Below are 52,023 nucleotides of genomic sequence, written 5' to 3'. Positions count from 1 at the left end.
TGCTCTTCGTGGGCGTGGGCGTGGGCGTGGGCGTGGGCGTGGGCGTGGGCGTGGGCGTGGGCGTGGGCGTGGGCGTGGGCGTGGGTGACGCTGTCGCCGAGGGGATAGCGGTCGGTGACGTGGTTGCTGTCGCGGTTGCGGTGGGTGACGCGGTTGCGGTCGCGGTTGGTGACGCTGCCCCGGTGGTGGTTACGGTGACGTTGTCGAATTGCGCTGTCGCATCGTACGTCTGGAGCCCGATCCGCCCGCTCCCGAACGAGCTCGCCGTCGCACTCAGCACCGACGCGCCGTTCACCGAACCGGTCAGCTTGCTGCCGCTGACGGTCAGTCCCAGCGTGTACGCGTTGCCCGCGCTCACGGTCAGCGCCGCCTCGCCGAGAACCGTGGCGGTGCCCGACCTGACCGACTCCAGGCGAACCTTCCCGGTGCCGGCGAGCGCGAGCCGGTAGAAACTGGTCGAGCTGGTGGAACGCGCGACGATCCCGGCGTACCCATCAGCATTGATCGTGATCGGCTCGACCGTGGCAGTCACCGTGTAGTCGGTCCAGCCGGTGTCGCCGGCGAACTCCCGGGCCGGCGTCGCCCCGCTCTTGCTCTGCCGCAGCACCTTGCTGTCGTCGCTCGCCACCGCCCACGTGCCGCCGGACTTGCTCCAGCCCGCGGTGTCGCCGTCCTCGAAGGTGTCACTGAAGGCCGCAGTGTTCGCCGCCGTGGTAACGGCGTCCGTGCCCGCTCCGGTTCCCGCGAACGAGACGGTCGCCGCCGTGCCGATACCGGCCACTACGGCAGCCATGCCCGCCGCGAGAACGACCTTCCGCTTGCGAGAAGCCTTCTTCTTCGGTGCGTCTTCCATGGGTTCCCTTCCAGGACCGGCCTCGAAGCGGGGGTTGATCTTCGAGGTGACGGACATCTGGTGGCCCGCGACGCCCAGGAAGTTGCAGGCAACCCCTATGTGGTGACCTGGATCACTCAGTAGGGCTTGCTCGCCGCCTCGGCCAGGCAGGGCAGCACGGGCGTCAGCCTTTCCCTGTCAGCAATGCGAGAGCACCAGCGGTCGCCTCGTCCGCGGACGCCTGTTGTCCGGTTGCTCGCGCGACGACGAACGCACCCTCGACGACGGCCAGCAGGGCGGCGGCCGTCTTCGCAGGATCCAGCCCCCGCGGCAGGGAACCGTCATCCACGGCCTCGCGAACCACATCGGCGAGGAGGCCGGCCAGCTCGGTGAACGCGGCACCCAGCGCTTGCCGGAGGTCGGCTTCGGCGAGAATCCCGGCGTCGTAGGCGAATCCACCGATCTGGCACCCGCCGAGCGCGTCGCCGGCCGAGGCGAGGAAGGCGGCCAGCCGGTCCCGGCCGGTCGGCAGGCCTTCCATCGCCGAGCGTACGGAAGCGATGAGGTCTCGCCCGTTCTCGACGATGACCTGCTCGACCGCCCCGGCAACGACGAGATCCAGCTCGACTACTTCCTCGACTACGGCACGAACCCGGCGCTCTACCCGCCGGTCCAGCAGTGGCTGCGCGACAACCAGCCCCCGACGCTGATCGTGTGGGGCGCCAACGACGTCATCTTCCCGGCCGAGGGCGCCCACCCCTACAAGCGCGACCTCAAAGATGCCGAGTTCCACCTCTTCGACAGCGGCCACTTCCTCCTCGAGGACCGCGCCGACGAGGTCTTCCCGCTCATCCACGACTTCCTGACCCGCAAACTCGGCTGACCGAACGGGTCGTGGCCCGGTCGCGTCCGGGCCACGACCGGTTGACTGTCAGCCGTCAGCCGTGGTTGATCCCGAGCGCTGCGAGCAGCTCGCCGAGTGTCTCCTCGGCGAACGTGTTGTGCGCCGTGAGCAGGGCACGGACGGCCTCCGGGTCGGGGACGAGACCCGCCTCGGCCGACCACGCGAGGGCCCGCATGAGCACCTCGTCGGCGCTCTGGTCCAGCTCCGGCGCCCCGAACTCCGCCGCCGTGTCCGGATGCAGGTAGGTGTGCCACCCGCCGCCGGATGGGCTCAGCGCCTCGACGTCGGCAACATCACTGTCCATCACGTACGCCCACAGCGCAGGCATTCCCGTTTCCGCTACCAGAGCGGCCAGTGCCCCGCGCGCATCGCCGTCGAGCTGCGCCCACCGCCAGCCGCTTCCCAGGTCGATCTCGTCGAGCAGACTCCCGCCCTCGAACAGATTCCCACCCCCGAGCAGATTTCCGTCCTCGAACGGCTTCCCGGTGCGAGCGACCAGGATCCGGCCCGTGTATCCCATCAGTGATTCCATTTCTGGTTCGAATTCCCGGTGCATTCCCACACCTGGGCCACGACCCCGTTCGACGCGTCGCTGTCGGTCACGTCGACGCAGGCGAAGTCCTTGAGACTCACCAGATCGTACGAGTCGTTGTAATCGAAGCGCTGCGCGCCGGACCCGTTGCAGGTGGCCCCGCGCAGCCGGGCGCCGTCCCCACTGCCCGTGACCTGGACGCAGAGTCCCAGCACCCGCAGGGTGTCGTCCCCGGGGAGATCGAACTTCTGGGCGTCCCGGCCGTCGCACTGCCACAACACGATGGCCTTGCTGCTGGTGTTCAGCTGCAGGCACGTGCCGGTGCCCATGTTGCTCATGGTCGTGCCGGCCGCGGTGCTCTTGGTGCTGGTCGCGCCGGGCGCCGCGGCGGTCGGCTTCGTCGTGGTCTTCACCGACGTGGTACTGGCCACCGGACTGGACGCGGCACCACCGTTGTTCGGCCGCGACGGTGCCGCGCTGCGCGACCGGTGCGTGGTCGAGCTAGGCTTCCCACCGCGGGGTGTCGCGGAGCTCGCCGCCGGACCAGGCAGCTCTTGCGCCTGCCCGGGCAGTGCCGCGGACGGGGTCTCGCCCGCCTCGGCGGTGGAGAACAACGGCCGCGCGGCGATTCCACCACCCACCAGCAGCACAACCACCGCCGCCGCCGACCACCAGATCGGCCGCACCCGCCTGGACCGCCCCGCTACGCCCGGCCCGGCGGCCCCACCCAGCCCGGTCACCGGACCCGAACCGCTCGCTGCTCCGGGACCGCTCGCTGCTCCGGGACCGGCCGCTGCGCCGGGGCTGGCCGCTGTGCCGGGGCTGGCCGCTGTTCCAAGGCCGGCGGGCGTCGCGGCGGGCGGAGCGGGTCGAGTGTCGGGGAGAGACCGCGTGTCGGGGCGAGGCGTTGTGCCCGTCGCCATGTTCGGGTGGGGGCCGGTCGGTGTGGGAGCGGGCACGGCAGGGCCGCCGGTCAATTGCTGTCCGCCCTGGCCGGCGGCGAATTGCAACTCGGCGGGATCGGTGGCAGGTGGTGGTCCAGCGGGTGCGGGACCGGCCGCAGGCGCGGGACCGCGAGGGGCCGGGCCGTTCGGGGCGAGGGCGGCGAGGCGGTCCAGGCCGGAGGGGGTGGGGGCCAGGACGGCCAGGGGATCGACCTCGGAGGAGGAGGGGGAGGCTGCGGCGGTGCGGAGGAGGGCTTCGGCCGTGTCGGCGGTGGCTCGGTGGGCGGGGTTCTTCTGAAGGAGGCCGGCCAGGGCGGGGAAGAGCGCGCCCGCGCGGACGGGGGGTTTGGGCAGCTCGGTGGCCAGGGCGGCGAGGGTGGCGATGGGGGAGGAGCGTTCGTAGGGGGTGCGGCCTTCGACGGCGTAGTAGAGGGTGGCGCCGAGGGACCAGAGGTCGCTGGCGGGGCCGACCTCGCCGTCGAGGGCTCGTTCGGGGGCGAGGTAGGACGGGGAGCCGAGGAGGACGCCGGTCCGGGTCATCGCGCTGTCGCCGGCGGCCACGGCGAGGCCGAAGTCGGTGAGGACGACGCGGCCGTCGGTGGCGAGCAGGACGTTGGCCGGTTTGACGTCGCGGTGCAGGATGCCGGCGCGGTGGGCGGCTCGCAGGCCGTGGAGGATGCCGAGGCCGATGCGGGCGGCCTTTGCGGGCGGCATCGGGCCTTCCTCGCGCAGGACCTGGTGCATCGAGCGGGAGTCGACCAGCTCCATCACGATCCACGGGCTGCCCTGCTCGTGGACGACGTCGAAGATGCGGATCACGTTGGGGTGGTCGAACTGGGCGACCGCGCGGGCTTCGCGGATCGCGCGTTCGCGGAGCTCGGTGATCTCGCCGTGGGTCAGGCCGGCCGGCAGGAGGAGCTGTTTGAGCGCGACCTCGCGGTGCAGCAACTCGTCGTGTGCGGCCCAGACCCGGCCCATGCCACCCTCGCCGAGGATGCGCACGAGACGGTAACGGGCTGCGACCATTGTGGATTCGGTGTCCGGCACCGCGGCAGATTACCGGCAACCCCGATCATCCCGGGGGCCCATCTCCCCGTGTGTCGCATGGCGGACACGATGTATCTGCCCAGGGCCGCCGGCAGACGTCGCTGATCCGATCCTGCGGGATCCCGCAGGGGAAACAGGGTCAGACCTCGATGTGTGAGCCCATGATCACCGTACGGTTGCGGGGCAGGCCGAAGTACTCCGCGGCGTCGGCGGTGATGTAGGACGTGGCGACGAAGAGGTGCTTGCGCCAGGGGGCCATCGTCGGGGCCGTGCCGATCCGGAGCTCGATCTTCGACAGGAAGTACGAGGCCTGGTCGAGCTGCAGGTGACCCTCGGTGATCGCGGGCTCGAGCTGCCGGAGCACGCCGGGCACGTCGGGGGTCTCCATGTAGCCGAAGCGGGCGATGACGTGGATGATGCCGTCGTCGCCGTAGCCGAGGTCGTCGGCCACGATCCGCTCGTCGTCGGGGACGCGGGGCACGGGCTCGGTGGTGAGCGTCATGATGACGACGTTCTCGTGGCGGACGTGGTTGTGCTCGACGTTGGCGCGCATCGCCAGGGGTGCCGTCTGCTTGCCGCGGTTGAGGAACACCGCTGTGCCGCGTACCCGCTGGATCTGGGATTGAGGGTCTCGTAGCTCGTCGATGAACTCGCGCAGTGAGCCTTCCTGACGGTCACGCTCGGCAGTGACGATCTTGCGGCCGCGCTGCCAGGTGGTCATGAGGGTGAACGCGGTGAGGCCGATCAGCAGCGGCAGCCACGCGCCGTGGGCCAGTTTGGTGAGGTTGGCGGCGACGAAGAGCAGGTCGACCGCGAGCAGGACGGTGGCGCCGCTGACGATGAGCCACAGCGGTGCGCCCCATTTGCCGCGGGCGACATAGAAGAAGACCAGGGTGGTGATGGTGATCGTGCCGGTCACGGCCATGCCGAACGCGAAGGCCAGGGCGGCAGAGCTGCGGAACGCGAAGACCAGCGTGAGGACCGAGACCATCAGGAGCCAGTTGATCCACGGTACGTAGATCTGCCCGACCGAGGATTCCGACGTGTGCACGACCCGCAGCCGGGGCAGGTAACCGAGCTGCGCCGCCTGTGACGCCACCGAGTAGGCCCCGGTGATGACAGCCTGGGAGGCGATCACCGTGGCCGCGGTGGCGAGCACGACCATCGGCAGCCGTCCCCAGCTCGGCAGGAGCAGGAAGAACGGGCTGCGGATGTTCGCCGGGTCGTCGAGGATCAGCGCGCCCTGGCCGAGGTAGCTGATCGTGCACGCGGGGAAGACCAGGAACAGCCAGCCGCGGGTGATCGAGCGGCGGCCGAAGTGGCCCATGTCGGCGTAGAGGGCCTCGGCGCCGGTGACCGCGAGCACGATCGCGGCGAGCGCGAAGAAGGCGATGGGGAAGTGACCGGCGAGGAAGCCCACTGCGTACGTGGGGGAGAGGGCCTTGAGGATCGCGGGGTGACCGGCGATCCCGATCGCGCCGAACGTGGCGATGACGACGAACCAGATGATCATGATGGGGCCGAAGATGCGCCCGACCGCGGCCGTGCCCCGCCGCTGGACCAGGAACAGCACGACGATGATCACGGCGGTGATCGGCACGACCAGGCTGCCCAGGGACGGCTCGACGACCTTGATCCCCTCGATCGCGGAGAGCACCGAGATCGCCGGGGTGATCATGCTGTCGCCGAAGAACAGGGAGGCGCCGAAGATCCCGACCGCGGCCAGGATGCCGGCCGACTTGTGGCCGCGCTGCGAGCCCCACCGCCGCAGCAGCGCGATCAGCGCCATGATGCCGCCCTCGCCGTCATTGTTGACGCGCATGGCCAGCAGCACATAGGTCACCGTGACGATGATCATGACGGACCAGAACATCAGCGAGACGACCCCGAAGACGTTGCCGTCGCTGACCGGGACGGGGTGCGGGTCGTCCGGGCTGAACACGGTCTGCAGCGTGTAGATCGGGCTGGTGCCGATGTCCCCGAACACCACGCCCAGCGCGCCCACCACCACGGCCAGCCGGACGGAATCATGCGAAGTCGTCACGGTGAAACGATAAAGGTCAACTCGGGCGCAAGAGGGCGATGCCGGAATCCGCCCCAATATAAAGATCCAGCGGTAACCGTGCGGGGTGATTACCGAGATCCGCTACAACAGGCCCATGACCGTCGAGCTGAGCGGGTTGCGCAAGACGTTCGGCGCCGTCACGGCGGTGGACGGCATCGACCTGCGGATCGGCGACGGCGAGTTCTTCTCGATGCTGGGCCCGTCCGGCTCGGGCAAGACCACCGTGCTGCGGCTGATCGCCGGGTTCGAGCTGCCCACCGCGGGCACGGTCGCGCTGGACGGCCGCGACGTCACCCGGCTGGCGCCGTTCGAGCGGGACGTCAACACCGTCTTCCAGGACTACGCGCTGTTCCCGCACCTCAGCGTGCAGGAGAACGTCGAGTACGGCCTGAAGGTCCGCAAGGTCGCAAAACGTGAACGCCGCGACCGCGCCCGGGAGGCCCTCGCCAAGGTACGGCTGGAGGGCTTCGGGGCGCGTAAACCGTCGGCGATGTCCGGCGGTCAGCGCCAGCGGGTGGCCCTGGCCCGGGCGCTGGTCAACCGGCCGAAGGTGCTGCTGCTCGACGAGCCGCTCGGCGCGCTCGACCGCAAGCTGCGCGAGCAGATGCAGGTGGAGCTCAAGGCGATCCAGCGCGACGCCGGCATCACGTTCGTCTTCGTCACGCACGACCAGGACGAGGCGCTGACGATGAGCGACCGGGTGGCGGTCTTCGACGCGGGCCGCATCGTGCAGGTCGGCACCCCGGAAGCGGTCTACGAGCGGCCGGTGAGCGCGTTCGTGGCGGGCTTCGTCGGATCGTCCAACGTGTTCACCGGGGAGACGGCGAAAACCCTTTTCAAGAAGACGGGCACCTTTTCCGTACGCCCGGAGAAGATCGCCTTCACCGACGAGGCAGCAGCCGCGCCGGGCACCGTGGCCGAGGTCATCTATGCCGGGCCGGTCACCCGTTATGTGGTCGACCTGGACGCCGGCGCCCGCGTGGTCGTGGTCGAGCAGAACAGCCGCACCCCGCGGGCGCTCGCCGGCCTGCGCGGGCAGCGGGTCCGGCTCGGCTGGCACGAGGAGCACGTCATTCCCCTCCCCTCCGGAAAGGACAGCGCGCATGCGAGCTGACAGCAGGTGGACGACGGCGGTTCTGGTGGCGGGGGTGCTCACGCTCGCCGCGTGCGGTGGCGGCGACGAGGGCGGCGGCTCCGGCCCGGGCGGGCTCTCCGTGCCGAAGGTCGAGAAACTGGCGGCGCTCGGCGCGGGGGAGGGAGAAGTCAATATTGTCTCCTGGGCCGGCTACGTCGAGGACGGCTCCACCGACAAGACGGTCGACTGGGTCAGCTCGTTCGAGTCGGAGACCGGTTGCAAGGTCAACAACAAGGTGGCGGCGACCTCCGACGAGATGGTCACCCTCATGAAGACCGGAGAGTACGACGTGGTGTCGGCGTCCGGTGACGCGTCGCTGCGGCTGATCTACGGCGGCGACGTGGCTCCCGTGAACACCGGCCTGATCGCGAACTACAAGGACATCTTCGACGGGCTCAAGGACAAGCCGTGGAACGCCGTCAACGGGGTTGCGTACGGCGTCCCGCACGGCCGCGGCGCGAACGTCCTGATGTACCGCACCGACATCGTCAAGCCCGCACCGACGTCGTGGGGCGCCGTCTTCGACCCGAACTCGCCGTTCAAGGGCAAGATCACCGCGTACGACTCGCCGATCTACATCGCCGACGCCGCGCTGTACCTGATGAAGAGCAAGCCCGACCTCGGCATCAAGAACCCCTACGCGCTCGACGACACCCAGTTCGACGCCGCGGTCGCGCTGTTGAAGGAGCAGAACAAGGCGATCGGGGAGTACTGGGCGGACTACACCAAGGAGGTGCAGGCGTTCAAGGCCGGCAACTCCGTGCTCGGCACGTCGTGGCAGGTGATCGTCAACCTCGCGAAGGCCGACGGGGCGCCGGTCGAGGCGGTGCTGCCCAGCGAGGGTGCCACCGGCTGGTCGGACACCTGGATGATCGCGGCGAAGGCGGCACACCCGAACTGCGGCTACCTCTGGATGAACCACATCGTGTCGCCGAAGGCCAACGCCGCGGTCGCCGAATGGTTCGGGGAGGCGCCCGCCAACAAGCTGTCCTGCGCGCAGACCGTGGACAAGAACCACTGCACGACGTTCCACGCCGACGACGAGTCCTACTTCGACCAGGTCTGGTACTGGACCACTCCGCTGGCGCAGTGCGTCGACGGGCGTACCGACGTCACGTGCAAGGACTACGCGGCGTGGACGCAGGCGTGGACGGCGATCAAGGGGTGAGCATGCACCGCCATCCCCGGTGGCAACTCGCGGGGCTGCTGGCCGCCCCGGTGCTGTGGCTCGTTGTCGCGTATCTCGGCGCTCTGGGCGTACTCATGGTGTCCGCGTTCTGGACTGTCAACGGGTTCACCGGGGGCATCGTCCGGGAATTCTCGCTCGCCAACTTCCGGACGATCCTCGGCGAGGAGGTCTACCGCACGGTCACGCTGCGGTCGGTGGGGGTGGCGGCCGCGGTGACGGTGATCTGCGCCGTGGTCGCCGTACCCATGGCGTTCTACATGGCCAAGGTCGCCTCCGCGCGCTCGCGGCACTGGCTGGTCATCGCGGTGCTCACCCCGCTGTGGGCCAGCTATCTCGTCAAGGCGTACGCGTGGCGGGTCCTGCTCGGCAACGGCGGCCCGATCGACTCGCTGTTCGGGGGTCCCGGCCGCGGCCCGGGTTATGGGCTGACCGCGACAGTGATCGTGCTGGCGTACCTGTGGCTGCCGTACATGATCCTGCCGATCTATGCCGGCCTGGACCGCCTGCCGGACTCGCTGCTGGAGGCCTCGGCCGACCTCGGCGCCCGCGCCGGTCACACCCTGCGCCGGATCGTCCTGCCGCTGCTGGTCCCGTCCGTGGCCGCCGGATCGATCTTCACGTTCTCGCTCTCGCTGGGCGACTACATCACCGTCCAGATCGTCGGCGGCAAGACCCAGCTGATCGGCAACCTGGTGTACGCGAACATCGGCGCCGCCGGCAACCTCCCCTTCGCCGCCGCCCTCGCCACGATCCCCGTCCTCATCATGGTCATCTATCTGATCGCCGTCCGCCGCTCGGGCGCGCTGGAGGAGCTGTGACGCTCTCACCCGCGGCGCGCTGGGCGTTGCGCGCCGCCATGGCCCTCGGCCTGACGTTCATCTACGTGCCGCTGCTGCTGGTGCTGGTCAACTCCTTCAACGGCGACCGTACGTTCGCCTGGCCCCCGCACGACCTCACCACCCGCTGGTGGGCGGCGGCCTGGGCCAGCGACGGCGCCCGCCAGGCCCTGCTCACCTCCGTGCAGGCCGCCCTCGGGGCCACCGCCACCGCCCTGCTGCTGGGCACCCTGGTCGCCTTCGCCGTGCACCGCTTCGCGTTCTTCGGCCGCGACACCCTGTCCCTGCTGATCGTCCTGCCGATCGCCCTGCCCGGCATCGTCACCGGCATCGCCCTGGACAGCGCGTGGCGTTCGGTCATGGGCGAGCTCGGCATCGGCAAGGGCCTGCTCTCCGTCGTGGTCGGTCACGCCACGTTCTGCGTGGTCACCGTCTACAACAACGTGCTCGCCCGGCTGCGCCGCACGGGAACGACCCTCGAGGAGGCCTCCGCCGACCTGGGAGCCCGCCCCTGGCAGACCTTCCGGTACGTAACGTTCCCACTGATCCGCTCGGCCCTGCTCGCGGGCGGCCTGCTCGCCTTCGCGCTCTCCTTCGACGAGATCATCGTGACCACGTTCACCGCCGGCCCGGGCCTCACCACCCTGCCCCTCTGGATCTTCACCAACCTGTTCCGCCCCAACCAGGCCCCGGTGGTGAACGTCGTCGCGGCCGTCCTGATCATCGCGTCCGTGATCCCGGTCTGGGTCGCTCAGCGCCTGGCGTTCACACCGGGATCGGGGCCGCCTCGGTGATGACCTCGTCGATGAGGCCGTAGTCGCGGGCCTGCTCGGCGGTGAACCAGCGGTCCCGGTCGGAGTCCTCGGCGATCTGCGCGACCGGGCGGCCGCTGTGCTCCGCGATCAGCTCGTGCATCTGGCGCTTGGTGAACAGCATGTTCTCCGCCTGGATCATGATGTCGGCGCTCGTCCCGCCGATGCCCCCGGACGCCTGGTGCATCATCACCCGCGAATGCGGCAGCGCATACCGTTTGCCGGCCGTTCCCGACGTGAGCAGGAACTGCCCCATCGAGGCGGCCAGGCCGATCCCGATCGTCGCCACGTCGTTCGGGATGAACCGCATCGTGTCGTAGACGGCCATCCCGGCACTCACCGACCCGCCCGGCGAGTTGATGTAGAGCTGGATGTCCCGCGCCGGGTCCGCCGCGGACAGCAGCAACAGCTGCGCGCAGACCGTGTTGGCGCTCTCGTCGTTCACCTCGGTGCCGAGGAAGACGATGCGCTGCTTCAGTAGCTCCTCGAAGAGCTGGAAACCGTAGGGCTCAGAGTTCGGCATAGGGCCAGTTTCGGCGTACGCATGCCTCGATTGCCGTTTTCTCTGCTGCCGGCAGATCGGCCCAGAGCGTATCTGCCCTGAGCAGAGCCGATGCGCTTCGCTTGTAGTAATTCGAGCCTTACGTCCTCAAGCAGGTCGACCAGGTCTATGCCCAGCGCACGGCAGATCCCCGCGAGGATCTCCGACGAGGCCTCCTTGCGCCCCCGCTCGATCTCCGACAGGTACGGCATGGACACCCCGGCATCATCCGCGACGTGCTGCAACGTGCGACCCTGCCGTTGGCGAAGGCGCCGCAACACTGTCCCGATAGCCGTCCTCAGCAGCGACATGCCCCCGATCATAGGGCTTGTAGATTCCTCGCATGCCCCTCGAACTGCTGCCCGGCACCCGTCGCGCCCTGCTGCACAAGCTCGCCACCGCCCAGGTCCAGGGCCGCGTTCCCTCGATCGTGGCCGCCGTGATCCGCGACGGCGACGTGGTCTGGTCGGACGCCCGGGGAACCGTGAACGGCGACGTGCCCGACGGCAACACCCAGTACCGGATCGGCTCGATCACCAAGACGTTCGTGGCGGTCCTGGTCCTGCGGTTGCGCGACGCGGGCCGGCTGGCTCTCACCGACCCCTTCAGCCTTCATCTCCCCGGCGTGGCACCCGACGGCATCACCATCCGCGACCTGCTCGCGCACACCGCGGGCCTGGCCTGCGAGTCACCGGGCCCGTGGTGGGAACGCACCCCCGGCACCCTGCGCCCGGAACTTGCCGACGTCCTCGGCGACGACCCGCTGCGCCACCCGGTCGGCGAGCGCTTTCATTACTCCAATCCCGGGTACGCGCTGCTGGGCGCGCTGGTCTCGAAACTGCACGACGAGCCCTGGGACGCCGTGCTGCAGCGGGAGATCCTGGAACCGCTCGGCATGACCCGCACCACCCCGCACCCGCTCGCCCCGCACGCCACCGGCTGGGCCGTCCACCCCTGGGCCGACGTCCTGCTCCCGGAACCCGCCCAGGACACCGGCCTGCTCTCATCGGCCGGCCAGCTCTGGTCCACCACCACCGACCTGGCCCGCTTCGCCGCGTTCCTGCTGACGGACCCCGCCGCCCAGGACATGCGGATCCCGTCCAGCCCGTCGGAGGCAACCAGCCTGGACAGCCCGTACGGCCTCGGCATGCAGCTGCTGCACCGCGACGGCCGCCTCCTCGCAGGCCACACCGGCTCCATGCCCGGCTTCCTCGCCACCGTCTGGGTGAGCCCCGACGACAACCTCGGCGCGGTCGTCCTGTCCAACACGACCACCGGCCTCACGGTCGGCACCCTCACCGCCGAGTTGCTGCAGATCGTCACCGACCGGGAGCCCCGCATCCCCTCCCCGTGGCAGCCCCTGGCGTCGGTCGATCCGCGGGTGCTGGAGCTGGCCGGGCCCTGGTACTGGGGACCGCAGGGGTACGCGCTGCGCCCGCTCGCCGACGGCTTCGTGGAACTGGCCTCCCTCACCGGCAAGACCGGCATCCGCTTCCGCCCCACCACCGCCGTCGAAACCTGGGAAGCCCTCAATGGCTACTTCGCGGGCGAACACCTCCGGGTGATCCGCGACGCGGCCGGCGCGGTCACCCACCTCGACGTGGGCTCCTTCGTCTTCACCCGCCAGCCCTACGACCCGGCGTCCCCCATCCCGGGCGGCGTCGACCCCGCCGGCTGGCAGACCGCCCCGGTCAACGATTAAGACCGAAGTCAAGCAACGGCGTGCGGCACCGCGCCGGCCCAGTGCTTACGCCGCTCCCACGCCGGGTGACCGGTGGCGTCGGCCGTAGACCCACGCTGGGCGACAGGTTCCGGACATCGTCGATGAGGTGTCGTGAGGTCGTGCGTGATGCGAAGTCATCGGGAGTGCGAACGTTGCTCGAACGGATTAAGGGCACCAGCGGATCTCGCATCCAGTCGGCAGGGACCGTGCCCCTCACATCTGCGGGAGAGTCACCGTAGCCTACAGTTCACGTTATAGAACACGAACTTCTAGAGAGGAGTCCCGGTGCCACCGACCATTGACCGTCAGCCGCCGCCTTACCAGCAGATCGCCGATCACTTTCGCCGCGAGATCCGTGATGGCCGCCTGAAAGATGGAGACCGTCTTCCGTCGGCGCGTCAACTCGTCACCGACTGGAATGTGGCCCACGCCACCGCGGCGAAGGTATTGACCACGCTGCGCGCGGAGGGGCTCGTGCGAACCACTCCCGGCGGCGCCGGCGGCACGGTCGTCGACGTCCAGAAGGTCGGCACGCCCGCGCGGGACCGGATGCTATCGACCAGGCGAACTGGCAACATCTATGCCAAGGGAACGTACGCGAAGATCGTGGCGGCCGATTTGGTCGAGGCTCCCGACGAGGTCGCGGAAGCCTTGGGCATCCCGGCGGGCTCCCAGGTCATCCGACGACAGCGCATCACATACCGCAACGATGTCGCGGACTCGACATCGATCAGCTGGTTCCCGGGCGCGCTGGCCGACTCGGCACCCGACTTGCTCGTCGCCGACCGCATCAAGCTCGGCACCGCTGGATACATCGAGCAGCAAACGGGCCGGATCATGGCCGCAGGCCGCGATCAGGTGACCGCCGGGCAGGCTGAAGACGCCGTCGCCGAGATTCTGGGCATCGCGGCCGGTGAGCCAATCCTGCTGGGCCGAAACTGGGTGCTCGACAGTGGAGGCGACGTCATTGAGTTCGGTCAGTCAGTCTCGGCGGCCGGTCGGTGGCAGACATATGAGTACGAGATCAACACCTAGCCCTCCGCCGCACGAACGCCCGTCGCGCTCAATCGGACATTTTTATCGACAGCCGCTGACCCACTGGTCAGCGGCTGTCGCCGTTCCCAGTCATCTGCCCAGCTCCATAGCTGTATGGGCGTGGGCCGGCTCATGCCCACACCCTGATCGACGCGCCAAAAGGTCCCGCCGGCAACATGTCGATCGGTAACTCTCCGTCTTGACCGCGTTATAGAACGCGAACTATCGTTCTCGTATGCCTGACCTGATTGACAGCTCGAGCCGCCGGCATTCCCGCAGCGGGCACCGTAACGCCGGTTACCGGTTTCGACTGCTCGCCGTTTCGCGATGATGATTGGTGAGCGGTTCCGGACTGTGATCGTGCAGCCGGCGACGCTGTGCAATCTCGACTGCGACTACTGCTATTTGCCTGGACGTCACCGGCAGACGCTGATGCCGGTCAAGGTCGCCGAGCGTCTCGCGGACTCCATTGCGGCCCAGCCTGGTGACTGGCAGATCGAAGTGGTCTGGCACGGCGGTGAACCTCTGACGACACCGCTGACTCACATGCGGGCGTTACTGGCGTCCTTCGAGCCGCTGCGTTCGGCCGGACGAGTGCGCCACGCAGTACAGACCAACGCCACCCTCATCACACCCGGGTGGATCGACGTACTTCGCGAGTACCAGTTCCAGGTCGGCATCTCCATCGATGGCCCTGAACCGTTGAACGGGACCCGCGTCGACCGTGCCGGGGGCTCAGCCTTTGGCAGGACGCAAGCAGGGATTGATCAGCTCAGGGCAGCCGGCATCGACTTCAGCGCGATCTGTGTTGTCACCGCCGACACCATCACCTTTGCCGACCAACTCGTCAGGTTCTTCGCCGATCTGGGATGCGTATCGGTGGGCTTCAACATCGAGGAGTTGGAAGGGCTCAATACCCACCGTGAGCAGGTCACCGCGGTGCAGGCCCAGAAATTCTGGGCTCGGCTCTGGTGGCTGCGAAGCGTTTACCCCCAGCTGCAGATCCGCGACCTGGACCGGCTCCGCAGCTGGATTGCCCTCGCAAGAGACGGCAGCGAGATCGCAGCCAGTGTCTACGATCCCATTCCCACCGTTTCCGCCATCGGCCAGGTCGTCGTGCTCTCACCGGAACTGCTTGGCGTCACCGCCGCACGCTACGACGACTTCGTCGTCGGCAACGTCCTGACCGAGGCTCTGTCCGAGATGATGGCGCGCTTGCGCGGGGTGGGATATGTACGCGAGTTTGACACCGGCCTGCACCGCTGCGCGTCTGAGTGTGAGTTCTGGAGCTTCTGCCGCGGTGCCCAAGCCGGGAACAGATTTTTCGAGCACGGCCGATTTGACATCACCGAGACCAACTATTGCCGCACCACCTACCAGGCCGTAGTGCGCTCCGCGCTCGATCACATCCGAAAAGGAGCACCGTGACCACTCTGCAATTGCTTACCCGTGCCGACACCGCCGATCTTGAACGCCTTGGCATTGGCGATACACCTCCAGCCCCCGTTGACGGTGCGAAGTTCGACAACCGTCCTACCTGGGACAACGCCAAGCCCTCGTTCGATAACCGGCCTAGCTGGGACAACTGGAACAAGAAGAAGTAACTCCTGTGAGCGGCGGTGCTCAACGGCTCCGGCGCCCGCTGCCTAAGGTGAACTATGCAGATCCGCGCCGTACGAGACCTGAAAGTTGTTCTGCCCGGCGACGAGCCGGACGATCTGCCCCGATGGGGAAGGATCCCCGGCGACGGCGAGGCTGTGACCGAGGTCGTCATCACCGGCGACATCTGGAGCCACGCGACGCTGGAGAACATCTCGATGACGCGTTCGTGGCTGACCGACGCCGACCTGTCGGCGATGTCGCTCACGGCGGCGAGGCTGGACCGATGCGTGTTGACCGGCTGCTCCCTGGTCGGCGCCCACCTCGACACCGTTTCGCTGAAAGACGTGATCTTCGAGAACTGCCGCCTGGACTACGCCACCCTGAGCCGGCTGAAAGCAGCCGGTCCTGTCGCCTTCATCGGGTGCTCCTTGACCGAGACCACGCTTTCCTCCTGCACCTTGCCGACCATGACGTTCGACAACTGCAAGCTCGCCGGCCTCTCCATCGAGAACTGCGACATGCGCGGAGTCGACCTCCGCGGCAACAGCCTGACAGGTCTCTCTGCCGCCACCGCCCTACGGGGCGTTGTCCTCAGCGACTCACAGCTGCCGGCGCTGACACAGCTTCTTCTCGACGAGCTGTCGATCATCGTCGCGCCCGAGTTTCGCTGACAACAGGCCTCGGCAGCGAGGAAATCCGGTCAGCCGTGAGAGCTCGGACGGGTGCCGGCATCCGCCGCCGCCCGACCGGCGACGAAATCTACTACAAGCTTGTCGCCCCGAGCAGGGTGCGGCGGGCGGCCTTCTCGGCGTACATGCCGGCGTCGGCGGCGGCCAGCAGGGTGTCGGCGGTGGGGCCGGTGAGGTCGGCGGCTGCGGCGACGCCGATGCTGGCGCCGATCTCGTATTCGCGGTCACCGTCCCGCACCGGCTCGGCGATCAGGTCGCGCAGGCGTTCGACCAGGGCGGATGCGTCCCTCTCGCCGGTGGCGTCCGCGGCCAGGACGACGAACTCGTCGCCGCCGAGCCGGGCCGCCAGATCGCCCGGCCGCAGGGCGCGGGTGAGCCGGCCGGCGACCTCGACCAGCACGAGGTCGCCGGCCGCGTGTCCGTAGCGGTCGTTGACCTGCTTGAAGCCGTTCAGGTCCAGGTAGCAGATGACCGGGCCATAGCCGACCGGCTGGGCCAACTCGGTGTTCAGGCGTGCGATCAGCGCCGGGCGGTTCGCCAGCCCGGTCAGCATGTCGTGGCCGGCCTGGTGGGCGAGGATGGCCTGGGTGCGTTCCTGATCGCGGACCACGAGCAGGAAACGGGCCAGGATCAACCCGGTGAGCAGTACGGCCGAGCAGATCAGGGAGATCCGGCCCGCCAGGCTCACGGTCACCAGCGCGGCCATGATCGGGAACGTCAGCAGGGCGACGCCGAGGAAGACGACCCGGGCGGGATGCAGCCGCCGGTCGTCGGGACGAGGATCGGCGAAGCGTTCGGCGTCGCGGTGCAGCACGGTGCAGATGAGCAGCACATTGCCGAGCAGCAGGATGCCGTCGAAACGGCTGATCGTGTCGTCGGAGATGGCGGGGAAGATCACCGGCCCGGTGGACTCCAGCAGATCGCCGAGCAGTTCCAGGACCACCGCAGCGATCAGGAACCGGCCCGGCCCGCCCTTGGCGCCGGGTGAGAGCACCAATACGGTGACCGCGACGAACAGCAGCACATCGGTGAGCGGATAGAGCGCGGCGAGGGCGACGTCCGGCGAGAGACGCTGGTTCTGAGCCGCCGGAAGCACCAGATACTGCCCGAACAGCCAGGCGACCACGATCGCCATGGTCAGCCCGTCGAGCAAACCGTTGCGTAGCCGCCCGGCCGACCGGCGCCGGGCCAGGCGCAGCAGCCCGGCAGCGAGGATCGGATTACCGGCGACCCACAGCGCGTCAGACGGCGTCACGTCGCCGAGGGTGGGCACGAGCCTCTCGAGGACGTCGTAGAGCACGTCACCGGCCAGCCACATGGTCTCCGCGACCATGATCATGATGAAGCCGCCGCGGGCGGGTCCCCGGAAGGTCCGCAGCCGCCACCATCCCAGCGCCACGGCCGTGCTGTACATGATCAGGTAGGCCCCGTGGGAATACCGGGTGCCGGGCGCCGCCGCGACCACCAGCGCGGCGGCCGCACCGATCGGCAGGACCGATCGGGCGGTAAGGCGATTCATACCGCGACTATCGGCAGCCGCCGTTCCCGGCGGAGGATTCCGGCGACCCATCAAGCAGAAACCATCCCATTGGACAGGTTTCGATATGGTCGTGGTTCGGGCGCGACTGCCCGTGCGAGGAGGTCGAGGATGACCAGCCCGATCGATCCGTCCGGCCTGAGCGGGACGCTGGCCGATGTGGTGGCCGCGCTCGGCCGGGCCCAGAAGCCCTCCAGTGACCAGGACGAATCGGAACCACCCATCGGTACGGGCGAGGCCGCCGATGGTCTGGTCCGGGTTCGGGCGGTTCTGCCCGGGCGGATTGAGAACCTTGAGCTGGAGCCCTCGGTGCTGCGACTGAGCGCCGGCGAGCCGGCGCGCGAAGTCGAGTCGGGCGTCGATCTTGACGGCTCGTTGAGCCGAACGAGGGACTCTTGCCGACCAACCACCTGCTCAATGCGGAATCGAGGTCGTCGCCACGCCCCGGAAGGATCGTCAGACTTACGCGCGACGCGTGAATCTCAGTCCGCCCTGTTGCCCGTTGGGCAACCGCTTGCCGGCGTAGGTGCGAATGAGATCTCGACCCAGGCGATCGCAATTGGCGATCACCTGCTCTTCGACGTTCGCTAGAACCACGCCGAAGCCGGTTCCGGGTGTCGTCCCCACACCGAGATCGCCATTCATGCCCTGGCCTGTCTCGTCCGTGACAAGCACATCCAAGCAGGTCAGTGGTTTGGAGGTGCGTTGAGCGATCTCCGCGAGTGCCCACGCCTGCTCCAGGGGGCTGTCGAACCCGTACCAATACACGAGCACCGACCCGGACTCGGCCACCTGCCCTGCGAGTTGAACCGCCGACAGGCCGCCTGGTTGAGCAGCGAACGGGTCGAACGGATCGATGTGCACGACACAACGACTACCGGCGCACGTGTCGAGCCACTCGGCTACCGCGGTCATACCGTCGTGCTCGACGACCTGACATCGAGACAGCTCGAGGTTGCGCCCCCAGAGTCGTAAGTCCTCCGCGCTCACCGGGTCCACGTCACAGAACAAATACTCAGAGGTATCGCCGAGCAACGTCATCGCCTGGAGCGCTGATCCTGGGTAACGCGCTCGTCCGGTCGAAGTGAACCTGTGCAACGCGTGGGCGTATGCGGATGCGCCCAGTGTGTCGACGACCGCGGACACCTCGAGAAAGTGACCCACGCCGTAATTACGCTCATCGTCGTACACCAGGTCGTAGGCGCCGCTGCCCGCGTGGCTCTCGGCGTAGTGCGTCGGTTCGGCAGCTGCGAGCACCTCACACACCATGAGGTGCTTCCACACGTCGCCTGCCTTGCCGAAGTGCCGGTTGGCCATCCACCGACAATGCCAGGCGCATCCCGCGCACACCATTTGATTCTCGGCAGGGTCGAGGTGGAGCGACCTTCAAGGTCCCATATCCCGATAGACCTGACTCAGCCCTGTCGTAGACATGTCCACCAAAGAATCTCGCAGGTCAGGACGCGGGGAGACATTCGCCCTGGAGATAAACGGCGAGTGTTGCCTCACGGCTCTCCGCGGAGCTGGCGTCGTTCCAGTCCGAGCTGGCTGGTTTCGGCGCGCCCTGGGAGAGCGACGATATCGGCTCGCTGATCGGCGCCGCCCACGACGAGGTGTCGTCGTGGGCGTTCGAGTGCTACCAGGACGAGATGGCCCCGGCCGGCGCCGACGTGGTGGACATCAGCGCGCAGCACACGGAGGTGGACGAGAACATAGGCCGCCGGTTCAATGGGTTGGCCAACGAGCTGGGGCACTGCCACCGAGGTGTGGAACGAGCATGAGGGCGAGGCCGTCGCCGCGTTCCAGACCTGGTGGGCGAGAGAGGACAGTCCGGCCAAGGCACTCCTGGACGGTACGAAGGCCGCCACGCTGACCGGCACCGGCCTGATGATCTGCGGCGGGATCGTGCTTACCCTCAAAATAGCGGTCATCGCCCAGCTCGCATGCGGACCGCGCTGCGTTTCCTCCGCAAGACTCAGAAGCGTGCCCGCTCCGATCGGATGAATCCTCACCAACTCGTGGGTGCCCGGCGCCGAGGGCGAGTTCCCGGCCGACGTCGCCCGGGTGGCGATCGAGGATTACTGGCGTTTTCTGGTCGCCCAGCCGGAACGGTCCGTGGTCCGGGAGTACCGTCCCGACCTCCCGGAAGGGCAGGCGAACCTGCTGCGGTGGGAGGAGAAGTGGGGTCGCTCCCACCCGTACCGGGGACGGCTTTTCTAACCCTGGTAGCCGGTACGGGCGGCCTCGCCACGGTCGAGCGCGCTGGCGGCCAGGTCGGCCGGTAGCGCGGCGACTGCGGTTGTCAACCAGGCGAAGAGCAGCGGGTTGACCCACCAGGGCACCAGTTCGAAGCGGGTTCCATCGGACCATACGCATGTACGCCCGATCGGGAGCCCGCGCTCGACCATGCCCGTCCAGCGGTCGTCCGGCGGGCCGGGCGTACCGGAGTAGAAGCCGGCCGCGGACGCGCACATCTCGCCGGGGTCCAGCGCGCCGAAGCCGGACAGCACACCCAGCCGTAAGTCACGCCCGCGTAGACGAGTGCGACGAGTCCGGGAGACCCGGCCTGGCTTCGAGGCGGGCGGCGATATGCGCTGAAACCGTATGTCCACGCTGGATCGTATTAGCCGATCATCCGATTCCCATGGACGGCTCGCGTGGTGAGGTTATTGCCCGGTGGGCGCATGAGCGTCTATGCGTCACACTGGGATAGGCGCGGATCTATTTCGCGTATTTACACGGGGGTAGGTGCATGGAGGAGCTTCCGAGTGGTACCCGCAAGTGGATCGGCGGGTCGTCCCTGTTCGCTGTGGGGGTCACGATCTACCTGTTCCAGAATCCGGAACGCGGAGCCACGATCGCCACAATTCTCAGTCTCACCCTGACGATCGTGACCACAGCGCTCGCGATCCGCGCCGAGCAACGATCGGGGCAGCGGGCAACATCGTCCTACCGCTATTCCACGATGAGCCCGCGCGCCAAGTTCTGGACGGCCCTGGTGTTGTCCGTTGCCCTGATAGTGCCCGCGTCGACCTGGGTCTGGAACCGCTGGTTCTCCGACCTGGACGTCAGTTTCCCGGCGGTGGTCGAGGTGAGCGAGGAAAAGCCCAGCACGGTGACGCCCGATATCGCCTCGGGATGGCGGGGCGGGGAGCTGGCGTTCACGCCGACGTTGGTCTCCGTCAGCGACCTGAGCGACTGCGTCGTCTCGTCCGTGCTGAGTGTCGAGCCGAAACTGGACGGGCGGTCCGGCTCGGTGATCGCCGCGCGCCACGAGGTGCCGGTCTCCGTCAACATCCCCGAGGGGACCCGTCGCGTCGAGCTCGTGCTGCAGCTCGATGCTCCGGGCAATCAGGACTGCGTGGTGGAGGTTTCGTTCGGTCGCAGCGAGCTACGTCGATGATCGCCCCGCACGGAGGAGAGGAAACACGCGTGAGCTTCCGACGTCGCGCCGGCTGGGTTCGCCCGCTGCTGGCGGCCGCACTGGTCATCACCATGACGACGACCGCGGGATGCGGCGACCCCGAAGTGGAGCCGGATCCCGCCGAATACCTTTCGGGTGAGGTCCTCATCGGCATCAACACGGACCTGCCCGGCTGGAGCGAATATGCGAACGGCGTCTGGCAGGGTTTCGACATCAGCCTGAGCAATTGGCTCGGCGAGGAGCTGGGATTCCAGCCCCGATTCGTCAATCTCACCACCAATGAGCGGGTCACAGCGCTGCAGGGTGCTGACAGCGACGTGAAGCTCGTCATCTCCAACTTCTCGATCAACGACAAGCGACGCAAGGACATTGATCAGGTGGGCCCCTACCTGACGGATTCACAGGGCCTGCTGACGCTCAAGACAAGCAAGATCGCAAAGGTGGAGGACATCGAGAGAAAGAACATCTGCACAGCACTCGGCTCCACCACCGAGCAGCGCCTGTTCGGCATCACGATCAATCCGCTGACGGAGAACACCCTGCAGCGCTGCATGGAAAGATTGCGTGCCGGCGAGGCGGACGCGGTCTCCTCCGACCGGGTCATCCTCGAGGGCTTCATCGCCCACGACACCGCCGGCGACATCAGGCTGGTCCCCGGCATCAGGGTGGGCAGCGAGCGGTACGGGATCGGCATCCGCAACGACCATCCCAAGCTGTGCGCCTACCTCGCGAAGAAACTGGTCAAGTTCATCAACGAGGAATGGGACCGGACCTTCAAGGACAACCTCCCGAACGTCGTCCCGACGGACCGCAAACCCAACTCCGCAGCGCTCGACCCGTGCGAGCAGCCGGTCACGGGTTAGGGCATTTTGTGGGGGTGGCGGTCGGCTGCGGCGTAGGAGGCGGCGGCGGTGAGGGCTGAGGCTGTGAGGACTGCGGGCCAGGGGCCGATGCGTTTGGCCAGGGGGTGGGACAGGCCGAAGGCGCCGAGGTAGGTGGCGATGAGGGCGCCGGTCACGGCGGGGCTGGTGCGGCGCGACCACTCGCGGGCGGCCAGGACTGCGCCGGCGGCGAGGATGAGGCCGCCGAGGGGGCGGTTGCCGGTGCGGCGGGCGAGTTGCCAGCCGCCGATGAGGGAGCCTGCGGTGATCGCCGCGGTCGGTACGCGCATGACCCGACCGTACCCCCGGGCTCCCCGCGAGCGGGTGCCGCGGGCGGGTGCCGCGGGCGGGCGCCGAGGGACGGGCGCCGCAGGTAGGCAGCGCCCGGTGATCGTGGGGCGGGCGAGCCGCCCCACGATCGGCGGAAGTGGTCCGGGTCAGCGCTTGAGGAAGGCGGGGCGCCAGCTGGTGCGTTCGGCCAGCTGGCGGGCCTGGGTGGCGGCGCGCTGGCGTTGCAGGATCAGGGCGGTGATGGCGGCTGCCAGGGCCATGGTGGCCGCGGCGGTGGCCATCCAGTGGTCTCCCGCGGTCTGGCCGGCCTGACGCGCCCGGCCGGGTAGTTCCGCCGCCTTGCTCCGGGCCGTGGTGATCATCCTGCGGGGGCGGGTGAAGTCGGTGCGGGTGCGCTCGATGTCGGCCCGGATCTCGTCCGGCGTACGTGTATCGATGATCTCGTTGGCGGTCATGGTGCCTCCGTCGGCCTGGTCGGTTGCGTCCTGGAGGGGCTTTGCCCCGGGATGCGGCGACTAAGCGTCGGGCATTTGACAGCAAATTACGCCAGGTGACAAAGCCTGGCTTCTCGGGCCGGATTGCTCCATGGTGAACCTTCGACGTCCTGACAAGGTGGTGGCTGGTGCAGCGTTACAGCGACGACGACGGCACGTCCGTGCCGGAGGGCCCGGAGACCCGCCGGCTCGAGATCCACAACTCATCCATCGACGAGGAACTCGCCGTGGCCGGCGCCTGCGCGCTGGTGCATCTGCCGACCGGGCGGGTCTGCACGAAGGAGCACAGCCACTCCGGGTCGTGTGAGTTCGTGACCGCGGACCGGTAGGTCAGTGACCGGAGCCGAAGAGGGCCTCGTACTCGGTGAACTGCCGGCGCTGGGCGTCGATGCGGGGTGAGCCCTGCGGGTAGACGTTGTCGAACATGGAGACGGGCCGGGGGTCCGGCAGGGCCATCACCCGTTCGCGCAGGTCCAGGGCGATCTTGGTGACGTCATCCTCGACCTGCTGGAAGAACGTGTCGTCGGCGATCTGCTGCTTGGTGAGGAAGGACTTCATCCGGCTGATCGGGTCCTTGGCCTTCCAGGCCTCGACCTCGCCGGCGTCGCGGTAGCGGGTCGGGTCGTCCGAGCTGGTGTGGGCACCCATCCGGTACGTGTACGCCTCGATCAGCGTCGGCCCGTTGCCGGTGCGTGCGTTGTCGAGCGCGGCACGGGTGACGGCGTACGAGGCGAGCACGTCGTTGCCGTCGACGCGGATGCCGGGGAAGCCGAAGCCGTCGGCGCGCCGGTACAGCGGGATGCGGGTCTGGCGTTCGAGGGGCTCGGAGATCGCCCACTGGTTGTTCTGGCAGAAGAACACGAGCGGGGCGTTGTAGACGCCGGCCCACACGAAGGCCTCGTTGACCTCACCCTGGCTCGTCGAGCCGTCGCCGAAGAACGCGATGACCGCTTCGCCGTCGGGGGTGCCGGTCCTGCCGTCGAGGTTGATGCCCATGGCGTAGCCGGTGGCGTGCAGGGTGTGGGCGCCGATCACGAGCGTGTAGATGCCGAACTTGAACTCGTTTGGGTCCCAGCCGCCCTGGTCGATGCCGCGGAACAGGCCGAACGGCATGATCGGGTCGATGCCCCGGGTGTAGAGCACGCCGTGCTCGCGGTACGAGGGGAACGCCATGTCCTGGGGGCGCATCGCCCGCCCGGCGCCGACCTGGGCCGCTTCCTGGCCGAGCAGGCTGGCCCACAGGCCCAGCTCACCCTGGCGTTGCAGCGCGAGCCCCTCGGCGTCGAGGCGCCGGACCATGACGAGATCCGTGTAGAGCTCGCGGTACTCGTCGTCGGTGAAGTCGGCCGAATACGTCACGCCGTCGGGCGTGGTGTAGCTGTCGGCGCGCTCCCCGTCGGGGTTGAGCAGCTGAACGAAACCGCCGGCCGGAGCATCAGCGCCGGCTGCACCGCTCACCATCGATCTGTCCCCCATCTCGCCGCGTCTGTCTGCACGGTGCAGGGAACTATTCATCACATCCGGCCGGTACGAAAGTCAAAACCCGTGGTGATCCAGATCTCATGGTCAGCGCCCTGGAATCCCAGCGTGCTCAGGGTGGGACTCGCACCCGGGCCCCACGTCGACGCTGCCTCCATGCCGGGGAGGGGGAGCCCGATGTGACGCAGTTCTCTATGCCGAATTCGCCGGTCGCGGCCGTGGGGCCGGCGAACGCTCGCTGTTCGTGAAATACCAGGTCCGAGCGGGTTTGCGCGGGGCTGCAGGGGTGCCGGGCGGTCCTCGAAGCGGCAGGAAAAGTATAGTTAGGCATCCCTAAGAAGCCGTGGCTTCATGATCAGGTTGACCTCAACCATGGTTGAAGTTTTAGAGTTCAGGACTGCTGCCGGATCTTGGCAGTGCGGACTGACAGCGCGAGCAAGGGATGCAACCATGGACCGCCCCCTGCGGGTTGCCGTAATCGGTGCCGGCCCGGCCGGCATCTACGCCGCCGACCACCTGATCAAGGCCTCGGAGACGGTGACCGTCGACATCTTCGACCGGCTGCCGACGCCGTACGGCCTGATCCGCTATGGCGTGGCTCCCGACCACCCGCGGATCAAGGAGATCATCACCGCGCTGCACCGGGTGCTCGACAACCCGCGGATCCGGTTCATCGGCAACATCGACTACGGCGTGGACGTCAAGCCGGAGGAGCTGCGCCGCTTCTACGACGCGACGATCATCGCGACGGGAGCGGACAAGGACCGCGAGCTGGACATCCCGGGCATCGACCTGGTCGGCAGCTACGGCGCCGCGGACTTCGCCTCCTGGTACAACGGGCACCCCGACGTGCCGCGCGAGTGGCCGCTGACCGCCACCAAGGTCGCCGTGATCGGCGCCGGGAACGTCGCCGTCGACGTGGCCCGGATCCTCGCCAAGACCGCCGACGAGCTGCTCGTCACCGAGATCCCGGACAACGTCTACCAGGAGCTCAAGGCCAGCCCGGTCACCGACGTGCACATGTTCTCGCGGCGTGGCCCGGCGCAGGTGAAGTTCACCCCGCAGGAGCTGCGCGAGCTGGACGTGTCGCCGAACGTCGAGGTGATCGTGCACCCCGAGGGCATCGAGTTCGACGAGGGCAGCCTCGAGACGATCCGCGCCACCCGGCACGTCAAGATGTGCGTCGACATCCTGCAGAACTGGGCCGTGCGCGACCCCCGCGACCGCCCCCGCCGCCTGCACCTGCACTTCCTGCAGGCCCCGGTGTCGATCGGCGGTGACGGCAGGGTCGAGTCGATCCGCACCGAGACCCAGGAGCTGACCGGCGACGGCTGGGTCCGCGGCACCGGCGAGTTCACCGACTGGGACGTTCAGGCGGTCTACCGCGCGGTCGGCTACCTCAGCAAGGCCCTCGCCGACCTGCCGTTCGACACGAAGACCGGCACCATCCCGCACGAGGCCGGTCGCATCATGGACCTCGACGGCGAGCACGTCCCCGGCATGTACGTCACCGGCTGGATCAAGCGCGGTCCGGTGGGCCTGATCGGGCACACCAAGGGCGACGCGGGCGAGACCATCACCAGCCTGATGGCGGATGCCGCCACGCTGCCCCAGGCGACCGACGCCGACCCGGCCGACGTCATCGCGTACCTGGAACAGCGGGGTCTTGACTTCACGACCTGGGCCGGCTGGCAGGTGCTGGACCAGCACGAGATCTCCCTCGGCGAGCCGCACGGGCGCAAGCGCGTCAAGGTGGTCGCCCGGCACGAGATGATCAGCATCTCCAAGACGCTGAACTGACCCCCGGCTTGCAACGGGCCCGGCGCCGCGAAGGTGCCGGGCCCGTGACCGCGACAGGTCCGGTGCGTTACACGCACTGAAGATCAACGCGCGGTGAGCGCCGGCTGGGAATGGGAAGCTCTTGAGGACTGTCCTCGCGGCGGTGGCCGCTGTATCCACGCTGACCCTGGGCGTTGCCGCGCCCGGTGCCGCGGCCCCGCGTACACAATTCACCCGGACGGTTCTGGCAACCGGGCTGGCCGACCCGTACGAGATCGTCTGGGGTCCGGACGGTCAGCTCTGGGTGACCGAGAAGAGTGGCCTGAAGGTCACCCGCGTCGACCCGGTGACCGGCGCGAAGACCACGGCGCTCGACCTTGCCGGGATTGCGTACCACCAGGCCGGAGGCAGCCAGGACGGCCTGCTCGGGCTCGCATTCGGTTCCGGGTACGCGTACTTGTCGTACTCGTACACCACGAAGACCCCCGCCGCCGTGACCGGCGAGACGCTGCGCCTGAAGATCGTCCGCTACACCGTGAACGCCGCGACTCACACGCTGATCAGCCCGAGCGACGTGCTCACCGGGCTCCCGTCCGGCACCGACCACCAGTCGGCCCGGCTGCGCGTCGGCCCCGACGGCAAGCTGTACTACACGATCGGTGACCAGGGCGCGAACCAGTTCGCCAACGCCTGCGACCCGAACTGGGCCCAGCGCCTGCCGACCCTCGCCGAGGTGCGGGCCAAGGACTGGAGCTCGTACGTCGGCAAGACGCTGCGGCTGAACCCGGACGGGTCGATCCCCGCGGACAACCCGGTGCTGGGCGGGGTACGCAGCCACGTCATCACGTACGGTCATCGCAACCCGCAGGGGATGGACTTCGCCGGCGACGGGCGGCTCTACGAGGCCGAGCAAGGCCCCAAGACCGACGACGAGATCAACATCGTGCACCGGGGAAGCAACTACGGCTGGCCGTACGTGGCCGGAAAGCGCGACGACAGCGCGTACGCGTATTCCAACTGGTCCGCCGCCCCCGGCTGCAAGAACCTCACCTACGACGAGCTCGTGGCCCCCGCCTCGGTGCCGACGCAGCAGGAATCCGCCTGGACCGGCACCCTCGACGCGCCGATCAGCACGCTGGGCACCACGGTCGGCAACGACTACGACTTCCGCGACCCGGCATCGAAGTGCGCCCCGAGCGAGGACTGGTTCATCTGCAACCCGACCGTCGCGCCGTCGAGCCTCAGCTACTACCAGGGCATCCGTGGCTGGGGCAGCGCCCTGCTCGTCACCAGCCTCAAGGACGGCGCCGTGCACCGGCTCGTGCTGAGCGTCGACGGCCGCACCGTCGTCAAGCAGGAACGGCTGTGGGTATCGCAGAACCGTTACCGCGACACGGCTTTCAGCCCGGACCGCACGACGGTCTACGTCGCCACCGACAGCATTGGCATGGTCCGCGGCCCGGACGGCACACCGACCAACACCCTCACGAACCCCGGCGCGATCCTCGCGTTCCGGGTGGGTGCTTAAGCAGGGATTGCAGTCACTGTTGCTTATGGGTACGCCGTGAGCGCACCCCTACGGTGACAGCATGACCATCGAGCTGACCCGGCTCCGGGAACCCACCGCGACCGCCTGCCTCCCCGCCGCCCGGCTGATCGCCGCCGGGCGGCCCGGGGCAGCGCTGGACGCCCTGGCCGATCTGGCGCTGGCACTGCTCTGGGACGGCGACCGGGTCGCGGTGCGGGGGCCGCTGCTCGAATGTCTGCTGCGCCTGCCCGGGAACGGTGGCGATCCGCGATATCTGGCCGCGCTCGCGCTCGCGACCCCGGACGACGCCCGGCACCTGCTGACCGCCGTCCTCGCCGAGCCCCCGTGGCACGACCCGGACGCGTGCTGGCCGCTTGCCGTCGCCGCCCTGCACGCCGGAGAACCAGCCCGCGCCGCCGACCTGCTGGCGGCCACGGCCCGAACGCTGGCCGCCCCGGACGCGGCACTGGTTTTGGGCGGGGCGCTGGCTCCGGGCGGGGTGCGGGCTTCGGGCGGGGCGCTGGCTTCGGGCGGGGTGCGGGCTTCGGGCGGGGTGCGGGCTTCGGGCGGGGTGCGGGCTTCGGGCGGGGCGCTGGCTTTGGGCGGGGTGCGGGTGCTGGACGGGGTGCGGGTGCTGGACGGGGGAGCGCGGGCGGGGCTGCTTGCGCGTGTGGAGACGGTGCACGCGCACGTGACGATGACGCTGGGTGATTGGGATACGGCCGGGCGTGCGGCGGATGAGGGGATGCGCCTGGCGGTGCTGACGGACCAGCCGGTCTGGGAGCTGCGGGCCACGGCGATCCGAGCCACCGTACGGGCACTGCGCGGCGACGTCACGGGTGCGCTCGCCGACTGCGACGTGGTGGACCGGGTGGCCGCCCGTGGGCACGATGTGGGCGCGGCCGGGGCGCAGAGCCGGGTGGCCCGCGCGGTCACCGAGCTGGGCCGCGGCTCGTGGGCCACCGCATATGCGCTGCTCAGTACGCTGTTCGACGACACCGCCGAGGGATACGACCCGGGCACGGCGGCGCGCTGGCTCGACCTGCTCGCCGAAGCCGCCGTACACAGCGGCAACCACGCGGAGCTGGCCGCCGTCGTTCATCGCCTGCAGGGCGCGTCGCTCAACCTGGGTTATGCCCGGGCGCTGCTCGCCGACGACGCGGACTGTTTCAAGCTCGCCCTGGCCGCCACACCGCAGCACCATCCGTGGCTGCGGGCGCGGATCGAGCTGGGTCTGGGTTCCTGGCTGCGCCGCCGCCGCCGGATCGCCGAGGCCCGCGTGCACCTCGCCGCGGCGCAGCGCAGCCTGGCGCTGGCCGGTGCCACGGCCTGGGCGCGGCGGGCCGCCGCGGAACTGCGCGCCGCGGGGGTGCCGGCCGGGGAATCCGAGCCCGGTGTCCTCTCGCCGCAGGAGCTGCGGATCGCCCGGCTCGCGGCGCAGGGCCTGTCGAACCGGGAGATCGGGTTACGGCTGATGCTGTCCCCGCGTACGGTGGCATCGCACTTGTATCGGATCTTCCCGAAGCTGGAGATAACGTCCCGGACCCAGCTGGCCACCCGGATCGCGGTCAGACCGGCACCGGGCTGAGCGTGGTTTCGAGCGGGATCGGTTGCGCGCCCTCATGGGCGATCAGACCGGTCAGGCAGTGCCTGCTGGTCGCGATCACCAGGCAACCCGGATCGGCGGGCAGCACCGCACGAACCTGCACGCTCCCACGTGCGCCGTCGAGCACGAAGAGCAGCTTGCGCCCCCGCACCGCCTGATGGAACGCCGCCGCCAGGCTCTCCTGATCGGCACCGGCCGCGGGCCGCATCCCGAGCGCGGTCAGGAAGCCCCGCAGCACCTGGGCCGGGGCAGCGCCCTCGCCGTCGTCACCCCACAGGTCGATGTAGAACTGCCCGTCGGGAAACTTCCCGGCGTTGCGATGCGCCCAGTGCAGGGCGAGAGCCGTCTTGCCGATCCCCGCCACCCCCGTGATCGCACAGATCCGATGCCCGGCCGCACGCTCTCCACCCTCGCCCGCGCGGCGTCTGTCCTCGGCCGCACGCTCTCCGTCCTCGCCCGGGCGGCGTCTGTCCTCGGCCGCGCGGGCTCTGTCGTCGGGCGCGGCGAACCTGGCGAGGTAGGCGTCGGCGGCCGCCAGCTCACGCTCGCGACCCAGGAACACCGTGGGTGCCGGGGGAAGCTGAGCGGGCACGGCGACCGCGAGGGTCGTGGGCCGCCCGGCTGCGGGGGAGCGCCCGGCCACCCGCCGCCGGGCGTCGCCGAGCTCGTGGCCGGGCTCGATCCCGAGCTCGGTGTTGAGCCGGCGCCGCACGTCCTCGTAGACGGCGAGCGCCCCGGCCCGTTCCCCGCCCGCGGCGAGGCAGTCGATCAGCCGGGCGTGCAGCGGCTCGTCCAGCGGATGCCGGGCACTCAACGCCATCAGGTGTGGCGTGACCTGGCGTTCGCGGCCGCACCGCAGCGCCGCGTCGGCGGCGGCCATCGCAGCACCGACCCGCTCGCGCTCGACAACCCGGAACGGTGTCGCCTGCGCGAGCGGGAACGTCAACCCTTCTCCGGGAGCCCCGGACGCGAGGTCCAGCGCCTGCAGGAGCAGGTCGGCGACCGTTGCGGGGCTGGTCCCGGGCTGGGCCGCGCGCTCGGCGAGCAACCGGAACCGCCGCAGGTCACAGGAGACAGCGTCGACCCGCACCTCATAACCGCTCCCCGACCGGACCAGCCAGCGCCCCTCCGCCCGGTGCGGCAGCTCCGGCTCGAACGTGCGCCGCAACGCCCCCACGTGCCGGTGCACCAGGTTGGTCGCGCTGGCGCTGGGCCGCTCACCCCAGATCAGGTCGATCAACTCGGCGACCGTGACCAGCCGTCCGTCCGCGGCCAGCAGAATGCCGAGCAGTGCGCGCCGCTGCGGCGGCCCGAGCTCGAGCGGCCGCTGGTTGCGCCACGCCCGCACACCACCGAACAGGCCAAAGTAGACCTTGGGGCCGGGCAGCAGCGTCTGCGTCACCCTCCGACCGTAGGAGCGCCCGCGGCCCACGGCAAGGCCGTCCCACCCGGTGTGGGCCGCGTCTCCGGCGGTCACTCGATGGTCACTGACCCCGGCTACCGTCCCGCCCCGGGAGGTACCGTGCGGGAAGAACTGATCGGTCGCTCAGGCTTGCTCGAGGCAATCCGGCTCCGGCTGACCCAGCCGCCGATCCGGCCGATCCTGGTCCTGACCGGCGAGCCCGGCATCGGCCTCACCACCCTGCTGTCCGCCGCCGCCCGCGAGGCCCCGGCCAACCCGGTAATCGTGGACGACACACACCTGCTGAACCCGGCAGAAATCCACAGGATCCAGACCCTCACCGACGTACGCAGTGAGCACCCCCTCCGCGTCCTCGCCGCCACCCACCGGCAGAAGTCACCCTGGCCGGGCGCGGAAACCATCCGGGTCGGTGCCCTCGACGACGCTGCCGCCGACCGGCTGCTGAGCCGCGAGGCCGGAGACTTCCCCGCGATCGAGCGACGCCTGATCGCCGACCGGGCCCACGGTAACCCCCTGGCGCTGACGGAGTTGCCGGTCGCGTGGCGCACGGCCGGCCCCGAGCGGCTCTGGACGCCGCCCGTCACCGATCGGCTCGCCGCGAGCCTGATCGCGGGTCTGGCCGGGCTGCCGGAATCCACTCGTGCGGCGCTGGACCTCGTCGCGGTGGCGGAAACCCTCACGGCCGGCGAACTGGCCACCGCGTCCGGGGTGGACCCGGATGTGCTGAGCCCGGCCCTCGACGAGATCGTGATCCGAGGCTATGACGTGGCGTTCCGGCAGCCGCTGCTGCGAGCCGCGCTGCTGCATCGAATGCCGTTCGCCGCCCGCATCCGCGCTCACGCCGTCCTGGCCAGGACATTGCGTGGCGAGGAACGCTGGTGGCACGCCGCGCAGGCCGCCCCAGGCCCGGATGACGGTCTCGCCGACCTGCTGGATCCGTTACGCAGCAACGTGCCGCCGCTCGTGGAGCTACGCCGGCTGGTCATCGCCGCAAGACTGACCACCGATCCCGCCCGGCGCGGCACCAGACTGATCCGCGCCGCCTCGGCCGCCGCCCAACTGGGCCACCACGCGGTCGGGCACCATTTGCTGGACACGGTGAAGATCGCCCAGCTCGACGATCTGGGCAGGGTGCGCCTGTCCCTCGCCCGCTCATCGCACGACACCGTCACCGGCATCGGCGGCCCTACGGAAATGGTCGCGCCGGGCATTTTTCTCGCCCTCACCCGGACGCCCCGCGCCAACGCTGCTGCGGCCAACGCTGCTGCGGCCAACGCTGCTGCGGCCGACGCTGCTGCTGCGGCCGACGCCGCGGCCGGCGCTGCTGCTGACTTCGGGCTCGGGCTGGACCTTCTGCTCGCCGCTGCCCGGACTGCACCGGGCGACCCGGGTGTTCTTGCGGCTCTCCGCCGGCTGCCGGCGCCCCTGCATGACGACGCCCGCTACGCGGCTGCCCTGGCCTGGGCAGCACCGACCCGCCACGGCCCCGAAGTGCAAACCCTGACCACAGCCGCGCCCTATCGGGCGGCCCTGGATCGGGCGGCCGGGGTGAATCGCGCAGGCCCGGACCGGCCCTTCGCACTGGATCAGGTCGGGCGGGATCAGGTCGGGCGGGATCGGGTCGCGGTGGATCGGGTCGCGGTGGATCGGGTCGCGGTGGGGCGGGTGGTCGGGGCGGGGGAGAGTGCGTTGCTGGGGGAGGCGGCGCTGGGGGTGGGAGATCCTCGGGCGGCTGCGTGGCACCTGGGGGTGGCGGGTCAGGCTCTGTGGGCGCTGGGTCGCCTGGGGGATCTGACGGCGGTGACGGCGATGCGGGCCGGTGCGGCGCTGGTTCTCGGGGACTGGGGGACGGCTCGGCGGGCGGTTCGACTCAACGGTCAGCGCGAGTGGCCGATGTGGACCGCGTACACACTGGCTGTGGACGCCGTGCTGGCCGCGTGCCGGGGCGATGTCCGGGCCTGCGAGATGGCGGCAGCGGCTGCTGAACGGGAGCTGGACGGGCGGCGGGCTCCCGGGGTTCGGGTGCGGTTGGTGACGGCGCGGGCGATTGCGCTGTCGGACGGCGGTGAGCATGTGGCCGCGTACGAGATGATGGTGACCGGGACCGGGACCGGGACCGGGGTGCACGTGCCGGAGCTGGCCGAAGCTCTGGGGTTTCTCGCGGAGGTCGCGGCTCTGAGCGGTCGCCATGATGCGGCCCGCGCCGTGCTCGCCCGTCATGCCGGTGCCGCCTGGCTCAGCCCCGTCCTCGCCGCGAACCTGCTGCTGGCGGATGCGCTTCTGGCCGATGCCGAGCCGCATTTCCGCAAGGCGCTCGCCGGTGGGCTGGACGACTGGCCGTGGCTGGGTGCCCGTGCCCGGCTCGCCTTCGCGACGTGGCTCGGCCGGGAGGGCCGCAGCGGCGAGGCCCGTGCACAGCTGCATCTCGCCAGAGCGACGTTCGCCGAACTCGGGGCTGCGCCATGGCTGCGCCGTACGACCGACGCGCTGGCCGATGCCGGTCCCGGGGTGCACGCGGATCTGTCGCCCCAGGAGCTGGCCGTTGCGCGGCTGGCCGCGGAGGGGTTGACGAACCGGGAGATCGGGCAGCGGCTGTTCCTGTCACCGCGTACCGTGGCGTCTCATCTTTATCGGCTCTTCCCGAAGCTCGACGTGACGTCCCGGCGCGAGTTGCGCGACCTGCCCGATCTCAGCCGTTCGCGCAGTCGACCGACTCAAGACCGGTCCGGGGGCTGATCCCTACCGTCGCCGCATGACAACAATTCGACGGTACGCCGCGGTTGTGCTCGCCGTGGTCCTGGCCCTCGCCTCGCCCGTGGCGGCCCGCCTGCATCCCCCGGCCGGCAACCCGGTGCCACCACAGGGTTTCAGCGCCAGGGACGCGAACGTCAACGGGATCCGGATGCACTATGTCATCGGCGGGCACGGGCCCACGCTGGTGCTGCTGCACGGATATCCGGAGACGTCGTACGAATGGTTCGGGGTTCTGCCCGCGCTGGGGCGCAGTTACACGGTCATCGCGCCCGATCTGCGCGGTGCGGGAGGCAGCAGTGCGCCGGCTGGGGGCTACGACAAGGTGACCATGGCCGCTGACGTGCATGCGTTGCTTGCCACGCTCGGGCGTACCCGTGAGGTGAATGTGGTCGGTCATGACATCGGGACCATGGTGGCGTACGCGTATGCCGCTGCCTATCGCGGTGAGGTGCGCAAGCTGGCGCTGACCGAGGCGCCGATCCCCGACGAGTCCGTCTACAGCTATCCGTCACTGACGAAGGACGGCCCCGGTTTCTGGAATTTCGGGTTCTTCTCGCTGACCAACGGCCTGCCGGAGAACACGATCGACGGGCACGAGAAACAGTGGGTCGCCGGGTTCGTCGACTGGCTCGCGGTCAACAAGGCCGCCATTCACGAGCAGGACACCGATGTGTACGCGCAAGCGCTGCGCGACGACGCCCATCTGCGCGCCAGTTTCGAGTGGTTCCGCGCCTTCGGTACCGACAACGGGGACGTCGCGCTGTCCGGGAAGCGGAAGCTGACGATCCCGGTGCTGGCCGTCGGTGCGGACCACAGCCTGAAGGAAAAGGTGGCGGAGCAGGCCCGGTCGTATGCCGTACACGTCCAGGAAGCTGTCGTGCCGGACTCGGGCCACTGGATCTGGGAGGAGCAGCCGGCGTACATGACCGAACTGCTCCTCACGTTCCTGGCCCGTTAGAGGCCCTGCGCGTGCAGCCAGTCGAGTGACTTCTGGGCCACCTCGCGCCAGCCGTTGTCGATGGTCAGGGAGTGCCCGCGGTCGGGGAACGCCACGAGTTCGGTGACCGCGGGGGAGTGCCGGTACTGCTTGGCCGTGGCCTCGGTGATGACCTCCGGGACGGTGTGGTCCTTGCCGCCCGCGATGAGCAGCAGCGGGCCGCGCGAGGTGTTGCCGGTGTCGACGGCGGCGGGGGAGTGCAGCGAGAAGTTCGCCGCCGCCGCCTCGAACAGCGGGCGGCCGGGGGCGGGGATCGCCCACCGGTCGTAGAGAGCGGCGGACTCCTCCTCGCTGATCGCGTTGCCGAAGCCGTAGCGGAACTGCTCGGCGGTCAGCGACACGGCCCGCCGGATGTTCGCGGGATTCTTGAACACCGGCAGCGTCGCGTGCAGCGCCGACAGCGGGAGCGGCAGCACCCCCTTGATCTGGGCAGCGTCCACGGCGACGACGGCCGCGGCCCGGCCGAGCCCGAGGATCTTCTGCGCGATCATGCCGCCGAACGAGTGACCGACGATGATCGGCGGCTCGCCCAGCCCGTCGAGGAAACTGAGGTAGTGCTCGGTCACGGCGTCGATGCCGTGGTCGGCGATGGAGTCCGGGTTGGCCCGGGCCTCGGCCACGGTGTCGGGGGTGCCGGGCCATTCGGGTGCGACGGTGTCGTACCCGGCCGCCGTGAAGAATTCCTGCCAGGCTTCCCAGGAGGTCGCGTGCAGCCAGAGGCCGTGGATGAAAACGATAGTGGGCATGGCGGTCATGGTCGCGCCGGCGGGCACCCAGGTCTTGAGGAAGATGACTGTACGCGAGACTGTGGACGGTATGGTGACCGGTCGCGGTACGACGTCCTCGCGGCGCTCGCCTGAGTGGTATCACCCGTACCAGGACGAGTTGTAGCTCCCGGACGACCGTTCGCCGGCGCAGGATCGACGTCATGACCGAGACCCTGAAGCTGGCCGACGACCTGGTGCTGACCCGGATGGGCTACGGCGCCATGCAACTCGCGGGACCGAACGCGTCCGGCCCGCCCCGCGACCGCGCCGAGGCCGTCCAGGTCCTGCGCACCGCCGTCGAGCTGGGCATCACGCACCTGGACACCAGCGACTACTACGGCCCTTTCACCACCAACGAGCTCATCCGCGAGGCGCTGTACCCGTACCCGCCGGAGCTGCGGATCGTCACCAAGGTGGGCTTCCGCCGCGGGCCGGGCGGCAGCTGGGACCCGTCGACCGGCGACCTGCGCGACCAGGTCCAGGCGAACCTGACCCGCCTCGGGCTGGACGCGCTCGACGCCGTCAACCTGCGCCTCGGCGGGCCAGGACCGGTCGCCGAGACCTTCGGCATCCTGGCTGAGCTGCAGAAAGAGGGCCTGGTACGCCACCTGGGCCTGTCCAACGTGACGGCCGGCCAGGTCACCGAGGCCCGCGCGATCGCCCCCGTCGTCTTCGTCCAGAACCTCTACAACCTGGTCGTGCGCGGTGACGACGCCCTCATCGACACGCTCGCCGCGGACGGCATCGGCTTCGTCACGTTCTTCCCGCTCGGCGGCTTCTCCCCGCTGCAGTCGGGCGTGCTCGACGAGGTCGCCGCGTCCCTGGGCGCCACGGCACAGCAGGTCGCGCTGGCCTGGTTGCTGCAGCGCTCCCCCAATATCCTGGTGATCCCGGGTACGTCGTCCGTGGCCCACCTGCGCGAGAACGTCGCCGCCGCGGACCTTCACCTTCCCGCCGACGCCGTCGCCAAGCTGGACACCCTGGCGGCGTAGTCCCGGCCTCGGCGTTGCGATTCGGTCAGGCGATTTCGATGCGGACGCCGCTGTCGGCGAGGCGGGCCAGGGCTTCGGTGGGGGCTGAGGGGTCGGTGACGATCACGTCGACCTCCTCCAGGCGGCAGACCAGTGCCATGGCGCTGCGGGCGAACTTCGAGCCCTCCGCGATCAGGACCGTGCGCTCCGCGGAGCCCTTGATCGCCTGCTTCACGGCCGCGTCGGCCAGGTCGTAGGCGGTGACGCCGACCGCGGGCGCGGCCGCGCAGCAGGTCAGGATCGCCGTGTCGAAACGCAGGCCGGTCAGGGTGCGCTCGGCGAGCGGCCCCACGATTGTGCCCTCCGGCTGGCGCACCGTGCCGCCCGGCAGGATCAGGCTTACGCTCTGGCTGCCGGCGAGGGCGGCGATGCCCTGCACGGAGAACGGCATCGCGGTGATCCGGCGCCGGGCCAGCGCGGTCGCCGCGGCCGCGCCGGTGGTGCCGCTGTCGATGACGACCGCCTCACCGTCGGCGATCAGGTCGGCGGCGGCCTCGGCCAGCCGCGTCTTGAGCCCGACGTCGTCGACGGCCCGGATGTCGAAGGGCAGTCCCTCGCCGCGCAGGGAAGTCGTCACTGCCCCGCCGCGGACCCTGCGCAAGGCCCCAGCTGCGGCGAGCTGATCGAGGTCGCGGCGGACGGTGATCGGCGAGGTGCCGAGCAGTTTCGCGAGGTCGGGAACCTCCACGCGGCCGTCGCGGTGCAGTGCGTCGAGGATCTCTTTCTGGCGCTGCTGGTTGCCCATGCTTGGCACTTTACCAGCCCAATGATTAAATGATCAGCATGAGCGATCGTACGATCACAGGCGTTGAACGTTTATCGCCGGCAGAGCTGGCCCGCTGGCGCAACGCGATCATCGTCGCGTTCGCGATCGGCGGCCTCGCGCTGGCCACCTGGGGCCCGCGCCTGCCCGACCTGCGGGCCGCCCTGGACCTGAGCACCGGCTCGATCGGCGTTTTGCTGGCCGGCGTCACGGTCGGATCCGTCGCCGGCCTGCTCGCCTCCACACCCCTGCTCGGCCGGCTCGGCGCCCGCCGCGCGATCCCCGCGGCCCTGCTCCTGGTCGCCGCGGCTGTCGCCGTGATCGGTGCCGGTGCCGGAGTTCTGCACTCGATGCTGCTGGTCGGCGCCGGCTTCGTCGTGGTGGGCTTCGCGATCGGCTCTCTCGACGTCATGATCAACGTGGAGGGTGCGGCGATCGAACAACTTGCCGGCCGTACCCTCATGCCCCTGATGCATGCGGCCTGGTCTGCCGGCGCCGCCATCGGCTCGGGTATCGGTGCCGGTTGCGCGGCCCTCGGCATCAGCCCCACCTGGCAGTTCGCGGGCGAAGCCGCCCTGATGGCCGCCACCGCCGCGGGGCTGGGCCGCGCGATCCCCACGGGCGCCCGTGCAGGCGACGAGACCCCGGGCGTCCCGGTCCCGGCCACGGAGCGGTTGCGCCGCTGGCTGCGAGGCTGGGCCGACTGGCGCCTCCTGCTCATCGGCGTGGTCATGCTCGGCGCGGAACTGGGCGAAGGCACGGCCAACAACTGGCTCACCCTCGCCGCGAAGGACGGCCACGCCCAGGCGGCGGCCACGGCGGCACTGTTCTTCACCGTCTTCGCGGTCGGCGAGACCACGGCCCGCGTCCTCGGCGGCCCGCTGGTCGACAGGCTGGGCCGGGTCCGCACCGTACGCATCACCTCGGCACTCGGCGTCCTCGGCGTCGCCCTGTTCATCCTCTCGGACAACGTCGTGGTCCTGCTCATCGGCGTCCTGCTGTGGGCGGTCGGCGTCTCCATGGGCTTCCCGCTCGGCATGTCAGCAGCAGCGGACAGCGGCCCCAACCCTGCCGCCCGGGTCAGCGTCGTCGCCACCATCGGCTACTTCGCCAACCTCGCCGGCCCGCCCGCAGTCGGCTTCGCCGCCGAGGCCACCAGCCTGCTCACCGCTCTGTGGCTGGTCGCGATCCTGTTCACGGTCGCCGTAGCGGCCGCGGGCGCGGTCCGCCCACCCCGCGAGAAAACTGCGGCAGGCCCGTCCGTTCCCAGCGGTGGGGGCCTGCTGGGGTGAATGTGGTCACTTGGCTGCTTTATGGTGATCCGGCCGCGAGGTGGTGCGGTCCCACCGGCGGCCGGACGGTCGCCGGCTGCCCGGTCGTATCCATCCGGGCGTGTTCACTTCGCCCTGGAAGGAGGGGCCGTCGAACCCGGTCGCTGGAACACTCCGCGGGCGCTGCGGGCAATCAACCGCTTCTCGCCTGAACGGGGGCGTGCGGCGGGTGGCGCGCATCCGGGATGATGTCCGGATGCCCGGAACGGCCGGGCCGAGAGGAGCGGGTGGATGACACCGCCGGACCAGAACGCCACCCCGGGGTCGCAGCCGCCCCCGAGCGACCCCGCCACCCCGGCGAGAGGTGCGGCCAAGGTCGTCGGCTCGGCCCGCATCCCCGCCGCCCGGCCCCCATCGGACACTCCCGGCGTCTACCACTCCCCAGCCACAGAAACCCCGACCGATGAGGCGACAAACCCGCCCGAATCGGTCCAGCCGGCCGAGTCCGCAACAACCGCTCCCAAACCCCGCGAGCCCGAACCGCAGCAGCAGCCTGCCCCTTCCGGCCCCGCAGCGGTCACCCCACCTGCTCCTTCGAGCCCCGCGCCGGTCACTCCGACTGCTTCTTCGAGCCCCGCGCCGGTCACTCCGCCTGCCCCTTCGAGCCCCGCGCCGGTCACTCCGCCCGCCCCTTCGAGCCCCGCGCCGGCTACCCCGACTGCTTCTTCCGGCCCGGCTTCGGTCACGCCGCCTGCGCCTACCGCCCCGGCGTCGGTCACGCCGGCCGCGCCTGCTGGCCCCGCTCCGGTCACGCCAGCCGTGGCTTCCCGCCCCGCAGCGGTCACCCCGCCCGCGCCGGAACCGGCACCCTGGTCCGCCTTCACCCCCGGCCCGAAGTCCAAGCCGGCACCCGAACCCGCATCCGGCCCGACCCCCGCGCCGGGCCCCGGACAAGGCACGGCTCCCGCACGAGGCGCCGAACCCACCAGCCCCGGATCCGCGAGCAGCCCCGGCGGCTCTGACGTGACCGCGGGTCATCCGGTGGCCGGCTCGTCCGGCTCGTCCGGCTCGGCGTCGGTCGCCGCGGGGAAGTCCGATCCGCCGACCCGGGTGAGTCAGCCAGCCGGCTCGGCATCGGTCGATTCCGGGGGTTCCGGGACGGCTGGTTCCGGGACGGTTGGTTCCGGGACGGCGGGATCTCCTGGCTCGGCAGCAGGCAATTCTGGCGGCACCGCGCCGGTCGGTCCGGCAGGGGCGGGATCGCAGGCAGCGGCTCGTTCGTCGTCGGCGGGCCCGGCCGGATCCGGACCGGTTGGTCAGGCTCGGTCTGCTTCCGGATCCGCTTCGGTCGGTCCGGCAGGGTCGGCAGCAGCGCCATCAGCCGCGCCGGGCCGTTCCGCATCGGGGTCTGCCTCGGATGCGCAGCGCCGTTCCGCGTCGGGGTCTGCCTCGGTTGCTCCGGGCCGTTCCGGGCCGGGGTCTGCTCCGGTTGCTCCGGACCGTTCGGCGGTGGGTTCCTCCGCGGGGTCGGCGTCGGTGGGGCCGAACAGCTCTGTCTCCGGTTCGCCGGCGGGGGCCCAGGGGCGGGCCGCCTCGGGGTCCGCGTCGGTTCCCACCGGTAACGCCTCGGTCAGCCCGCCGTTCGGTGGGCCGGCCGGGACGGTGTTCGGCTCGCCGGCCGGTGCGCGTCCCGGCGTTCCGGCCAGCCCGCCGCCGAGTGGGCAGACCGGTGAGCCGGCCGGTCCGCAAGCCGCAGCTACTGTGACTCCGAGCAGGACACCGTTCGGTGCGCGCCCGGTGACCTCGACCAGCACGCCGGGCACCCCGCCATTCGGCAGCCAGCCGGGGACCTCGCCCGGCACTCCGCCGGGGACCTCGCCTGGCGCTTCGTTCGGTGCGCGCCCGGCGACCTCGACCAGCACGTCGGGTACCCCGCCATTCGGCAGCCAGCCCGGGACCTCGCCCGGTACCTCGCCTGGCGCTTCGTTCGGTGCGCGGCCGGTGGCCTCGGCGAGTGCGCCGGCTACCGCGCCGTTCGGTGTGCGGCCCGGGGCGTCGCCGGGTCAGCAGGCGGGAATCCCCGCTGCTCAGCCGTTCGGTGCGCGTCCGGTGGCCTCGGCAAGTGCGCCGGCCACCCTGCCGTCCGGGCCGCAGCCTGGAGTGCCTGTCACTCAGGCGCCTGGGGCGCGGCCGGGGTCGTCGGCGGGCCGGCCGGTGGGCACGGCCTATGGGACGCCGGTTGCCACTCCGAATCGTCCGGCATCGGGCGCCCCGGTCGGCACCACGCCGAGCGGCACGGTGACCACCACAGCCGGGAAGAAGAGTCGTCGCAAGCTGGTCGTTCTGCTTGCCGTGGCGGTGCTGGTGCTGGGGTTGCTGGGTGGGGGAGCGGGCTTCCAGCTCAGCAAGGATCTTCCCGCGGCGACCCTGACCGCGGCCCTGGCGGACACCTTGAAGATCCCGGGGAAGGCGGTCGACATGCCCTGGCCGTCGGCCGGGTCGGCGGAGATCATGATTGAGGGGCTGGGGCGGCTCGGGCGGTCGGGGGATACGGCGCCGGCGGCGATCGGCAGTGTGGCCAAGGTGATGACGGCGTATGTGATTTTGCAGGAGCATCCGCTGGAGGGGGACGACCAAGGGCCCGGGATCACCGTGACCGCGGCGGATGTGGCTGATTACAACGCGCGGATCCCCATGGGACAGTCGCTGGTGAAGGTTACTGCCGGTGAGGTGATGACGGAGCGGGATGCGCTCGAGGCGTTGATGTTGCCGTCCGCGAACAATGTGGCGCACATGCTCGGGGTGTGGGATGCCGGTAGCGAGGCTGCGTTCCTGACGAAGATGAACGCGGCGGCGGACGAGCTCGGTATGGACGACACCGATTACACCGATCCGAGCGGGTTCCTGCCCAGCACGACGAGCACCGCCGCCGATCAGGTGATCCTCGCGCAGGCCGCGTTGAAGTCGGAGGTCTTCGCGGAGATCGTCGCGCTGCCGAGTGCCACGATCCCGGTCGTGGGGAAGATCCGGAACTACAACGACCTGCTCGGCAGCAACGGGGTCTTCGGGATCAAGACCGGGTCGACCGACGAGGCAGGCGGCAACCTCGTTTTCTCCTCGCATCTCACCGTCGCGGGCAAGAAGCTCACCGTCATCGGGGCCGTGTTCAATCAGCCCGGTGCGAACACGCCGGAGCAGCTCGCGCAGGTCAACAAGGTGGTCCGCAAGCTGCTCGCCAAGGTCGCGGCGGTGGTCAAGGAGTACACGCTGCTCGCCGCCGATCCGCTCGGTGAGGTCCGGACGGCCTGGGGTGCGACCAGCGCGGTCCGTCCCGCCGAGCCGGTCAAGGTCGTCGGGTGGCCGGGCCTGGCCGTGGAGGTCCGGCACACGACGAAGGCCCCGGGCCCCGAGGTGGAGACCGGGGCGGTGGTGGGCACGGTCGAGGCCGGTCCCGCCGATTCTCCCGTACGCGTAGAGCTGCGCGCCGACACCGCCACGCCCGACCCGTCCCTGTGGTGGCGCCTAACCCACTAGCGAACGGCAGTAGAGCGCGGCGGGGTTGCCCGACGAGAAGGCGCGGCGGGTGAAGGCGATGCCGGCGGCGTACTCGTCGTTGGTGCATTGGCCTTTGTAGTTGCCTGCGGCGAAGTCGCCGCCGGGGGAGCCCGCCGGGCGGTTGTCGCCGCGGTCGAACCAGACCGTGCGGCCGGCGGTGCCGAGGGTTCGTGACGACGTCGTGCACAGGGCGCTCGACACCGCCGCGCCGCGCACGGCGTACCCGGTCAGGAACGATCCGGCCGGGCACTGGAACTTCGTGTAGCCGGACGCCCAGTCGCCCGAGGTGGCGTAACGCTCGTCGGTGACGACCTGGTACGCGCCGGTGCCGAGGGCTGTGGCTGACACGTCGGTGCACAGCGCGCGGTTCCCCGTACGACTCAGGCCTATGAGCCTTTGATCGTCGGGGCAGGCGGCCTTGCGCGCGCCGTCGTCCCAGTCACCCGCCGCCCGCATGCGCAGGGACTGGACGTAGTCGCCGTGGTCGGGGCTGAGCATGGACCAGCGGGCGACCGGATCGACCTGGCCGGTCTTCCCCGGGGCGGCGATCAGGCGCTGCCAGTCAGCCGTACGCCAGTCGCCCGCGTCGTTCACCGAGGCTCGGTTGCCGGCCTCGTCCCAGAACAGCAGCGCCCATCCGTTCGCGGCGCGGGTCTCCTGCCAGCCGACGACGGGCCAGTACGCGAAGTCGGCGTCGGTCTGGATGAGGTAGTCGACGAAGTTGCCGAACCACGCGCGCTGGCTCGCTCCGGTGCCGGGGTTGCCGTCGATGCCGAACTCGCTGATCCAGACCGGGGCGGTGAAGTGCTGGCCCGACTCGGCGGCGACGTAGAACGCCTGCTGGTAGAGCGTGGTGAACAGGTCGGCGCGGCTCAGGTCGCGGTAGCGGGGGTCGGTTGTCTCGCCGGTGCCGGTCGCGCCGCTGTGGTTCGGGCCGGTGTAGTCGTAGAAGTGCGCGGAGTAGACCAGTTTGCCGGAGGTGGTCAGGGTGTGGGACAGCTGGCGTGCGGGTGCCAGCGTCGGCCGTTCATGGGCGAACCCGTCCACGGGGATGCCGGTCCAGTTGATGCCCTCGACGATGATGAGCAGGGCGGGGTTGGCCTCGCCGAGGATCCGCTCGCCGGTGCGCTGGGCGGCGGCGAACCAGTCGTGGTCGTCGCCGAGGCCCCAGTTCGGGTCGTCGAGCACGTTCCGGCGTACCTCGTTGTAGAGATCGGCTCCTACGACCCTGGGGTTGCTGCGGTAGCGGCCGGCCATGAGGACCCAGTCCTGCTCCCACGCGGCGGCGCTCTGGCTCGCGTTCCACCGTTCGTTGCCGTCCACGCCGCAGCACCAGCGGGTGGTGTTGGTGTGGTTGTTGAGGATGACGGCGAGCCCGGCGCCGGTCAGCGCGGTGACCACGGCGTCGTACACCTGCAGCGGGGTCAGGCCGCGCAGCTGCGGATTGGCGGCGACGGCGATGTCGGCCACGGGCTGCGTGTCGTGGACCATCTCGTTCGAGAACGGCAGCCGCACGCTGTTGAGCCCCAGCTCCGCGAAGCTCGCCACGATCCGGGTGAGTGGCGCCCGGTCGAGCCCCATGGGTACGCGCCCGGCGTTCTCCCCGGCGTGATGGCTGGCGTCGTCGTTCTGGTCGCCGTCACCGTTCCACGTGCCGCTCGCGCCGTGCCAGTTACCGGACTTCAGCTTGAACCGGGCGCCGGTGGCGTCCACGATGTACCGCCCGCGGGTGCTCAACGGTGATGTCCACGCTTCCACCGCCGCCGCTCTGGCGGGGCTGGGCACCACGAGGGTGGCGGCGAGCAGGATCCAGACGATCAGTCGTGCCATGAGACCCGCGCTTTCATCGACGTTGATCCATTATCAGGGCAGGGAAGTAACCTGTCACGATGCGGCGCTTGCCGGACATGACGTAGACGTGAGCTACGAGGACCACTTCCGCCGCGTCTACGCCGCCAACTTCGAGTCGATGCTGGCGTACGCCCTGCGCCGGGTGGAGCAGCCCGATGACGCCGCCGACGTGGTCGCCGAGACGTTCCTCGTCGCCTGGCGGCGGGCCCCGGAGATGCCACCCGACGACGAGGCCCGGTTATGGCTGTACGGCGTCGCGCGGCGGGTGCTCGCCAACCACTACCGGGCCGGTCAGCGCCGTGGCCGGCTGGGGGAGCGGCTGCGGCTGCGCCTGCGGGTCGCCACCGGCGGTGACCCGGGCAGCGAGGTGCCCGAACGGCTCGCGGTCCGCGCCGCGCTGGCCCGGCTCGGCGACCTGGACCGCGAGGTTCTGATGCTCACGTTCTGGGAGGGCCTCGAACCGCGCGAGGCGGCCGCTGTGCTCGGCGTGAGTGCGGCTGCTGTGCGGACGAGGCTGTCGCGGGCCCGCAGCAGAATGCGCGACCTCGTCGGTGACGACCTGGGACCACCCGGACATGTACTCGACGTCATGGCCCTGCACACCACCGAGGAGGACAGATGACCGACGAGCAGCTCGACCGGATGATCGCCGGCGCCGACCCGTACCGATCAGGGACGGCCGCGGGTCTCGGTGGGGCCGACCGGAGTCTCCTGGAGGAAATCGTGTCCCAGCCCGTTCGTCACCCCTTCTGGGCCCGCCGCGGTATGGGCAGTGGCCTGGCCGCCGTCGGAGTCGCCGCGGCCGTCCTGGCGGTCGCCGTCGGCGGGGCCCTGCTGAACCGCAACGACCCGGTCCGCGAGTACGCCGCCCCCTCGGCCTCGTCGGCCACCAGTGCGGCGGACTTCTCAGCGATGGTGCTCAAGGCGGCCGAGCGGAACCCCCGCCTGCTGATCGGCGAACCCGGCTGGACGGTGACGAACGTCAACGGCTTCGCCGACGACTCGGGCAGCATCACGTTCACCAACGGTGAGCACGAGCTCGGGATGGACTGGTCGCCGGCCGAGCTGTACCCCGACTTCTACCAGGACCGGCTCGATGTCAGCGAACCGGTCGAGGTCGAGGTGGCGGGCACGAAGGCCGACATCTTCACGTACAGCAAGGACGACTTCGCGGTCATGCTGCATCCCCGCGGCACGACCTACGTCGAGATGCGCACCTCATCCGGGTGGACGCGGGCGCAGTTCGAGCAGGTCATCGCGGACGTGAAACAGGTCGACGTGCAGACCTGGCTGGCCGCGATGCCCCCGGAGATCGTCACCCCGGACCGGGTGGACGCGCGGCTGGCCGAGGTCCTCACCGGCGTACCGGTCCCGCCCGGTTTCAGCATGACCGACCTCAGCGCCCTCGGCACCAACGACGCCTACCAGTTCGGCGGCCGGGTGACCGGCAGGGTCGGCTGCGGCTGGATCCACGAATGGATCCGTGCGAAGAAGGTCGGTGACCAGGTCTCGCAGCAGCGGGCCGCCGCCGCGATGAGCGGCAGCCACCACTGGAAGGTCCTCAACGACATGAACGCCAAGGGCGACTGGCCCGAGGTCTTCTGGGAGTACGCCGACCAGATGGCCGCCGGCAAGATGCCTGAGGGCTACGAGAGCGGCCTCGGCTGCGAGTAGGGGGTGTGCCAGGGCCCCCTCACGGCGCCCTGGCACGGCTTACCGTGGAGGCATGAGCGACGCACCGAACCTGCTGGGCGATTTCCTGCGGGCCCGTCGGGAGCTCGTCACCCCCGATGACGCGGGCATTCCCGTGCTCGGGGTGCGCCGGGTGCGCGGTCTGCGCCGCGAGGAGGTGGCGATGCTGGCCGGCATCAGCGCCGACTACTACCTGCGCCTGGAGCGTGGCCGTGACCGCAACCCGTCGGTGCAGGTCCTCGAATCCCTGGCCCGCGTCCTGCGCCTCGACGATCCCATGCGCGTCTACCTGCTGAGCCTCGCCGGTGACAAACCCCGCCACCGCCCCCGCCGTCCCCGCAAGGAGACCGTCCCGCCCAGCACGGCCAAACTGGTGGCGATGCTCCCGATGCCCGCGTTCGTCGAAGGCCGCTACCTCGACATCCTCGCCACCAACCCGATGGCCGCGGCCCTCTCCCCGCGCCTGGTCGTCGGCGCCAACCGGCTGCGGGACGTCTTCCTGGACCCCGGCGAGCAGGATCTCTTCTTCCCCCACTGGGAAACGGTCACCACCGGACTGGTCGCCAGCTTCCGCGAGGCGGTCGGCACGGACACCGACGACCCCCGCTTCATCGAGCTCGTCGGCGAGCTCTCCCTGGCCAGCCCGCTCTTCCGGCAACTCTGGGCCCGCCACGACGTCCGCCCCCGCGGCGGTGCGGTCGCCGTTCCGTTCCACCACCCCGAGGTCGGCGAGCTCATCCTCAACCGCGAAAAGCTCCACATCGCCGGTACGGACGGCATGATGCTGGTCGTCTACCACCCCGACGCAGGCACGGACGCCGCCGACAAACTCGCCCTCCTCGGCTCCGCCATGGCAACCCGCCGGGCCTGATCCGGCGGGATGCGGGTGGGTGCCGCGCGGAGCGCGGGGCTCTTCACAGTGGAGTCTCAGGCGCGCAGGACCTTGCAGCCGGCTGCCGCCAGGGCGTCGGCGTCGGAGGTGGGGAGGCGGGTGTCGGTGAGCAGGATGTCGACCTGGGCGAGGGTGCAGACCGGGGCGAGGGCAACGTGGCCGATCTTGGAGGCGTCGGCGAGGACGATGACCCGTTTGGCTCGTTGGACGAGGACCCGGTTGACGCGGGAGCCGGCGGGGTCGTAGTTGGTGCAGCCGGCTTGGGCGTCGACGCCGTCGACGCCGACGATGGCGACGTCGAGGTTGTATTCGGCGAGGAAGGTTTCGGCGCTGGGGCCGATGACCTCCTGGCTGCTGGGGCGGACCTCCCCGCCGGCGGCGAAGACGCGCAGGCCGGGGTTGGCGAGCAGGTCGGTGGCGACGTTGAGGGCGTTGGTGACGATGGTGAGGCCCTGGCGGTCGAGCAGCCCGCGGGCGAACTCCGTGACCGTGGTGCCGCCGGTCATGCCGATGACGCGGGCGCCGTCGACGAATTCGAGGGCGCGCTGGGCGATGCGGCGTTTCTCGGCCAGGTCCTGGGCTGATTTGAGGCTCAGCGGCAGGTCGTAGAACGAGTCGTGGGGGCGGACGCCGCCGTGGGTGCGCGTGACGAGGCGTTTGCGTTGCAGGGAGTCGATGTCGCGGCGGATCGTGGCCAGGGAGACGTCGAACTCCTCGGCGAGGGTGGCGACCTCGACCTCGCCGGAGTCGACGACGCGGGCCACGATGGCGTTGAGCCGCTGCGCACGTTGCATGCGCAGACTTTACGAACACGCGACGCGTTTGCGCAAACGCGCATTTTTTTGGGGGCAGGATGATTGCTTGCGCAAAGTCGTTGAAAAACGGGCTTGACATGAGTCTTTGGGCAGCCGCAGGGTGTGTCGGACGAGCAACCAGCGTGCGTGAAAAGTGAGCGAACACGCACAAGCGAAAGTAGGTCGCCGCATGGCTCTGCCCCGGTTGATGACAATCCCGGCCGCCGCCCTTGGCGTTGTCGGCCTCCTGGCCGCGTGCGGCGGGAACGGCTCGGACAGCAAGACGCCCACCGCGGGCCCGACCACCGGCGTGACCATCTCGGTCGTGCTCGCCACCGATCCGCCGCCGCAGGCCGCGCTCGACGCGTTCACGAAACAGACCGGGATCACGGTCAAGTGGACGAACGTCGACTGGGACAGCCTGCAGACGAAGATCACCGCGGCGGTGACCGCCAAGACGTACTTCGCGGACGCGACCGACGTCGACTGGTCCCGGGTCGGCCAGCTGTCGAAGCTCAACGCGTTCTACCCGATGGACGAGCTGATGGACACCAAGTCCCTCGAGGCGGACATGCCGCAGCTGACGTCGTTCACGGCGGGCGGGCACGTGGTCGGCGTACCCTATGACGCGTCTTTCAGCGTGACCACCGTGAACAAGAAGATGTTCACGGAGGCCGGGGTGGCGTTGCCGAAGACGCTGGACGAGTACACGGCGGCCCTGAAGACGCTGAAGAGCAAGGGGACCGTGCAGTACCCGCTGAACATCCCGTTCGCCGCGGCGGAGGGCCTGTCGACGTACTGGTACCAGACGACCGCCGCCTTCGGGGGCACCGTGCTGGACGACAAGTACAAGCCGGCGTTCACCGACCCCGCCTCGCCCGGTTACAAGGCCGCCGCGTGGATGGTCGACGCGATGAAGCAGGGCCTGGTGCCGCCGGGCAACATCAACGTGACCGACACCCAGGGTCAGCAGACGCTGATGGCCAAGGGGCAGGTCGCCAGCGTGTTCAGCGACTATTCGGGCATGGTCGGCAGCCTCTACAACGTGCCGAAGTCGTCCACCGTGGTCAATCAGGTCGCCTACCTGCCGACACCCGGCGTGACCGGCCCGGGAAAGAACAACTCCAACCCGGACGGTATCGGCGTGCCGCGCACGGCCAAGTACGCGCAGGCCGCGGCCCTGTTCATCAAGTGGTTCACCGACGCCGACAACCAGGCCGACTTCGCCGGGCTCAGCGGACCGGACAAGGCGATGCCCGGGTACGCGCTGCCGTCGCACGTCTCCGCCGTCCAGAAGCTCGCCGACAAGGGCAGCCTGATCGGCGGCAAGGACCTGGCCACCATGCTGCAGACCTCGTCGCAGCCGATCTTCCCCGGTGGAGCGCCCTCCTGGTACCCGCAGTTCTCGCAGGCCGTCTACACCAACCTGCACTCGGCGGCGACCGGCTCGGTTACCGTCGAGCAGGCCCTGAAGAAGATCGGCGACACTGCCGACCAGCTCTCGGCGAGCGGTTCATGACCGCAGGCGCCGTGGCCGCTCGTCGCCGCCGGCCCGACCTGCTGCCGTACCTCCTGGTTGCCCCGCTCGCGCTCGTGATTGTCGGGCTGGCCGTTGTGCCGGCGGTGTACTCGCTGGTCCAGGCGTTCTTCCGGGTGCAGCCCCTCGATCCTCCGACCCGGTTCAACGGGTTCGACAACTTCCGGTCGCTGGCCCACAACTCGGCGGTGCTCGGCAGCCTGGGCAACACCATCGCGTACACCGTGATCGGCATGGCCCTGACAACCGTGCTCGGCATCGGCATGGCGCTCGCGCTGCAGCAGCGGTTCCGCGGACGGTCCATCGTGATCGCCGTGCTGATCCTGCCGTGGGCACTGCCGGGCGTCGTCGAGGGCATCGTCTGGAGCGGCATCTGGGACGCCAACGTGGGCCTGTTCAACAGTGCCCTGACGTCGTTCCACCTGGTCGACCAGTATCAGGTCTTCCTCGGCAGCAACCGGTGGCTGACCATCCTGCTCATCGAGATCGTGCAGGTCTGGCAGATCACGCCGCTGTCGGCACTGCTGGTGCTGGCCGCACTGCAGAACATCCCGGACGAGTTGTACGAGGCCTCCGCGCTGGACGGCTGCTCGGCGTGGAGCCGCTTCGTGCGGATCACGCTGCCGCTGGCCCGCCCGGGCATCGCGGTCGCCATGGTCCAGGCACTGATCCTGACCCTCAACGTCTTCGACCAGCCGTACGTGCTGAACGGTGCGGCCGAGACCGGGGCGTCGCTGACGATGCAGACCTACTTCATCAGCTTCCAGAACCTGGACTTCGGTGCGGGGTACGCGTTGTCGTTGCTGATCACGCTCGCCACGCTGCTGCTCTCCTGGGTCGTGGTGCGGCTGGTCTACCGGAAGGTGGAGTTCTGATGGCCCGCCGAGCTCTGATGACCAGCCGGCATCCCGTCCGCTGGTTCGGCGTGGCGTTCATCCTGCTGTGGTCGCTGATCCCGCTCTACTGGGTGGTGAACGTCAGCTTCCAGACCGACGCCGAGGTGGGCAGCAAACCGGCCCACTACCTGCCGCCGCACCCGACGCTGGCGAACTACAAGGCGCTGCTGTCCGGCGCCGGTGACATTCCGGACCAGGTCCGGCAGGGTACGTTCAACATCGTCGTCGAGTGCACGGTGTCGACGGTGATCACGGTGGTGGTGGCGACGCTGGCGGCGTACGCGTTCGCCCGCATGACGTTCCGGGGCCGCGACCTGCTGTTCTACGGCGTGCTCGCGACGATGGCACTGCCTGCCTACGCCACCCTGATCCCGCTCTACCGGCTGATGAGCACCGCCGGGCTCGTCAACACGTACACAGGCATCATTTTGGTCTATGTCTCCGGGTTCCTGCCGCTGGCCACCTGGATCATGCACAACTACATGGTGTCGCTGCCGGTGGCGCTGGAGGAAGCCGCGAGCGTCGACGGGGCGAGCCGCATGCAGGTGCTGACCCGGATCGTGCTGCCACTGGCGATGCCCGGCGTCGTGTCCACCGCGATCATCACGTTCCTGTTCGCGTGGGGCCAGTTCCTGTTCCCGCTGGTGCTGTCCAGCGACATCTCGACGCAGCCCCTCACCGTCGTCATCACCGCGCTGCAGGGCCGGCACGAGGTTCCCTACGCTCTCCTGAGCGCCGCCGGGGTCCTCGCCATCACCGTTCCCGCCGCGATCGCGGTCGCCCTCAACCGTTACGTCGTCAACGGCCTGCTGGCCGGGAGTGTGAAATGACATCGAATCTCATCGAGCCCGCCACCGCCCGGGAGATCGCGCAGCAGCCCGCCCTGTGGCAGGATGTCGCCCGGCACGTCACCGAGCGGCGCCCCACCACGAGCGCGTTCCTCGACCCGATCCTGAGCGACCCCCGGGCCCGGATCATCCTCACCGGCGCGGGCACCTCCGCCTTCATCGGCCAGGTGCTGGCCACCCACCTGGAACACACCCTCGGCCGCCGGGTCGACGCGATCGCCACCACGGACCTGGTCGCCGCACCCCGCGACTACCTGACCGGCGACGCCCCCACCCTGCTGGTGTCCTTCGCGCGCTCCGGTGACAGCCCGGAGAGCGTCGCGGCGGCCGACCTCGCCGACCGCTTCCTCGAGCACCCGTACCACCTGATCATCACGTGCAACGCCGACGGCGCGCTCGCCACCGCACGCGCCGGGAAGGCGGGCTCGCTGGTGCTGACCATGCCGGCCGCGTCGAACGACACCGGCTTCGCCATGACGTCGAGCTTCACCTGCATGCTGCTGACGGCCCGGCTCACGCTGGGAGCGCCGGTCTCTCCGGGGGTTCTGGACGGGCTGGTGGAGGCTGCTTCGCGAGCGCTGGAGGAGACTCCCGCGTGGGCGGGCGAGCTGGCCCGGCGCGGCTTCGACCGCATTGTGCACCTGGGCAGCGGGGCGCTGCAGGGCATGGCCCGCGAGGCCGCGTTGAAGATGCTCGAGCTCACCGCCGGGCAGGTGGGTACGTGGTTCGACTCGCCGCTCGGCTTCCGGCACGGCCCCAAATCGGTGCTCACCGACCGTACGCTCATCGTGGTCCACACCTCGGGCGACCCGTACACGAGGCAGTACGACGACGACATCATCGCCGAGCTGAGCGGGCACGAGGTGGTCGTCCTGTCTTCCTCCGCGGCCTCCTCCTGGGACGGCGACGACACCCTGCGGGCCCTCGCCTACGCGGTGCCGTGCCAGATCATGGCGCTGGAGTTCTCCCTCGCCCTCGGCCTCACCCCGGACAACCCGTTCCCCGAGGGCCAGGTCACCCGCGTCGTCTCCGGAGTACGCATCCACCCCGTCTAACGAAACGCCAGGGACAACTGGTCGATCAGCTCGGTGCTGGTCGACCAGTCGTCCCGCGCACCGAACGCCACCCGGTCGGCCAGTGGCGCGTCGGGGGCCGCGCGCCGCGACCCGACGTAGGCGACGAGCTCAGCCACGCTCTCCTGCCCGGCCGGGGTGAGCACCCGCGGGGCCACCCAGTCCCGGACCAGGGGCAGCGACAGCAGCAACATCGCGGCCACCACGAAGAACGCCACCGGCGGCGCCCAGTCGGGAGCACCGCCCAGGGCCAGCACGACCGGCAGCACCGCCACGCCGAAGAACGCGGCCCCGCCCACCACGAGCAGGCGCGGAACCGACCGCTCCGCACGCCACAGGCCCGCCTCCCAGGTCCTCCGCGTCGCCGCCCGCAGCAGCACTCCGGAGGTCCTGGTGTGCTGACCGGGCCGGAGCAGCAACGAGTTCTGGCCGCCGGGCAGCAGCGCACCCAGCACAGCAGTCGCAGCCTCACCGGCGGCGGGCACCTCGCCCACCTCCACCAGCACCCCGCCGTCCGCGTGGCCCAACGTCAGCACCCCGTGCTCCGCGAGCTCCACCAGCTGCGCCAGCAACGGCCGCTGAGTGCCACCGAGCGGATACCCGGCAATCTCAGCAAGCCATTCGTCAGCGATGCGGTCACGCATGCGCGCAAGCGTAGTACGGCTCCCACCCTTCGTGATCATGGTGGAAGTCCAAGGGTGCGGCGGCGGGCTTGTGCCCAGTGGCGTCGTCGCCACCGTGACCAGGGCAAACGGTAGGCGATACCGCGGGCCGCCCGGAGGATGAGACCGCGGATCCCGGTGACGGTCAGATCGGTCATGTCCGTCGAGACCGACCTGAGCCTTTCCGGCTGCGTGATCGGCCAGTTCCGATGGGGTGGCGGACTCGACGTAGGCAGGGATCCCGGCCTGCTCGCCACCCTGACCGGCGTGGTCGGTTTAAGAAAGCCATCTGCTATGAAAGGTCAAGACATA

49 protein-coding genes and 1 pseudogene are annotated in these 52,023 nt (G+C 69.8%); 30 read left to right on the top strand and 20 right to left on the bottom strand.

Annotated features, from left to right (window positions below; genetic code table 11):
- Positions 1 to 853: 3-keto-alpha-glucoside-1,2-lyase-like domain-containing protein (locus Ahu01nite_RS43085; protein WP_369076643.1), on the bottom strand; the 853-nt coding region annotated here is incomplete at its 3' end.
- A 163-nt stretch (positions 854 to 1,016) separates the two neighbouring features.
- Entirely contained in the window at positions 1,017 to 1,373 is a 357-nt protein-coding gene (locus Ahu01nite_RS52095; RefSeq protein ID WP_438874862.1) for a TetR family transcriptional regulator C-terminal domain-containing protein, read from the bottom strand.
- Between Ahu01nite_RS52095 and Ahu01nite_RS43080 the strand changes: the two genes are divergently transcribed.
- The gene (locus Ahu01nite_RS43080; protein ID WP_438874863.1) at positions 1,296 to 1,715 is read left to right on the top strand and encodes an alpha/beta fold hydrolase; all 420 of its coding nucleotides are present in this window, start codon (positions 1,296 to 1,298) and stop codon (positions 1,713 to 1,715) included. The genes Ahu01nite_RS52095 and Ahu01nite_RS43080 overlap by 78 nt on opposite strands.
- A 55-nt stretch (positions 1,716 to 1,770) precedes the next feature.
- On the opposite strand, the gene Ahu01nite_RS43075 is transcribed toward Ahu01nite_RS43080, so the two are convergent.
- The 3 genes from Ahu01nite_RS43075 to Ahu01nite_RS43065 all read right to left on the bottom strand — a co-directional run bounded on the left by Ahu01nite_RS43075 (position 1,771) and on the right by Ahu01nite_RS43065 (position 6,303).
- Positions 1,771 to 2,256, bottom strand: coding sequence for a hypothetical protein (locus tag Ahu01nite_RS43075; RefSeq protein WP_203842560.1), 486 nt, complete (start codon positions 2,254 to 2,256; stop codon positions 1,771 to 1,773).
- Entirely contained in the window at positions 2,256 to 4,259 is a 2,004-nt protein-coding gene (locus tag Ahu01nite_RS43070) for a serine/threonine protein kinase (protein ID WP_203842559.1), read from the bottom strand. Before Ahu01nite_RS43070 ends, Ahu01nite_RS43075 begins: the two co-directional genes overlap by 1 nt.
- 139 nt (positions 4,260 to 4,398) lie before the next feature.
- Positions 4,399 to 6,303, bottom strand: coding sequence for a potassium transporter Kup (locus Ahu01nite_RS43065; RefSeq protein ID WP_203842558.1), 1,905 nt, complete (start codon positions 6,301 to 6,303; stop codon positions 4,399 to 4,401).
- A gap of 115 nt (positions 6,304 to 6,418) precedes the next feature.
- Between Ahu01nite_RS43065 and Ahu01nite_RS43060 the strand changes: the two genes are divergently transcribed.
- From Ahu01nite_RS43060 to Ahu01nite_RS43045, 4 genes are read left to right on the top strand one after another with little or no spacing between them, the layout of a single operon-like run.
- Positions 6,419 to 7,438, top strand: coding sequence for an ABC transporter ATP-binding protein (locus tag Ahu01nite_RS43060; protein WP_203842557.1), 1,020 nt, complete (start codon positions 6,419 to 6,421; stop codon positions 7,436 to 7,438).
- Positions 7,428 to 8,627 carry an ABC transporter substrate-binding protein gene (locus Ahu01nite_RS43055; RefSeq protein ID WP_203842556.1) on the top strand — a complete coding sequence of 400 codons (1,200 nt, stop codon included), beginning with the start codon at positions 7,428 to 7,430 and terminating at the stop codon, positions 8,625 to 8,627. The genes Ahu01nite_RS43060 and Ahu01nite_RS43055 overlap by 11 nt, the downstream gene beginning before the upstream one ends.
- Before the next feature lie 2 nt (positions 8,628 to 8,629).
- The gene (locus Ahu01nite_RS43050) at positions 8,630 to 9,466 is read left to right on the top strand and encodes an ABC transporter permease (protein WP_203842555.1); all 837 of its coding nucleotides are present in this window, start codon (positions 8,630 to 8,632) and stop codon (positions 9,464 to 9,466) included.
- Positions 9,463 to 10,278 carry an ABC transporter permease gene (locus Ahu01nite_RS43045; RefSeq protein ID WP_203842554.1) on the top strand — a complete coding sequence of 272 codons (816 nt, stop codon included), beginning with the start codon at positions 9,463 to 9,465 and terminating at the stop codon, positions 10,276 to 10,278. Before Ahu01nite_RS43050 ends, Ahu01nite_RS43045 begins: the two co-directional genes overlap by 4 nt.
- Here Ahu01nite_RS43045 and Ahu01nite_RS43040 read toward each other — a convergent pair.
- Positions 10,250 to 10,819: an ATP-dependent Clp protease proteolytic subunit gene (locus Ahu01nite_RS43040; RefSeq protein ID WP_203842553.1), complete on the bottom strand. Its 570-nt coding sequence runs from the start codon at positions 10,817 to 10,819 to the stop codon at positions 10,250 to 10,252. The two genes, Ahu01nite_RS43045 and Ahu01nite_RS43040, sit on opposite strands and share 29 nt — an antisense overlap.
- Positions 10,820 to 10,845: 26 nt before the next feature.
- Positions 10,846 to 11,148 (bottom strand): annotated as a pseudogene (locus tag Ahu01nite_RS51025) (helix-turn-helix domain-containing protein); the annotation flags it as partial.
- 32 nt (positions 11,149 to 11,180) lie between these two features.
- Between Ahu01nite_RS51025 and Ahu01nite_RS43030 the strand changes: the two are divergent.
- The 5 genes from Ahu01nite_RS43030 (at position 11,181) to Ahu01nite_RS43010 (ending at position 15,868) form a co-directional block, all read left to right on the top strand.
- Positions 11,181 to 12,539 carry a serine hydrolase domain-containing protein gene (locus Ahu01nite_RS43030; RefSeq protein ID WP_203842551.1) on the top strand — a complete coding sequence of 453 codons (1,359 nt, stop codon included), beginning with the start codon at positions 11,181 to 11,183 and terminating at the stop codon, positions 12,537 to 12,539.
- Between the two features lie 306 nt (positions 12,540 to 12,845).
- Complete coding sequence (locus Ahu01nite_RS43025) at positions 12,846 to 13,595, top strand: GntR family transcriptional regulator (protein ID WP_203842550.1); 750 nt, start codon at positions 12,846 to 12,848, stop codon at positions 13,593 to 13,595.
- A 327-nt stretch (positions 13,596 to 13,922) separates the two neighbouring features.
- The gene (gene amcB / locus Ahu01nite_RS43020; RefSeq protein ID WP_203842549.1) at positions 13,923 to 15,023 is read left to right on the top strand and encodes a cyclophane-forming radical SAM peptide maturase AmcB; all 1,101 of its coding nucleotides are present in this window, start codon (positions 13,923 to 13,925) and stop codon (positions 15,021 to 15,023) included.
- Positions 15,020 to 15,199, top strand: coding sequence for a multiple cyclophane-containing RiPP AmcA (amcA, locus tag Ahu01nite_RS43015; RefSeq protein ID WP_203842548.1), 180 nt, complete (start codon positions 15,020 to 15,022; stop codon positions 15,197 to 15,199). Before amcB ends, amcA begins: the two co-directional genes overlap by 4 nt.
- Positions 15,200 to 15,253: 54 nt before the next feature.
- On the top strand, positions 15,254 to 15,868 hold the full coding sequence (locus Ahu01nite_RS43010) for a pentapeptide repeat-containing protein (protein WP_203842547.1): 615 nt from the start codon (positions 15,254 to 15,256) through the stop codon (positions 15,866 to 15,868).
- Positions 15,869 to 15,959: 91 nt separating this feature from the next.
- On the opposite strand, the gene Ahu01nite_RS43005 is transcribed toward Ahu01nite_RS43010, so the two are convergent.
- Both Ahu01nite_RS43005 and Ahu01nite_RS43000 read right to left on the bottom strand, forming a co-directional pair.
- Complete coding sequence (locus tag Ahu01nite_RS43005) at positions 15,960 to 17,405, bottom strand: GGDEF domain-containing protein (RefSeq protein WP_203842546.1); 1,446 nt, start codon at positions 17,403 to 17,405, stop codon at positions 15,960 to 15,962.
- 480 nt (positions 17,406 to 17,885) lie between these two features.
- On the bottom strand, positions 17,886 to 18,740 hold the full coding sequence (locus tag Ahu01nite_RS43000) for a 23S rRNA (adenine(2030)-N(6))-methyltransferase RlmJ (protein WP_203842545.1): 855 nt from the start codon (positions 18,738 to 18,740) through the stop codon (positions 17,886 to 17,888).
- A 447-nt stretch (positions 18,741 to 19,187) separates the two neighbouring features.
- Between Ahu01nite_RS43000 and Ahu01nite_RS42995 the strand changes: the two genes are divergently transcribed.
- Together Ahu01nite_RS42995 and Ahu01nite_RS42990 are read left to right on the top strand one after the other, a co-directional pair.
- Positions 19,188 to 19,427, top strand: coding sequence for a hypothetical protein (locus Ahu01nite_RS42995; protein WP_203842544.1), 240 nt, complete (start codon positions 19,188 to 19,190; stop codon positions 19,425 to 19,427).
- Positions 19,428 to 19,445: 18 nt separating this feature from the next.
- The gene (locus Ahu01nite_RS42990; protein WP_203842564.1) at positions 19,446 to 19,643 is read left to right on the top strand and encodes a hypothetical protein; all 198 of its coding nucleotides are present in this window, start codon (positions 19,446 to 19,448) and stop codon (positions 19,641 to 19,643) included.
- Here the strand turns inward: Ahu01nite_RS42990 and Ahu01nite_RS42985 are convergent.
- Positions 19,640 to 19,933 carry a hypothetical protein gene (locus tag Ahu01nite_RS42985; RefSeq protein ID WP_203842543.1) on the bottom strand — a complete coding sequence of 98 codons (294 nt, stop codon included), beginning with the start codon at positions 19,931 to 19,933 and terminating at the stop codon, positions 19,640 to 19,642. The two genes, Ahu01nite_RS42990 and Ahu01nite_RS42985, sit on opposite strands and share 4 nt — an antisense overlap.
- Positions 19,934 to 20,175: 242 nt before the next feature.
- On the opposite strand from Ahu01nite_RS42985, the gene Ahu01nite_RS42980 reads away from it, so the two are divergent.
- Positions 20,176 to 20,826, top strand: a complete 651-nt coding sequence (locus tag Ahu01nite_RS42980; protein WP_203842542.1) for a hypothetical protein — start codon at positions 20,176 to 20,178, stop codon at positions 20,824 to 20,826.
- On the top strand, positions 20,823 to 21,710 hold the full coding sequence (locus Ahu01nite_RS42975) for a transporter substrate-binding domain-containing protein (RefSeq protein WP_203842541.1): 888 nt from the start codon (positions 20,823 to 20,825) through the stop codon (positions 21,708 to 21,710). The genes Ahu01nite_RS42980 and Ahu01nite_RS42975 overlap by 4 nt, the downstream gene beginning before the upstream one ends.
- On the opposite strand, the gene Ahu01nite_RS42970 is transcribed toward Ahu01nite_RS42975, so the two are convergent.
- Together Ahu01nite_RS42970 and Ahu01nite_RS42965 are read right to left on the bottom strand one after the other, a co-directional pair.
- Positions 21,707 to 22,018: a hypothetical protein gene (locus Ahu01nite_RS42970; protein WP_203842540.1), complete on the bottom strand. Its 312-nt coding sequence runs from the start codon at positions 22,016 to 22,018 to the stop codon at positions 21,707 to 21,709. The two genes, Ahu01nite_RS42975 and Ahu01nite_RS42970, sit on opposite strands and share 4 nt — an antisense overlap.
- 147 nt (positions 22,019 to 22,165) lie before the next feature.
- Entirely contained in the window at positions 22,166 to 22,474 is a 309-nt protein-coding gene (locus Ahu01nite_RS42965) for a hypothetical protein (RefSeq protein ID WP_203842539.1), read from the bottom strand.
- Positions 22,475 to 22,641: 167 nt separating this feature from the next.
- On the opposite strand from Ahu01nite_RS42965, the gene Ahu01nite_RS42960 reads away from it, so the two are divergent.
- A complete protein-coding gene (locus tag Ahu01nite_RS42960) occupies positions 22,642 to 22,842 on the top strand; it encodes a hypothetical protein (RefSeq protein WP_203842538.1) in 201 nt (66 codons plus the stop codon).
- A 1-nt stretch (position 22,843) separates the two neighbouring features.
- Here Ahu01nite_RS42960 and pdhA read toward each other — a convergent pair whose 3' ends face one another.
- The gene (gene pdhA / locus Ahu01nite_RS42955; protein WP_203842537.1) at positions 22,844 to 23,974 is read right to left on the bottom strand and encodes a pyruvate dehydrogenase (acetyl-transferring) E1 component subunit alpha; all 1,131 of its coding nucleotides are present in this window, start codon (positions 23,972 to 23,974) and stop codon (positions 22,844 to 22,846) included.
- Positions 23,975 to 24,442: 468 nt separating this feature from the next.
- On the opposite strand from pdhA, the gene Ahu01nite_RS42950 reads away from it, so the two are divergent.
- From Ahu01nite_RS42950 to Ahu01nite_RS42940, 3 genes are all read left to right on the top strand, one after another.
- Entirely contained in the window at positions 24,443 to 25,792 is a 1,350-nt protein-coding gene (locus Ahu01nite_RS42950) for an FAD-dependent oxidoreductase (RefSeq protein ID WP_203842536.1), read from the top strand.
- 142 nt (positions 25,793 to 25,934) lie between these two features.
- Positions 25,935 to 27,299: a glucose/sorbosone family PQQ-dependent dehydrogenase gene (locus Ahu01nite_RS42945; RefSeq protein WP_239159600.1), complete on the top strand. Its 1,365-nt coding sequence runs from the start codon at positions 25,935 to 25,937 to the stop codon at positions 27,297 to 27,299.
- Between the two features lie 61 nt (positions 27,300 to 27,360).
- Positions 27,361 to 28,887, top strand: a complete 1,527-nt coding sequence (locus Ahu01nite_RS42940) for a helix-turn-helix domain-containing protein (protein WP_203842535.1) — start codon at positions 27,361 to 27,363, stop codon at positions 28,885 to 28,887.
- Here the strand turns inward: Ahu01nite_RS42940 and Ahu01nite_RS42935 are convergent.
- Positions 28,868 to 30,307, bottom strand: coding sequence for an AfsR/SARP family transcriptional regulator (locus tag Ahu01nite_RS42935; protein WP_203842534.1), 1,440 nt, complete (start codon positions 30,305 to 30,307; stop codon positions 28,868 to 28,870). The genes Ahu01nite_RS42940 and Ahu01nite_RS42935 overlap by 20 nt on opposite strands.
- A gap of 120 nt (positions 30,308 to 30,427) precedes the next feature.
- On the opposite strand from Ahu01nite_RS42935, the gene Ahu01nite_RS51565 reads away from it, so the two are divergent.
- Positions 30,428 to 33,064, top strand: a complete 2,637-nt coding sequence (locus tag Ahu01nite_RS51565; protein ID WP_203842533.1) for a helix-turn-helix transcriptional regulator — start codon at positions 30,428 to 30,430, stop codon at positions 33,062 to 33,064.
- 16 nt (positions 33,065 to 33,080) lie between these two features.
- A complete protein-coding gene (locus Ahu01nite_RS42925) occupies positions 33,081 to 34,040 on the top strand; it encodes an alpha/beta fold hydrolase (protein WP_203842532.1) in 960 nt (319 codons plus the stop codon).
- Here Ahu01nite_RS42925 and Ahu01nite_RS42920 read toward each other — a convergent pair.
- The gene (locus tag Ahu01nite_RS42920; protein WP_239159599.1) at positions 34,037 to 34,825 is read right to left on the bottom strand and encodes an alpha/beta hydrolase; all 789 of its coding nucleotides are present in this window, start codon (positions 34,823 to 34,825) and stop codon (positions 34,037 to 34,039) included. The genes Ahu01nite_RS42925 and Ahu01nite_RS42920 overlap by 4 nt on opposite strands.
- 182 nt (positions 34,826 to 35,007) lie before the next feature.
- Here Ahu01nite_RS42920 and Ahu01nite_RS42915 point away from each other — a divergent pair, with 182 nt between their 5' ends.
- The gene (locus Ahu01nite_RS42915; protein WP_203842531.1) at positions 35,008 to 35,838 is read left to right on the top strand and encodes an oxidoreductase; all 831 of its coding nucleotides are present in this window, start codon (positions 35,008 to 35,010) and stop codon (positions 35,836 to 35,838) included.
- Between the two features lie 25 nt (positions 35,839 to 35,863).
- Here Ahu01nite_RS42915 and Ahu01nite_RS42910 read toward each other — a convergent pair whose 3' ends face one another.
- Positions 35,864 to 36,622 (bottom strand): DeoR/GlpR family DNA-binding transcription regulator, encoded by a 759-nt coding sequence (locus Ahu01nite_RS42910; RefSeq protein ID WP_203842530.1) that lies wholly within the window; start codon positions 36,620 to 36,622, stop codon positions 35,864 to 35,866.
- Positions 36,623 to 36,660: 38 nt separating this feature from the next.
- Here Ahu01nite_RS42910 and Ahu01nite_RS42905 point away from each other — a divergent pair, with 38 nt between their 5' ends.
- Positions 36,661 to 37,932: an MFS transporter gene (locus tag Ahu01nite_RS42905; protein WP_203842529.1), complete on the top strand. Its 1,272-nt coding sequence runs from the start codon at positions 36,661 to 36,663 to the stop codon at positions 37,930 to 37,932.
- A gap of 1,295 nt (positions 37,933 to 39,227) precedes the next feature.
- Here the strand turns inward: Ahu01nite_RS42905 and Ahu01nite_RS51015 are convergent.
- On the bottom strand, positions 39,228 to 39,833 hold the full coding sequence (locus tag Ahu01nite_RS51015) for a hypothetical protein (protein WP_239159598.1): 606 nt from the start codon (positions 39,831 to 39,833) through the stop codon (positions 39,228 to 39,230).
- A 376-nt stretch (positions 39,834 to 40,209) separates the two neighbouring features.
- Between Ahu01nite_RS51015 and Ahu01nite_RS51010 the strand changes: the two genes are divergently transcribed.
- The gene (locus Ahu01nite_RS51010; protein WP_239159597.1) at positions 40,210 to 41,445 is read left to right on the top strand and encodes a D-alanyl-D-alanine carboxypeptidase family protein; all 1,236 of its coding nucleotides are present in this window, start codon (positions 40,210 to 40,212) and stop codon (positions 41,443 to 41,445) included.
- Here the strand turns inward: Ahu01nite_RS51010 and Ahu01nite_RS51560 are convergent.
- A complete protein-coding gene (locus Ahu01nite_RS51560) occupies positions 41,434 to 43,296 on the bottom strand; it encodes a glycoside hydrolase family 5 protein (RefSeq protein WP_203842527.1) in 1,863 nt (620 codons plus the stop codon). The two genes, Ahu01nite_RS51010 and Ahu01nite_RS51560, sit on opposite strands and share 12 nt — an antisense overlap.
- An 88-nt stretch (positions 43,297 to 43,384) precedes the next feature.
- Between Ahu01nite_RS51560 and Ahu01nite_RS42890 the strand changes: the two genes are divergently transcribed.
- Genes Ahu01nite_RS42890 through Ahu01nite_RS42880 form a run of 3 tightly spaced genes read left to right on the top strand, consistent with a single transcriptional unit; the run spans position 43,385 to position 45,880 of the window.
- Positions 43,385 to 43,939 carry an RNA polymerase sigma factor gene (locus Ahu01nite_RS42890; RefSeq protein ID WP_239159596.1) on the top strand — a complete coding sequence of 185 codons (555 nt, stop codon included), beginning with the start codon at positions 43,385 to 43,387 and terminating at the stop codon, positions 43,937 to 43,939.
- Positions 43,936 to 44,991, top strand: coding sequence for a hypothetical protein (locus Ahu01nite_RS42885; RefSeq protein ID WP_203842525.1), 1,056 nt, complete (start codon positions 43,936 to 43,938; stop codon positions 44,989 to 44,991). The genes Ahu01nite_RS42890 and Ahu01nite_RS42885 overlap by 4 nt, the downstream gene beginning before the upstream one ends.
- A 52-nt stretch (positions 44,992 to 45,043) precedes the next feature.
- Positions 45,044 to 45,880 (top strand): helix-turn-helix domain-containing protein, encoded by an 837-nt coding sequence (locus Ahu01nite_RS42880; protein WP_203842524.1) that lies wholly within the window; start codon positions 45,044 to 45,046, stop codon positions 45,878 to 45,880.
- Between the two features lie 56 nt (positions 45,881 to 45,936).
- Here Ahu01nite_RS42880 and Ahu01nite_RS42875 read toward each other — a convergent pair whose 3' ends face one another.
- On the bottom strand, positions 45,937 to 46,695 hold the full coding sequence (locus Ahu01nite_RS42875; RefSeq protein WP_203842523.1) for a DeoR/GlpR family DNA-binding transcription regulator: 759 nt from the start codon (positions 46,693 to 46,695) through the stop codon (positions 45,937 to 45,939).
- A gap of 190 nt (positions 46,696 to 46,885) precedes the next feature.
- Between Ahu01nite_RS42875 and Ahu01nite_RS42870 the strand changes: the two genes are divergently transcribed.
- From Ahu01nite_RS42870 to Ahu01nite_RS42855, 4 genes are read left to right on the top strand one after another with little or no spacing between them, the layout of a single operon-like run.
- Positions 46,886 to 48,214 (top strand): ABC transporter substrate-binding protein, encoded by a 1,329-nt coding sequence (locus Ahu01nite_RS42870; protein WP_203842522.1) that lies wholly within the window; start codon positions 46,886 to 46,888, stop codon positions 48,212 to 48,214.
- Positions 48,211 to 49,107: a carbohydrate ABC transporter permease gene (locus tag Ahu01nite_RS42865; RefSeq protein ID WP_203842521.1), complete on the top strand. Its 897-nt coding sequence runs from the start codon at positions 48,211 to 48,213 to the stop codon at positions 49,105 to 49,107. The genes Ahu01nite_RS42870 and Ahu01nite_RS42865 overlap by 4 nt, the downstream gene beginning before the upstream one ends.
- Positions 49,107 to 49,958 (top strand): carbohydrate ABC transporter permease, encoded by an 852-nt coding sequence (locus Ahu01nite_RS42860; protein WP_203842520.1) that lies wholly within the window; start codon positions 49,107 to 49,109, stop codon positions 49,956 to 49,958. The genes Ahu01nite_RS42865 and Ahu01nite_RS42860 overlap by 1 nt, the downstream gene beginning before the upstream one ends.
- Positions 49,955 to 51,031 (top strand): SIS domain-containing protein, encoded by a 1,077-nt coding sequence (locus tag Ahu01nite_RS42855; RefSeq protein WP_203842519.1) that lies wholly within the window; start codon positions 49,955 to 49,957, stop codon positions 51,029 to 51,031. Before Ahu01nite_RS42860 ends, Ahu01nite_RS42855 begins: the two co-directional genes overlap by 4 nt.
- Here the strand turns inward: Ahu01nite_RS42855 and Ahu01nite_RS42850 are convergent.
- Positions 51,028 to 51,693: a hypothetical protein gene (locus Ahu01nite_RS42850; protein WP_203842518.1), complete on the bottom strand. Its 666-nt coding sequence runs from the start codon at positions 51,691 to 51,693 to the stop codon at positions 51,028 to 51,030. The genes Ahu01nite_RS42855 and Ahu01nite_RS42850 overlap by 4 nt on opposite strands.
- Positions 51,694 to 52,023 lie beyond the last annotated feature (330 nt).

Source organism: Winogradskya humida (genome assembly GCF_016862215.1).
GTDB lineage: Bacteria > Actinomycetota > Actinomycetes > Mycobacteriales > Micromonosporaceae > Actinoplanes > Actinoplanes humidus.
This window is presented reverse-complemented; position numbering and strand designations above follow the sequence as displayed.

What these genes read in the sequence shown, in the direction of transcription:
- Ahu01nite_RS43000 (WP_203842545.1), bottom strand. Translation starts at nt 18,740, where the DNA reads ATGGCCAACCGGCACTTCGGCAAGGCAGGCGACGTGTGGAAGCACCTC.
- Ahu01nite_RS42905 (WP_203842529.1), top strand. Translation starts at nt 36,661, where the DNA reads ATGAGCGATCGTACGATCACAGGCGTTGAACGTTTATCGCCGGCAGAG.
- Ahu01nite_RS43040 (WP_203842553.1), bottom strand. Translation starts at nt 10,819, where the DNA reads ATGCCGAACTCTGAGCCCTACGGTTTCCAGCTCTTCGAGGAGCTACTG.
- Ahu01nite_RS42925 (WP_203842532.1), top strand. Translation starts at nt 33,081, where the DNA reads ATGACAACAATTCGACGGTACGCCGCGGTTGTGCTCGCCGTGGTCCTG.
- Ahu01nite_RS42860 (WP_203842520.1), top strand. Translation starts at nt 49,107, where the DNA reads ATGGCCCGCCGAGCTCTGATGACCAGCCGGCATCCCGTCCGCTGGTTC.
- Ahu01nite_RS43030 (WP_203842551.1), top strand. Translation starts at nt 11,181, where the DNA reads ATGCCCCTCGAACTGCTGCCCGGCACCCGTCGCGCCCTGCTGCACAAG.
- Ahu01nite_RS42965 (WP_203842539.1), bottom strand. Translation starts at nt 22,474, where the DNA reads ATGACCGCCAACGAGATCATCGATACACGTACGCCGGACGAGATCCGG.
- Ahu01nite_RS43050 (WP_203842555.1), top strand. Translation starts at nt 8,630, where the DNA reads ATGCACCGCCATCCCCGGTGGCAACTCGCGGGGCTGCTGGCCGCCCCG.
- Ahu01nite_RS42950 (WP_203842536.1), top strand. Translation starts at nt 24,443, where the DNA reads ATGGACCGCCCCCTGCGGGTTGCCGTAATCGGTGCCGGCCCGGCCGGC.
- amcB (WP_203842549.1), top strand. Translation starts at nt 13,923, where the DNA reads ATGATGATTGGTGAGCGGTTCCGGACTGTGATCGTGCAGCCGGCGACG.
- Ahu01nite_RS42865 (WP_203842521.1), top strand. Translation starts at nt 48,211, where the DNA reads ATGACCGCAGGCGCCGTGGCCGCTCGTCGCCGCCGGCCCGACCTGCTG.
- Ahu01nite_RS42975 (WP_203842541.1), top strand. Translation starts at nt 20,823, where the DNA reads ATGATCGCCCCGCACGGAGGAGAGGAAACACGCGTGAGCTTCCGACGT.
- Ahu01nite_RS43055 (WP_203842556.1), top strand. Translation starts at nt 7,428, where the DNA reads ATGCGAGCTGACAGCAGGTGGACGACGGCGGTTCTGGTGGCGGGGGTG.
- Ahu01nite_RS42915 (WP_203842531.1), top strand. Translation starts at nt 35,008, where the DNA reads ATGACCGAGACCCTGAAGCTGGCCGACGACCTGGTGCTGACCCGGATG.
- Ahu01nite_RS42910 (WP_203842530.1), bottom strand. Translation starts at nt 36,622, where the DNA reads ATGGGCAACCAGCAGCGCCAGAAAGAGATCCTCGACGCACTGCACCGC.
- Ahu01nite_RS42880 (WP_203842524.1), top strand. Translation starts at nt 45,044, where the DNA reads ATGAGCGACGCACCGAACCTGCTGGGCGATTTCCTGCGGGCCCGTCGG.
- Ahu01nite_RS43060 (WP_203842557.1), top strand. Translation starts at nt 6,419, where the DNA reads ATGACCGTCGAGCTGAGCGGGTTGCGCAAGACGTTCGGCGCCGTCACG.
- Ahu01nite_RS43005 (WP_203842546.1), bottom strand. Translation starts at nt 17,405, where the DNA reads ATGAATCGCCTTACCGCCCGATCGGTCCTGCCGATCGGTGCGGCCGCC.
- Ahu01nite_RS43075 (WP_203842560.1), bottom strand. Translation starts at nt 2,256, where the DNA reads ATGGGATACACGGGCCGGATCCTGGTCGCTCGCACCGGGAAGCCGTTC.
- Ahu01nite_RS51560 (WP_203842527.1), bottom strand. Translation starts at nt 43,296, where the DNA reads ATGGCACGACTGATCGTCTGGATCCTGCTCGCCGCCACCCTCGTGGTG.
- Ahu01nite_RS42920 (WP_239159599.1), bottom strand. Translation starts at nt 34,825, where the DNA reads ATGCCCACTATCGTTTTCATCCACGGCCTCTGGCTGCACGCGACCTCC.
- Ahu01nite_RS42855 (WP_203842519.1), top strand. Translation starts at nt 49,955, where the DNA reads ATGACATCGAATCTCATCGAGCCCGCCACCGCCCGGGAGATCGCGCAG.
- Ahu01nite_RS42885 (WP_203842525.1), top strand. Translation starts at nt 43,936, where the DNA reads ATGACCGACGAGCAGCTCGACCGGATGATCGCCGGCGCCGACCCGTAC.
- Ahu01nite_RS42940 (WP_203842535.1), top strand. Translation starts at nt 27,361, where the DNA reads ATGACCATCGAGCTGACCCGGCTCCGGGAACCCACCGCGACCGCCTGC.
- Ahu01nite_RS42980 (WP_203842542.1), top strand. Translation starts at nt 20,176, where the DNA reads ATGGAGGAGCTTCCGAGTGGTACCCGCAAGTGGATCGGCGGGTCGTCC.
- Ahu01nite_RS52095 (WP_438874862.1), bottom strand. Translation starts at nt 1,373, where the DNA reads ATGGAAGGCCTGCCGACCGGCCGGGACCGGCTGGCCGCCTTCCTCGCC.
- pdhA (WP_203842537.1), bottom strand. Translation starts at nt 23,974, where the DNA reads ATGGTGAGCGGTGCAGCCGGCGCTGATGCTCCGGCCGGCGGTTTCGTT.
- Ahu01nite_RS42870 (WP_203842522.1), top strand. Translation starts at nt 46,886, where the DNA reads ATGGCTCTGCCCCGGTTGATGACAATCCCGGCCGCCGCCCTTGGCGTT.
- Ahu01nite_RS43010 (WP_203842547.1), top strand. Translation starts at nt 15,254, where the DNA reads ATGCAGATCCGCGCCGTACGAGACCTGAAAGTTGTTCTGCCCGGCGAC.
- Ahu01nite_RS42875 (WP_203842523.1), bottom strand. Translation starts at nt 46,695, where the DNA reads ATGCAACGTGCGCAGCGGCTCAACGCCATCGTGGCCCGCGTCGTCGAC.
- Ahu01nite_RS42850 (WP_203842518.1), bottom strand. Translation starts at nt 51,693, where the DNA reads ATGCGTGACCGCATCGCTGACGAATGGCTTGCTGAGATTGCCGGGTAT.
- Ahu01nite_RS42970 (WP_203842540.1), bottom strand. Translation starts at nt 22,018, where the DNA reads ATGCGCGTACCGACCGCGGCGATCACCGCAGGCTCCCTCATCGGCGGC.